Genomic DNA, 57,671 nt, shown 5'->3' with positions numbered 1-57,671 from the left:
ACCGAGGGTGATCACCAAATCGGCGGCGGCGATGGCTTCGAGGCTGACCGCGGCCGGTTCGGCCTCCCGCAGGTCGACTCCCTGCTCGAGCATCGCCGCGATCACCACCGGGTAGAGGGCGTCGGCCGGTTCGGTGCCCGCCGAGGTAGCCACGATCTCACCGCCGCCCAACTGGTTGAGGAACCCGGCGGCCATCTGTGAGCGGCCGGCGTTCTGGGTGCAGACGAAGAGCACCGTGCGTACGGTCATCCGAACCTCCTTCGGCAGGATCTGCCCGGAGCATCGCAGCCAACGGTTACGACCACATGAACGCAGGCCGTCGACCGGCTGTCACTTTTCGCTCGAGTAGCTGTCCATCGTGCCGTTGACCAGCGCCTGCGAGAGCCGGTTCATGCCCGCCTCGTCGACCCGGACGAAGCTCGCGCCCGCCGACGACGTCCCGAAGCCGGCGACCGGCACCTGCAACTGGACGACGTCCGGCCGGTTGGTGAGGTTCAACTCCCCGACCATGCCGACGATGTGCTGGGTGGTGGCGGTGTCGTCGACCACGACATTTGCCGACAGCCGGTTGATGACCGAGAGCAGCTTAACCGGGTTGGCCAGGGTCTCGGGGCTGCTCAGCTTGTCGATGATCGCCTTCATCACCAGCCGCTGGCGTTCGGCGCGGTCGAAGTCTCCGCGGGGCAGGTCGTAGCGCTCGCGCACGTAGACCAAGGCCGCTGCGCCGTCCAGGGTCAGTTCTCCCTTGGGGAAGGTGTAGCCGCGGCTGGCCGAGGCGAGCTCGTTGGTGACGGTCACCCCGCCCAGGTCGTCGATGATGGAGAAGAAGCCGTCGAAATCGGTGACGGCGACGTTCTCGATCCGCACCCCCAGAAGATCCTCCACCGTCTCGACGGCCAAGGACGCGCCGCCGAAGGCGTAGGCGGCGTTGATCTTGTTCGTGCCGTGCCCGGGAATGTCGACCCACAGGTCACGCGGCATCGAGATCAGGTACAGCTTCTGCCGGGACGGATCGGAGTGCACCAGCATCATCACGTCGGAGCGGCCGCGATCCTCGCCGCGCGAGTCCGAGCCGAGCAGCAGGAAGTTGATCGGCTTGGCGTTGAGGTCGCTGGGCGCGAGCGTGGCGTGACCGGACGGCAGCATGCTCGGCTCGCGCTTGACCGAGTTGAGCACGTTCACCGCGGACACGGCGAGCCCCCCGGCTCCCACGAACAGCGCCAGCACGAGGCTGGCCAGCACGACCAGCCAGCGGCGCAGGACACGCCGGGACCTCGGCTTGCGTTGCGGTTCTGCGCTCATCAGCTCGTCGAGCGCGACAGGTTCGCTTGCTGCGGACGCGCCAGTCCGCACGGCATCGTCAGCCGACATGTGTATTACCCCCCTGGTACCACGTCCGACCCCCCGGCGGACTCTGGTCCACGGACCATGATATCCTTCGCGGCCGTTTGGCGAACCCTCCGGGTGCCCCCCACGCGGGTGACACGACCGGGCCGCGCGCGCCGGCTCAGCCGATCACCAGCAGCAGGTCGCCCCCCTCGACAGCCTGGGCGTGGCCGATCGCCAGGCGCTCGACGGTGCCGGCCACGGGCGCGGTGATCGCGGCCTCCATCTTCATCGCCTCGATGGTCGCGACCGGCGCCCCGGCGGCGACCTCGTCGCCCACCTCGACGGTCAGCGTCACCACCCCGGCGAACGGAGCCGGGACCTGACCCGGCCGGCCGAGGTCGGCCCGCTCGCGCGTCGCGACGTGCGACTCGACCGAATGGTCGCGCACCGACACCACCCGCAGCTGTCCGTTGATGGTGCACACCACCTGCCGGTAGCCGCGGGCGTCCGGCTCGCCGATCGCCTCGAGCCCGAGCAGCAGTTTCTTGCCGCGTTCGATCTCGACCTCGTGCTCGGAATGCACGCCCAAACCGTGCAGGAACTCGCGGGTGGCCAGCACCGACAGCTCGGAGAACTCCTCGACGGCATCCTCGTAGTCCCTGGTCGGGCCGGGGAACAGCAGCCGGTTGAGGGTGCGCCGGGGCTGCTCGGCGAGCGCGTGCTCGTCGTCGGCCGAAAGCTCGGTCTCGACCGGCCGGACTGTCCGTCCGGCCAGGGCACGGGTCCGGAACGGCTCCGGCCAGCCGCCTGGCGGGTCACCGAGCTCGCCGCCGAGAAAGCCGATCACCGAGTCGGGGATGTCGTAGCGGCCCGGGTTCGCCTCGAAGTCGGCGGGGTCGGCGTTGGCGCCGACCAGTGCCAACGCCAGGTCGCCGACCACCTTGGACGACGGGGTCACCTTGACGATGTTGCCGAGGATGCGGTTGGCCGCGGCGTACATGTTCTCGACGTCCTCGAAGCGGTGGCCCAGACCCAGTGCGATCGCCTGTTGCCGCAGGTTGGAGAGCTGCCCGCCCGGGATCTCGTGGGTGTAGACCCGGCCGGTCGGCCCGGGCAGCCCCGACTCGAACGGCGCGTACAGCAGCCGCACCGCCTCGAAGTACGGTTCCAGGTCGGTGGCGGACTGCAGCGACAGCCCGGTCGCCCGCTCGGTATCGTCGGTGGCCGCGATCAGTGCCGACATCGACACCTGGGACGTCGTACCGGCCCAGGCAGCCGAGGCGACGTCGACGGCGTCCACCCCGGCCCCGATCGCCGCCAGCAACGTGCCCAGCTGGCCGCCGGCGGTGTCGTGGGTGTGCAGGTGCACCGGCAGGTCGAAGCGCTCGCGCAGCGCAGTGACCAGCTTCGCCGCCGCCGGCGCCCGCAGCAGTCCGGCCATGTCCTTGATCGCCAGGATGTGCGCTCCGGCCTCGACCAGTTGCTCGGCGAGGCGCAGGTAGTAGTCGAGGGTGTAGAGGGCCTCGGCCGGACTGGTCAGGTTGCCGGTGTAGCACAGGGCTGCCTCGGCCACCCCGTGGTCGGTCTCACGAACCGCCTCGATCGCCGGGCGGATCTGGTCGACGTTGTTCAGCGCGTCGAAGATCCGGAAGATGTCGCAACCGGTGCGCGCCGCCTCGTGCACGAAGGCTCGGGTGACCTTGAGCGGGTAGGGGGTGTAGCCGACGGTGTTGCGGCCGCGCAGCAGCATCTGCTGTGGAATGTTCGGCATGGCTTGGGCGAACTTCGCCAGCCGGTCCCAGGGATCCTCCTTGAGGAAGCGCAGCGTGACGTCGTAGGTGGCTCCGCCCCACGACTCCATCGAGAACAGGCCCGGCAGCATCCGCGCGATGTGCGGTGCCACGTGCAGCAGGTCGCGGGTGCGCACCCGTGTGGCCAGCAGCGACTGGTGGGCGTCGCGGAAGGTGGTGTCGGTGACCGCCACGGCGGTCTGGTTGCGCAGCGCCTGGGCGAACCGTTCCGGGCCCAGCTCGAGCAGCAGCTGCTTCGAGCCGGGCGGCGGCGGCGCGGCCAGCACGTCCCGGCTGAGGGCCGGCAGCTTCGTGCGGGCCACCAGCGTGGTCCGCGGCTCGCCGTGCGGCTTGTTGACCGCGATCCCGGCCAGGTACTTGAGCAGCTTGGTGCCGCGGTCGGCGGGCAGGTGGTGGTTGAGCAGGTGCGGGCGCTCGTCGATGAAGGACGTCGTGGCGCGCCCGGCCAGGAAGTCCGGGTCGGTGATCACCGCCTCCAGGAACGGGATGTTGGTGGAGACGCCCCGGATGCGGAACTCGGTAAGCGCCCGGTAGGCGCGCCGGGCGGCGGACTGCAGGTCGCGTCCCCGGCAGGTCAGCTTGACCAGCATCGAGTCGAAGTGGGCGCTGACCTCGGCGCCTGCGAACACCACGCCGCCGTCCAGCCGGACGCCGGCGCCGCCGGGCGTCCGGTAGACCGACAGCCGGCCGGTGTCCGGGCGGAAACCGTTGCTCGGGTCCTCGGTCGTGACCCGGCACTGCAGGGCCTGGCCGCGCACCTCGATCGATTGCTGGCTGAGGCCCAGGTCGGCCAGCGACTCGCCGGCAGCGATGCGCAGCTGGGAGGAGACCAGATCGACGTCGGTGACCTCCTCGGTCACCGTGTGCTCGACCTGGATGCGCGGGTTCATCTCGATGAACACGTAGCGGCCGTCGGAGCCGAGCAGGAACTCCACGGTGCCCGCGTTGACGTAGCCGATGTGCCGGGCGAACCGCACCGCGTCGGCGCAGATGGCGTCCCGCAGCGCCGGGTCGAGGTTCGGCGCCGGAGCCAACTCGATCACCTTCTGGTGCCGGCGCTGCACCGAGCAGTCCCGCTCGTACAGGTGGATCACGTCGCCGTGGCTGTCGGCCAGGATCTGCACCTCGATGTGCCGGGGGCCCAGCACCGCCTGCTCGAGGTACATCCGGGCGTCCCCGAAGGCCGCCGTCGCCTCGCGCATCGCCTCGGCGAGCGCCGCGGGCAGTGCCTCGGCGGTCTCGACCCGGCGCATGCCGCGTCCACCGCCGCCCGAGACCGCTTTGACGAACACCGGGAAACCGACCTGCTGGGCAGCGGCGATCAGCACCGCAGGGTCGTCGGAGGGGTCGCTGCCGCCCAGCGTCGGCAGGCCCGCCGCGCGGGCCGCTGCGATGGCGGCGGCCTTGTCACCGGTCAGTTCGAGGATGCTGTGGTCGGGTCCGACGAAGGTGATGCCGTTGTCCTCGCAGGCCTGGGCCAGGTCGGGGTTCTCGGACAGGAACCCGTAGCCCGGGTAGATCGCGTCCACGCCTGCCTCGAGGGCGGCGGCGATGATGCCCTCGACGTCGAGATAGGCCCGGACCGGGTGTCCCACCTCGCCGATCTGGTAGCTCTCGTCCGCCTTCAACCGGTACTCCGCGAACCGGTCCTCGTGGGGGAAGACCGCGACCGTTGCGACCCCCAGTTCGGTGGCTGCGCGGAACGCCCGGACAGCGATCTCACCCCGGTTGGCGACCAGGATCTTGCGGAACATCGGACTCCTCCCCGGTCCCGACGCAGCACCGTCGTCGCGACCACACCGTCAGCGACAGCCTGACACACTGCCGCCGCCCGCGGTACTGATCGGGGCACCCGGAACACCTGACACACTTGGCCAATGCACCCCCAGCAGCCCGAGCCGCCCCAGCCTCCGCAGCCCCTGCGGCCCTCAGAGTCCGAGCGGACGATCGGTTCGCGCGACCTCACCGATTGGCGCAGCACCGCCGGCCGCTGGCTGCGCGACAGCTTCGGCGCGCTGGTCGACCGGGTCCGCAACACCGAGGTCGCCGTGCTGCTGCTGCTCGGGTTGTCGGTGGCGCTGGCGGTCGGCGGCACCGTGCTGGCCGGCGAAATCTACGAGGCCGTCTCCACCGGGCACGGCATCGCCCGCGTCGATGAGCCGCTACTGGCCTGGATCCTCACCGTCCGGACGCCCGAACTCACCGCGGCGATCGCGGCGTTCAGCAACTCCGGCGGTCAGCTCTACATGACGATCATCACCGCCGTCGCGGTGACGGCGCTGTGCCTGCTGTGGAGGCGCTGGACGCCGCTGGTGCTGATGCTGATCGCCGTCGGCGGCTCGCTGGCGATGACCGTGGCCGGCAAGCGGATGACCGAGCGGGCCCGCCCTGCGTTGGCCGACGCCGTGCCGCCCTACGAGACGTCGGCGTCCTTCCCGTCGGGGCACTCGCTCAACTCGATCGTGATCGCCGGCATGTTCTGCTACCTGCTGGTGTCGCACCTGACCAGCACGGCCGCCCGGGCCGTGACCGTCACCCTCACCGTGCTGTACGTACTGGCGATGGGACTGTCGCGGGTGTACCTGGGGCACCACTGGCTCACCGACGTGCTGGCCGCCTGGTCCCTGGGGGTGGCGTGGCTGACGGTGGTGATCACCAGCCACCGATTGTGGCTCACCCAGCATCAGGACCACCGCCTGGGGGGACACCGCCAGGTCGAGGGCGGGGGCGGCGACAACCGCTAGTCGAGTGCCGGGCAGGGCGGCCGCGGTAACCTCGTCGACCACGATCGCGGCGAGTTCCGCGGCCCGGTCGGTGCTCAACCGATTTGACGGCATCGTCACCGACACGGCCGCGACGACGACCCCCATCACGGCCAGGGGGACGCCGACGCACGAGACGCCGCGCTCGTTCTCGTCGGTCTCGATGGCGTAGCCCGCGTCGCGGACCCGGGCGAGTTCACGTCCGACCCGGTCGCGAAGTCCCGGATCAGCCCCGGGTGCGGCGCTCAGCCACTCCGGCAGCGCGGCCGCGTCGACGCCGCGGGCGCCCATGATGGCGCGACCCAGCGCGGTGGTCACGGCGGGACTGGTGAAGCCGATCTCGGACCACACCCGCACCGGCCGCTCGGGCTCGACCTTGTCGAGATAGACGATGGACCGCTCGGTGAGCCGGCCCAGGTTGGTCAGCTGGTGGGCCCGTGCGGTGATGCCGCTCAGCACCGGGTGCAGTTGCCCCACAATGCGGTTCGCGTCGAGCCACCACCGCGACAGCAGCCCGGTGGCCGGGCCTTCCGATGTAGGCCTGGATGCCGCCGTCGCCGGCCGCTCGATCTCGAGTCATCGGCGTCCGCTTGATCTTGCCGGCGTTGTTGACCAGCACGTCGACACCGCCCACCTCGTCGGCGATCCTGGCCACCGCGGCGGTGACCTGGGCCTCGTCGGTGACGTCGAAGGCGTAGCCGTGCACGGCGCTGGTGACCAACGCCACGCGGCCGGTCAGGTCGAAGATCCCGAGAGCTGCTGTCATGTCGTCCTCTTTCTGGTTTTCTGGGGGTTCGTCGGGGTTTGGTTCAGGCGGCCGGGTCCACCTTGATCAGCACCTTCATCGCCTCGCCCCGGCTGAGTTCGGCGAAGGCGGCGCCGACCTGACCGAGGTCGGTGACCTTCGAGATCAGCCTGGCGACCGGGACGCGGCCCTGGCCGACCAGTTCGGCGGCCGTGCGCATGTCCTCGAGGTGGTACAGCCGCGCGCCGTACATCTCCAGCTCGCGCCAGAACACCCGGTGCAGGTTGATCGGCCGCGGGGCGGCGTGGATGGCGACGTCGACCAGCCGGCCGCGTTTCATCTTTGCAAACGGGCATTTGTTTGAAGCAAACCGGGGCAGGGTCCGGTATGACCCCGGCAGCGGGACCGGTTGCGCCGACCGGGGCGCCGCGGGTGCAGCTCAGGCCCAGGACAGGGCAGCGAGCTCGTCGCGGGCCTGCCCGCCCTGCCGCCGGCCCTGTTCGCGGGCGGCGTCCAGCCGGGCGGCCGACAGCACGTCGAGCGCCGGCCGCTCGTTCTGCACCAGCACCACCGACGCCCCGTGCGCACGCAGCCGCGCCGCCTGGTGGGCGGGACGCCGCAACTCACGCAGTGAGCGGGACTGCGGCGCCAGGATCAGCACCGGGTCGCACTCGCTGGCCAGGTCGGCGTTGGCGGGCGATCGCAGCCCGCCGTCGAGATAGGCGCGACCCTCGAGGTGCACCGCCGGGAACACCCCGGGCATGGCGCAACTGGCCGCGATCGCCGTGGTCAGCTCGACGCCCGAGCGGGTGGTGAAGTAGGCGGGCCGGCCGCTGACCGCGTCCACCGCCACCACGATCAGGGATGCCGGCCAGTGCGTATCGCCGATGGCGCGGCCGATCAGGTCGACGAACGCCTCCTCGCTGAGCCGGCCGCGGCGTCCGGCCCGGTGGGCGTCGCGGGCCGCGCGGCGTCCGAGCCACTGCAACGCATGCCGGCGGCTGGGCCAGACTTGGGCGGCCAGCAGTGCCGCGGCAGCCGCCACCCCCACCCGGACGCCGGCCAGTTCGGCCAGCAGCGGCGCCGGGTCGTCGGCGTCCGCCCCGGTCAGCATCAGGGTCGCGGCGAGGGCGCCGGCCGACGTCCCGACCACCCGGTCGGCGGTGCCGGCCACGTCGGGCAGCTCGGCCAGCACGCCCTGCAGCCAGGCCAGCCCGGTCAGACCGCCGCCGCCCAGCACCACCGCCCGCGGCGCGGCGTCCGGCCCGGACGGACGCTCAGGCGACCCGCTGCCAGACAACCGGATCCTTGGTGTCGACCACCGACAGCGCGTAGCGGACCTTGACCGAGTTGGTCTGGTCGACGGCGTACGTCTCGCCGCCCTCGGAGAGCGTGCAGCGGAAGCGCAGCTTGAGCGTGGTCGCGCCACGGGCCTGCGTCGGGTCGGCGGCGTCCAGGGTGTAGGTGGCGCCCTTCCACGGGTCGCCGACCAGGTTCCAGCGAATCGACTTGGTGGCGATCTTCTGGTTCTTGTCGACCGCGACGCTGTTGGGACAACCCTCGGGGCTGGGGTTCTTCTTCGCCAGGCACTTCTTCAACGCAGCGGCCGCGATCTTGCCGGCCGCCTTCTCACCGCGCGCGGTCAGCACCGCGTGCAGGCCGGCCGGAATGTCCTCGCCGACCGCGCTCACCGTCACGCGGTTGCCCTCCAGCTCGAGCTGGGGCAGTTCCTGGTCGAAGACGTACACGCCAGGAAACACCTCGACGTGCGTCGAATCGGCGAGCCGCACGCCGTTCAGGCTGGCCTTCAGCGAGGACGGCAGCGCCCCCGGATCGATCGTCGAGGTGACCTGGCCGAGCCGCCAGCCCACCTCGGTCTCGTTGACCGTGAACGAGATGGTGGCCGGCTCGCCGTCGAGGGTCACCTCGGCCGGTACCGTCACCATCGTGCCGCCCTCGACCTCGGGCACGTTCACGACCGCCAGCTTGGCCTCCTTCTGGGACCGCTTGAGCACGTCGGCGGTGAGCAGGCTGGTGTCGGTGGGACGGTTCAGTGCGTACTCCAGGGCCCGGTCGGCGTCGGCCGCGACCAGGGCGTCCAGATAGCCGGCCACGGCCTCCTGCGGGGTCGCCGACGGCACGCCGGACGCCGGCGGCTGGGGCCGCAGCAGCCAGGCGATGCCGGCGACCAGCACAGCGACCACCACGAAGGCGACGGCGGCGATCCACCGGCTGCGCGAGCGGGGCGGCGTGACGGCGGCGTCGGGTTCGGCGTCCGGGCGGCTGTCGGTGACGGGTTCCACGTCGGGCGCCGGCTCGTTGCCCTGGTGGTCAGGGTGCTCGTCGGGTACCTGAGAAGTCACCGGTACAGGCTAGCGGGGTGCCTCGCCGGGCGTTTCAGTGAGGTTTCGGTCCGGCCCCGCGGGTGACCCGGCACCGCAGCGGCCACTAGATTCGCGAGGGTGACGATCCGGGTAGCTCTCGAACACCGCACCACGTACACCTTCGCCGAACCGGTGCAGGTGTACCCGCACACGGTGCGGCTGCGGCCCGCACCGCATTCCAGGACGCCGATCGCCGCCTACTCGCTCACCGTCGAGCCGCGCAACCACTTCATCAACTGGCAGCAGGATCCGTTCGGGAACTACCTGGCGAGACTGGTCTTCCCGGAACCGGTGAAGGAACTCGACATCACCGTCGACGTGGTGGCCGACATGACCGTGATCAACCCGTTCGACTTCTTCCTCGAGGAGTACGCCGAACGGTTCGGTTTCGAGTACCCGGCCGCGCTGCGGGCGGACCTCGAACCGTACCTGCGCCCGGTCGACGAGTCCGGCGACGGGCCCGGCCCGCTGCTGAGGCAGTGGGTGCAGCAGCACATCACCGACCGCTACGCCGGGCTCACCGGCGACGAGCGTCCCCGGATGGTCGACTTCCTGGTCGCGGTGAACACCGCGCTGCAGCACGACATCGCCTACACGGTGCGGATGGAGCACGGCGTCCAGACCCCCGACACGACCTTGGCCAACGCGCTCGGCTCGTGCCGCGACTCGGCCTGGGTGCTGGTGTCGGTGCTGCGCGAGGCCGGGCTGGCCGCGCGTTTCGTCTCCGGCTACCTCGTCCAGCTCACCTCCGACGTCGAGGCGCTGGACGGCCCGTCGGGTCCCAAGGAGGACTTCACCGACCTGCACGCCTGGGCCGAGGTGTACGTGCCCGGGGCCGGCTGGATCGGCCTCGACCCCACCTCGGGCCTGTTCGCCGGCGAGGGGCACATTCCGCTGTCGGCCACCCCGCACCCGGCGTCCGCCGCGCCGATCTCGGGTGCCACGGCGCCGGTCGCGGTGACCATGGCGTTCGCGAACACCGTCCGTCGGGTGCACGAGGACCCGCGGGTGACCAAGCCCTACACCGACCAGCAGTGGGACGCCGTGGACGCCCTCGGCGGCACCGTCGACGAACTGCTGGCGGCGGGCGACGTCCGGCTGACGATGGGCGGTGAACCCACCTTCGTCTCCGCCGACGACACCGCCACCCCGCAATGGGAGGGCGCCGCCGACGGTCCCGAGAAGCGGGCGCTGGCCCGGCAGCTCGCGGCCCGGCTCGAACAGCGCTGGGCGCCCGGCGGCGTCGTCCACCACGGCCAGGGCAAGTGGTACCCGGGCGAGGACCTGCCGCGCTGGAACATCGCGATCACCTGGCGGTCCGACGGGGTGCCGATCTGGGAGGACCGCTCGCTGCTGGCCAACCCGTGGGACGAGCCGAGCGTCGAACCCGGCTCGGCCGAGGCGCAGACCGCGGTGCGCGACCTGGCCGCCTACATCGCCGGGGGACTCGGCGTCCCCGGCAGCCACGTCGTGCCGGCCTTCGAGGATCCGTTGCTGGCGCTGATGAACGAGGCGCTGAAGCCGGCCGGGGCCCGACCCGATGACCCCGAGCCGGGCGCGGCCGACGACGAGGCGTCGGCCGACGACGAACTGGCCGCGATCGACGCCGGCCGCGGTGCCCCACGCGGGTGGGTGGTGCCGGTGTTCCGGCTCGCCGACGAGGGCGTCTGGGGCACGACGCAGTGGCGGCCCCGGCGCCGGCACCTGATGCTGACCGGTGGCACCTCGCCGATGGGGTTCCGGCTGCCGTTGAACGCGATCGCCTGGTCGCCGGTGCCCGAGGAGATCGAACGCTCGCCGTTCGAGATGACCGGGCTGCTGCCCCTCATCGTCGAGGGCGAGGCGCCGGCGGCGAAGGTGCTCGACATCGAGGAGGCGCCGCGCACCGCGCTGTGCGTCGAAGAGCGCGACGGCCGGCTGTACGTCTTCCTGCCGCCGCTGGCCAGGCTCGAGGACGCCCTCGAACTGCTCAGCGTCGTCGAGACGGCGGCGTCCGCGGTCGAGTTGCCGGTGGTGCTCGAGGGCTACCCGCTGCCGTTCGACCTGCGCACCAAGACCCTCTCGGTGACCCCCGACCCGGGCGTGATCGAGGTCAACACCCAGCCCACCTCCGGCTGGGCCGAGCAGCGCGACCTGACCCTGTCCCTCTACGACGACGCTCGCCGCACCCGGTTGGCGACCGAGAAGTTCGACCTCGACGGCACCCACACCGGCACCGGCGGCGGCAACCACTTCACCCTGGGCGGCGCCACCCCGACCGACTCCCCGCTGCTGCGGCGACCCGACCTGCTGCGCTCGCTGCTCACCTACTGGCAGCACCATCCGTCCTTGTCGTACGTGTTCTCCGGGCGGTTCATCGGCCCCACCTCGCAGGCCCCCCGGTTCGACGAGGGCCGGCCCGAGACCCTGTACGAGATGGAGATCGCCTTCGCCGAGCTCGACCGGGTCACTGCGGACGCCGCCGCGTTCGCCCCCGACGACGACCTGCCGTCGCTGCCCTGGAACACCGACCGGCTGCTGCGGCACCTGCTCACCGACCTGACGGGCAACACCCACCGCTCGGAGTTCTGCATCGACAAGCTGTACTCCCCCGATTCGCAGCGCGGACGCCTCGGCCTGCTCGAGCTGCGCGGCTTCGAGATGCCGCCGCACGCGCGGATGGCGCTGGTCCAGGCCCTGCTGGTGCGCTGCCTGGTAGCGATGTTCTGGTCGCAGCCCTACCGCAGCCGGCTGATCCGCTGGGGCACCCGGCTGCATGACCGCTTCCTGCTGCCCGCCTTCGCCGCCGCCGACCTGCGCGAGGTGGTCGCCGACGTGAACGCCTGGCTGGCACAGGCGTCCCCCGGCGCGCACTTCGACCCGGCCTGGCTGGACCCGTTCCTGGAGTTCCGGTTCCCACGGCTGGGCGAGACCCGCATCTCGGGGGTGCACCTCGAGCTGCGTCAGGCGATCGAGCCGTGGCACGTGCTGGGTGAGGAGGCGACGGCGTCCGGCACCTCGCGCTACGTCGACTCCTCCGTCGAGCGGGTGCAGTTGGCGGTGTCCGACCTCGTCGAAGGGCGGCACGTGGTGACCTGCAACGGCGTCCCGGTACCGATGGTGCCGGTCGAGAACGGTGGCTGGGGCACGGCGCTGGGCTCCGACGACGCACCGGCGACCACCGGCATGTTCGTGGGCGGTGTGCGCTACCGCGCCTGGGCGCCCTGGTCGGCGCTGCATCCGACGATGGGCATCCACTCGCCGCTGGTGTTCGACCTAGTCGACACCTGGAACGACCGGTCGCTGGGCGGGTTCACCTACCACGTCGTTCACCCGGGCGGGCGCAGCTACGACAACTACCCGGTCAACGCCGTCGAGGCGGAGTCGCGGCGGGCGTCCAGGTTCAGCGAACTCGGCCACACCCCCGGCCCGGTCGACACCTCGGGCTGGCCGTCGGCCGAGGCCGTTTTCGGGCCGATGGGCACCGAGTACCCGTGCACCGTCGACCTGCGCCGCTACTCGCCCGGCCACGTGGGCTGAGTGAGGAAGCGGTGTCCGCACCCGCTAGGTTGGCCAGCATGTCCGCAGCCGTCCCGCTCGAATCGGGCGTCCTCGACGAGTACCGGGCACGCCTGCGCCCGGACGCCGTCGACGAGTTGGTGACCGTCGACGGGCTGCGCACCGATCAGGCCGCGCTGGGCGCCGCCCTGGACGCGATGGGGATGGCCGGCTTGCAGGAGGCGCGCGAGGAGGCCGGTTCGCTGGCGTCCGACGAGGGCGTGACCTACGGCACCGGCCAGGCCGGCGCCCGCAACTGGGCGATCGACCCGATCCCGGTGCTGATCGGCGGCAGCGAATGGACCGCGCTGACCGACGGGCTGCGGCAGCGCGCGGTGCTGCTCGACCTGGTGCTCTCGGACCTCTACGGCGACCGGACGCTGCTGCGCCGCCGGGTGATCCCGCCCGAGGCGGTGCTGGCCCACGACGGCTACATCCGGCAAACCGTCGGAGTCGACGCGCCGGGCCACCGGCAACTGGTGGTGGCCGCGACCGACCTGTCCCGCAACGCCGACGGAGCGTGGACGGTGATCTCCGACCGCACTCAGGCACCGTCCGGACCGGGCTACGCGATGGCCACCCGGCGGATCATCTCCAGGGTGATGGCGGGGCTGCACCGCGCCACCCCGCTGGCCCGGCTACGCGGCTTCTTCCAGACCTTCACCGCGGCGCTGCAGGACGCCTCGCCGTCGGCGACCGAGCCACCCCGGGTGGTGCTGCTCACCCCCGGGCCGGGCAGCGAGACGGCCTTCGAGCAGGCCTACCTGGCCACCCTGCTGGGCTTTCCGCTGGTCGAGGCGGACGACCTGGTGATGGAGCAGGGCAAGGTGTGGTTGCGGGCGGGCGACCGGCTCGAGCAGGTCGACGTCATCCTGCGCCGGGTGGACGCCGCCTACGCCGATCCCCTCGAACTGCGCGGCGACTCCCAGCTCGGCGTCCCGGGCCTGATCGAGGCGGCCCGGAACCGCACCGTCGCCGTGGTCAACCCGGTCGGTGCCGGCGTCCTGGAGAACCCCGCCCTGCTGGCGCATCTCGGCAGTGCCGCCCGGGCGCTGATCGGGGAGGATCTTCGGCTGCCCAGCCCGACGACCTGGTGGTGCGGCCGCCCGAACGAGCTCTCGCATGTTCTGGCCAACCTGGATTCGTTGGTGATCAAGCCGATCTCGCGGGCGATGGGCCCGGTGCGCTACGGCTGGCAGCTGAACGGAGCCGAACGGGGCGAACTGGCCGACCGGCTGAGGGCCGAGCCGTGGGTGTGGTGCGGCCAGGAGCCGATGCAGCTGTCCACCGCGCCGGTGGTGACCCGGGCCGGGCTGGAGCCCCGCCGGTTCGTGCTGCGCACCTTCGGCGTCGCCCACGACGACGACTACCACTTCCTGCCCGGCGGTCTGGGCCGGGTCGCGGCCCGGGTCGGCGAGTACACCGTCTCGAACTACACCGGCGCGCTGGCCAAGGACGTCTGGGTGCTGTCCTCGGACGCCGAGCAGCCGGCGCTGAGCGTCCGCGACCGCCGGCTCGGCCCGCCGCTGGTGGTCCGGGCCACCGGCCTGTCGCCGCGCGTGGCCGACAACCTGTACTGGATGGGCCGCTACGCCGAACGCGCCGAGGGCACCGCCCGGTTGCTGAAGGTCGTCGACGACTTCGCCGAGGACAACGTCAGCCGCACCGGAACGCCGGGAGCCGTGGCCACCGACGTCCTGCTGCAGGCGGTGGCCTGGGTCACCGTGACCGGCTCGATCGGTGCGGGCGAGTCTTCTGTGTCGTACCTGCGCCGCGCCGTGCTGGACGCCGGCCGCTCCGGCACCGTGCGGCACTGCGCCAGCCAGGTGATCAACGCCGCCCAGCACGTGCGCGACCTGCTCAGCGTGGACACCTGGGCGGTGTTGGGCCGGCTCAACCAGACCCTGGAGGAGATCCCCGACGACGACGACCAGCTGCAGACCCTGCTCGACGACGTGCTGGAGTCGCTGCTGGCCCTGGCCGGGATCATGGCGCAGAGCATGGTGCGCGACGAATCGTGGGCGTTCCTCGACGCCGGCTGCCGGATGGAACGGGCACAGATGACGCTGGCGCTGCTCGGCAGCGCCCTGACCCAGCAACGTCCCCGACCGGTCGAGGACCTGGTCGTCGAGGCGGTGCTGCGGGCCGGCGAGTCGATCATCACCCACCGGCGTCGCGCCGCCGCCGGAACCGGCCCGACGGTCGCCCTCGAGTCCGCCATCGACCTGCTGCTGCTCGACCGGCTGAACCCGCGCTCGGTGATCTACCAGGCGGAGTCGATGGCCTCCGACCTGACCCTGCTGGGCGACGAGGCGTCGGCGTCCCGGGCGTTGGCGCTGGCGCAGGCACTGGAGGCGACCGACCCCGAGCAGTTGCTCGACGTTCCGGTGCTGGCGGTGCAGCTGGCCGCCATCGACCAGGAGTTCCGCAGGCTGTCCGATGCGTTGGCGCCGCGGCACTTCCTGCGCCAGGCGCCGCGTCGTCCGCAATCCGCCGGCTGGGCCAGCCCGTGGCAGGTGGCCGATGACTGAGCTCGCCCAGGCCGCGATCAGCCGGCCCGACCACTACACGCCGCGCCGCTACCGCGTCCGGCACTCGACGATCTACAGCTACGAGTCCGAGGTCGAGGCGTGTTACGAGCGCGGCTTCCTGCGCCCGCTGGAGACCTGGTCACAGCAGGTGGTCTCGAACGAGGTGCTGGTCAGCCCCGAGCCCGACGTCATCACCCAGCACGTCGACCACTTCGGCAACCACAGCTTCTACGTCGAGGTGCGCACCCCGCACACCGAACTCGTGGTCGGCAAGGTGGCCTACGTCGATGTGGCGTGGCCGCGGCCCAACCTGGAGTCGCTGAACTCGTTCACGGTCGCCGAGGCGGCGGCCCGGGTCGAGCAGGAGGCGGACGCCCTGGAGCGTGCCGAGTTCCTGCTGCCCTCGGCGCTGGTCGACCTGGCCCCCGAGGTGACGCAGTACGCCGAGGGCATCCTGTGGTCCGACCGCCCGCTGGGCGACGCCCTGGTGGGGCTGTACTCGACGATCTACCGCGACTTCAAGTACGAACTGGGCGCCACCTCGGTGCGTACCCGGCTGCCGGAGCTACTCAAGCTGCGCAAGGGCGTCTGCCAGGATTTTGCGCACCTATCGGTCGGCTGCCTGCGCTCGGTGGGGTTGCCGGCCCGGTACGTGTCGGGCTATGTGGAGACATCGCCCCCACCCGGCCAGCCGAAACTGGAGGGCTCCGACGCGTCGCACGCCTGGACGTCGGTGCTGGTCCCCGGCGGGGAGTGGATCGACATCGACCCCACCAACGACCACTTCGCCGATTCACGCTACATCGTCACCGCCTGGGGACGGGATTTTCGCGACGTGTCTCCGCTGAAGGGGGTCATCTACACCGAGGCGAAGAAGTCCGAGCTGACGGTGAAGGTCGACGTGTTCCGCGTCAACCCCGACGGCACGCTGAGCTGACGCCCTGACCCTCGCTCCCCCATCGGGTGAATTCACCTGCCGCCGATATACCGATTTTCGACGTCGATGCTGATCGAAACGTTTACATCGCCCGAATCCGGCATCGAGGTCGAAAATCGGTATATCACCACTGGCTGAAATCCCAGTCGGGCATCGGGGTCACGGCGGCGCGGATCTCCTCCACCACCCCGTCAGGGTCTTCGCTCAGCCGCCGCCACGTGTATCGCAGCACCCGGTAGCCGGCCAGCACCAGCCGGTTCTGCCGGATCCGGTCCGCCTCGAACGCCTGCCTGGAGCTGTGTACCTCGAAGCCGTCGAACTCGACCACCAACCGTCTGGCCTCGAACAGCAGATCGGGATGGCAGACGAATCCGCCCAGCTTCAGCCGGGGATTGGCCACCCAGCCCTCGAGGCCAGCATCCCGCAGCAAGGCCTGCAACGTCCGCTCACCACCGGACCACGGGTTGTCGGAGCAGCTCACCACCACCCGCCGGCGTTCCGCCAGGCCACGCTGCCCGCTGAACTCCGCCAGGGCGTCGACCAGTTCGTCGGGTCGCACCAGTCCTTCGCGCAGGAACAGTTCCGCCACCCGGCCCTCATCGCCACAGGCCAGGTCGACCGCGACGATGGCGGGCGACGGGCAGCGCAGGCCGTGCGCCTCACGGATCAGGGCCGGGCTGACCCGCCGCCGCACCATGGTCAGTCCCGCCCCGGCGCCGCCGCCCGGCTGAGCCAGCAGCACCCGCTCCTGTTGCTCGAACGGACGCGACTCCGCCCGGATGGCCTCCACCGCCGACCGCCCCCACAACACCGACGCCGGGCGCGCCACGAGTGCTGCAGCGAAGCGGGTGTGCCGGTCCCAGAGTCGGTCGGCCGCCACGAAAACGCCCGGATGCACCGTGACGATCGCCTGACGCGCGAGCAGAGCGTTGATCGCACTCCTGGAATGCTCACTCCTGGTCAGGACGCCGTTGTGAGCCGCCAGTAACAGGTCGCCCGCGGGAGAACGCTCCATCGCGCTATCCAGCCACAGGAATCGTCCCGATCGACCGAGTGATCCTCCAGGCTGTGGATAACTCCGGCGTGCACTACCGTCGGGCCATGGCGAGTCCTGCGGTCGAGATCGAGGTGGGTGACCGGGTCGTCCGACTCACCAACCCCGACCGGGTCTACTTCCCCGAGACGGGCTGGACGAAGCGTGACCTGGTCGACTACTACCTCGCGGTGGGCGACGGGGTGGTCCGGGCGCTGCGCGAGCGGCCGTGCATGCTGCACCGCTTCCCCGACGGTCTGGCGGGGCCGAAGGTGCACCAGAAGCGGCTGCCGGCCGGAGCGCCCGACTGGGTGCAGACCGTCGAGTTGTACTTCCCGCGCTACGGCCGCACCGCCGACGAGCTGTGCGTCACCGAACTGGCCCAGGTGATCTGGGCGGTGCAGATGTCGACGGTCGAGTTCCACCCCTGGAACAGCCGGCGCGGCCACGTCGAGCAGCCCGACGAGTGGCGCATCGATCTCGACCCGATGCCCGAGGCCGACTTCGCCGCGGTGGCCCGGGTGGCGTCCGTCGCCCGCGAGGTGCTGGCCGAGCTCGACATCACCGGCTACCCGAAGACCTCCGGTGGCAACGGCTTTCACATCTACGTCCGGATCGAGCCGGCCTGGGGCTTCGCCGAGGTGCGCCGCGCCGCGTTGGCCTTCGCCCGCAAGGTCGAGCGGCGGTGTCCCGACGCGACCACGGTGTGGTGGCGCAAGGACCGCGACCCCACCAAGGTGTTCGTCGACTTCAACCAGAACGCCCGCGATCACACCATCGCCTGCGCCTACTCGGTGCGCGGGACGCCGACCGGCACCGTCTCGACCCCGGTCGAGTGGGAGGAGCTGGCCGACCTCGATCCGCGGGACTTCACGCTGGCGTCGGTGCCGGCCCGGTTCGCCGAGCTGGGCGACCTGCACGAGCGCATCGACGATGTCGCCCATCGGCTGGACACGCTGCTCGAGTGGGCCGACCGCGACGGCCTGCCCGGGTAGCCGCTACGGGCCGGCCGGACGCCCGCGCAGGTCGTAGGCCTTGAACAGCATCGCGTGGTCGGCACCGAGCGCCTTGCCGCCGCCCGACAGCATCTCCGGGATGAAGTCGGCCGGCTTCGGGTGGCCCGGGATCGCCGCCAGATACTCCTCGTGCATCTCCAGCGACCGCACCGCCCGCTGGACCGAGGCGTCCGAGACCACCACGCCGTGGGTGGGTTGCTGGTGGCCGGCGACAAGCAGCCAGCGGACGCCCCACTTGGGCAGGTTCTCGTCCTTGGCGAGTTCGGGGTGTACCCAGGTGTTGTCGGCGTCGCGGATGGCGTCGATCACCGTCAGTCCCGCCACCCGGTGGTCGGCCATGTTCAGCCCCCATGGCGCCTCGATGTCCCAGGTCATGCCGACCACGGCGTCCGGCTTGAACTCGCGGATCACCCGGGCGACGTCGCGACGCAGGTCGAGGCTGTAGACCAGCATGCCGTCGGGGTGGGTAAGCATGGCGAGTTCGCTGACCCCGACCTGCTCGCAGGCCCGCTCCTGCTCGCCGCGGCGGATGCGGGCGCACTCCTCGGGCGGGATCTGCATACCGGCCTCGCCTCGGGTCAGCAGCAGGTAGGCCACCTCGACGCCGCGGTCGGTCCATTCGGCCACCGCCGCCGAGGTTCCGTACTCCAGGTCGTCGGGGTGCGCCACCACGCACAGCACGCGGGTGAACTCGTCGTCGGGAAGCCGCTCGATGCTCGGGCTCTCAGTCATGCCGCCAACCTACGGCCAACCGCCAACGCCGTCGAGACAACGGTGGCTACAACGCTCCCAGCGCCCGCGCCACGCTCACCCCGGATGCCGCCGCCCACGCCTGCGGGCGGCAGGACGCCGGGTACGGCACCGGCGGGAACACCTCGTCGGCGCCCTGCCCGCCGAACAGTTCTGGCAGCCGGTACTCGAACCCCTCCGCGGCCCGCAGCAGCCCTTGCGCCAATCGCGCGGCCGGGCCGTCGAAGCCTGAACGCAGCATGCCGTCGAGGATCATCGCGGTGTCGTGGGTCCACACCGAACCGACGTGGTAGCGCGTCGGCCAATACGCCGCGTTGCTCGTCGAAACAGTGCGAATGCCGTAGCCGGAGAACAGTTCCGGGGACATCAGCCGGTCCACCACGATCGCCTCCTCGGCGGCGTCCAGCAGCCCGGTGCCGAGCAGGTGCCCCATATTCGAGGCGGGGGTGTCGACCGGCGCCTTGTCGGCGTCCAGGGCCAGCGCCGGGTAGCGGCCGTGCTCGTCGGTCACCCAGAACGATGCCCGGAATCGGTCGGCGAGGCGCCCCGCCCACTCGCGCCACCAGGCCGCCTGCGCCGCATCTCCGGTGTGCCGCTCGAGCAGGCCGGCACCGGCCAATGCCGCGGCGTGGCAGTAGCCCTGCACCTCGGCGAGCGCGATCGGGCCCTGCGCGATCCGGCCGTCGCTGAACCGGATCGAGTCGCCGGAGTCCTTCCAGCCCTGATTGGCCAGCCCGTGACCGGACGCGTCGAAGTACTCCGCGAAACCGTCGCCGTCGGCGTCGGAGAAGTCGCGCAACCAGCCCAGTGCCGCCTGCAGCGCTCCGATCAGGTCACCGACGTCGTGCCCGGCCGCGTCGACCTCGGCGAGCAGCAGGATCCACAGCGGCGTCGCGTCGATCGTGCCGTAGTACTCCGGCGGCAGCACGATGCCCCCTCGCTGCAGGTCGATGGTGTCGGCGCGCACCTCGTGCAGGATCTTGCCCGGCTGCTCGGCCCGGTCGACATCGACGACCCGGCCCTGCCGCGCCGCCAGGGTGTGAAGCGTGCCCAGTGCCATCGAGGCGTCCAGCGGCAGAGCCAGCCGGGCGGCGATCAGCGAGTCGCGCCCGAACAGCGTGAAGAACCAGGGCGCCCCGGCCGCGTAGAAGCGGCGATCGGCGTCGCCCGGCTCCTGCATCCGCAGCGCGTTCAGGTCGGCCACCGAACGCCGCACCAGCCGTTCCAGGGACGCCGACGCCCCCCGCAACGCCGGCGCCGCGACCGGCTCGGCGGTGCAGCCCTCGAACGGCGACCCGGCATCGGCGGCCAGCAGTTCCCACCCGCACGACACCGAGCCGTAGCGCGGCAGGGTGAGCCGCCAGCGCAGCTCGATCAGCGCGCCCTCGCCGGCCTGCGTGGTGCGCACCTGCGCGCCGGGCGCGTCGATGCGGACGCGGGAGCACTCGTCCCAGCCCCAGCCGTCCGGCCCGGCTTCGACCCGCCCGGTCGTGTCCACGCCGGCCCTGATCAGGTTCAACGGCGCCACATCGGGCGTCACCTCGACCACGAGTTCGACCTCGATCGCCTCCGGCAGTGAACCCGCGACCGTGATCGTTTCGCGCACCCCGCCGGTGTGGGGCGCCCGTCGCCGGGTCACAGAGCCGCACGGATCGACTCCCTCGCCCAGCCGGGCGATGGCGTGGAAGGTGACCGCGCCGTCCAGCCCGGACGACGACGAGCCGGCCACCAGGTCGACCGGACCGTCCGGTCCGTCCAGGCGCAGCGACACGCCCTGCAGCACCCGGTGATCGCCGTAGTAGAAGCCCTGGACGCCGCTGCCGTCGACGTCGCCGCCGGCGGCTGACCAGACCTGGACGGGAGCGGCCAGCGCGACCGTGAGGTCGTGCAGGAAGGGTTGATGGAGGGCCATCGGAGCTCCGTTCTGGACGTTCACCGGCATTGTCGAGCGCCAACACCCTACGGGTGCGCCGGACGCCTCCGCGACGTGGCCGCCGACCCCACGCGGCGAAGGTCACGAAAAGATCTCGTTTGCTGAAACCCTTGACGCTTGAAAGCGCTTTCATGCAGCATTTGACTCAGGATGAGAGCGCTTTCATCCACGGGAGGAATCTCCCGCCTCGCGGCGCCGGCCCTGGCCCGCTGAAGCGACGAAGGAGTCACATGCGCACCACGTTCATTCGCACAGCGGTCCTACCAGCCGCTCTGCTCGCCCTGCTCGCCACCGGCTGCTCGCAGCCTGCGGCAGCCCCCTCCAGCCCGGCGGCGTCCGAGTCCGCCGCCTCGACCGAGCCCGTCACCCTCACCGTGGCGACGTTCAACGAGTTCGGCTACGAGGACCTGTTCAAGGAGTACACCAAGCTCCATCCGAACGTCACCATCACACCGAAGAAGGCCGCCACCTCCAACGAGGCGCGCGAGAACTACTTCAACAAGCTGGCCGCCGGCTCGGGCTTGTCCGACATCGAGGCCATCGAGGTCGACTGGCTGCCCGACGTGATGCAGACCGCCGACAAGCTCACCGACCTGTCCGGCGACGACGTCGCCAACCGCTGGCTCGACTGGAAGGCCGCCGCCGCCACCACCCCCGACGGCAAGCTGGTCGGCTTCGGCACCGACATCGGCCCCGAGGCGGTGTGCTACCGCTCCGACCTGTTCAAGAAGGCCGGCCTGCCCACCGACCGCGACGAGGTCGCCGCCCTGCTGCAGGGTGACTGGAACAAGTACTTCGAGGTCGGCAAGCAGTTCGTCGCCAAGTCCAACGGCGTGGCCTGGTTCGACTCGGCCGACGCGATCATGCAGGGCCAGATCAACCAGTTGCCGAACGCCTTCTCCTCCACCGAGCCCGAGGAGACGCTGATCCCGCTCGACCAGAACCAGCCGGTCAAGGACATGTACACCTCGATCCTGAACGTCTCCACCAACGACAAGCTGTCCGCCGGTCTTTCGCAGTGGAGCACCGACTGGGTCAACGCCTTCCAGAAGAGCAAGTTCGCCACGATGCTGTGCCCGGGCTGGATGCTCGGCATCATCGAGGGCAACGCCAAGGGCATCGAGGGCTGGGACATCGCCAACGTCTTCCCCGGCGGCGGCGGCAACTGGGGCGGTTCGTACCTGACCGTGCCCGCCCAGGGCAAGAACACCGCGGCGGCCCGTGAACTGGCAGCCTGGCTGACCGCTCCCGAGCAGCAGATCAAGGCGTTCAAGGCCAAGGGCACCTTCCCGAGCCAGAAGGAAGCGCTGACCAGCCAGGACCTGCTGAGCGTCACGAACAAGTTCTTCAACGACGCGCCGACCGGTCAGATCCTCGCCGACCGCGCCAACGCCGTCACCGTGAACCCGTTCAAGGGCCCGAACTACTTCGCCGTCCGGCAGGTCATCTCCGACGCCATCAACCGGGTGGACGTGACCAAGAAGCAGTCGGCCGACGAGTCCTGGACGCAGGCGGTCAAGGAGTTCGAGGCTCTGGGCTGAGGTCCCGACACCCGACTCTGGTACCACCGTCAGCGGTGGTGACCCGAACCCCGTGGGCGGGGTGGCACCGACCACCCCGCCCACGCGTCCGACCGCATCCCGAACCGAACGGAGGCCCATGACCTGGCGGCAGCGGCTCAGCCGATGGGACGTGCGAAGCGCCCCCTACCTCTACATCTCGCCCTTCTTCCTGCTGTTCGCGCTGGTGGGGCTGTTCCCGTTGCTCTACACGGGCTGGGTGGCCCTGCACAAGTGGAGCCTGATCGTCGGCAACCAGGGCTTCATCGGCTTCGGCAACTTCGCCTACGTGCTCGACCAGCCCCGGTTCTGGGACGGCGTGGTCAACACGTTCAGCATCTTCCTGCTCTCCTCGGTGCCGCAGGTCATCGCCGCCATCGCGATCGCCGCGGTGCTGGACGCCAACCTGCGCGCCAAGACCTTTTGGCGGATGGGCGTCCTGGTGCCCTACGTGGTCGCCCCCGTGGCGGTCTCGCTGGTCTTCGGCCAACTGTTCGCCGACCAGTCCGGCGTGATCAACTCGCTGCTGGGCACGAGCGGCGTCGACCCGATCGGGTGGCACGCCGACCGCTTCGCCTCGCACGTGGCGATCGCCACCATGGTCAACTTCCGCTGGACCGGCTACAACGCGCTGATCTTCCTGGCAGCCATGCAGGCCATCCCGCGCGACATCATCGAGGCGGCGGTGGTCGACGGCGCGAACCGCTGGCGCACCTTCATCGGCGTCACCGTTCCGCTGCTGCGCCCCACGATCATCTTCGTGGTGATCACCTCCACCATCGGTGGCCTGCAGATCTTCGACGAGCCCCGGATGTTCGACACCTTCGGGCTGGGCGGGCCCGACCGGGAGTGGATGACCGTCACCATGTACCTCTACGAGCTCGGCTGGGCGGGCCAGCGGAACCTCGGCCGTTCGGCCGCGGTGGCCTGGCTGTTGTTCCTGATCATCGTCATCTTCGCCCTGCTCAACTTCTGGATCACCCGGCGGATCGCCAGCACCGACACCCGCAGCAAGCGAAAGAGGGTCGCCCGATGAGTTCCGTCGCGATGGCCGGCCAGCTGGCCGGCAAGGGGGCCGCCGACGCCGCCAGGCGCCGCCGCGTCCGGATGGAGGGCGGCGTGCGCCGCCCCGGCTGGGTCACCTACCTGCTGCTCGGCGCCTTCGTCCTGATCTCGGCGCTGCCGCTGTACTACGCCTTCCTGCTGTCGACCTCCACCGCCGCCGACATCGCCCAGCAGCCGATCCCGTCACCGATCCCGCAGGGCCACTTCCTCGAGAACGTGCAGCGGGTGCTGGACGCCGGCATCGGCTTCTGGCAGGCGTTGCTGAACAGCGTCATCGTCGCGGTCATCACCTCGGTGTCGGTGATCTTCTTCTCCACCCTGGCCGGCTACGCGTTCGCGAAACTGCGCTTCCGGGGACGTTCCGGACTGCTCGCCTTCGTGATCGGAACGATGGCGGTGCCCACCCAGCTCGGCGTGATCCCGCTGTTCATCGTGATGTCGAACCTGGGCTGGGCCGGCAAGCTGCAGGCCGTCGTCGTGCCCGGCCTGGTCACCGCCTTCGGGGTGTTCTGGATGACCCAGTACCTGTCCGAGGCCCTGCCCTATGAACTCATCGAGGCCGCCCGGGTCGACGGCTGCTCGATGATCCGGACCTTCTGGCACGTGGCGCTGCCGGCCGCCCGGCCCGCCGCAGCGATGCTCGGCCTGTTCACCTTCGTCGGTTCCTGGACCAACTTCTTCTGGCCGTTCATCGTGCTTGGTTCGACCAACCCGACCCTGCCGGTCGCGCTGCAGTTGCTGCAGGCGTCCTACTTCAAGGACCTGGCACTGATCATGGCCGGTGTCGTGCTGGCCACCGTGCCCCTGCTGGTCCTGTTCATCTTCGCCGGCCGGCAGCTGGTCTCCGGCATCATGCAAGGAGCAGTCAAGGGATGACCACTCTCCAGTTCCCGGCGGACTTCCACTGGGGTGCCGCGACGTCGTCGTTCCAGATCGAGGGGGCGGCCGAGTTGCGCGGCGACTCGATCTGGGACGTGTTCTGCCGCCAGCCGGGGGCGATCGCCGACGGCTCCGACGGCACGGTGGCCGTGGACCACTTCCACCGCTTCCGCGACGACGTCGCCCTGCTGGCCGGGCTCGGCCTCGACACCTACCGCTTCTCGGTCTCCTGGCCCCGGGTGATGAACCCCGACGGTTCGGTCAACGAGGCGGGTCTCGACTTCTACGACGAACTGGTGGACGCCCTGTGCGAGGCCGGCATCCGGCCGTGGCTGACGCTGTACCACTGGGATCTGCCCGCCTGGCTGGCGGGGGGCTGGACGAACCGAGCCACCGCCGAGGCCTTCGTCGACTATGCGCTGGTGGTCCACGCCCGGCTGTCCGACCGGGTGCGCATCTGGACGACGCTGAACGAGCCCTGGTGCGCGTCCTTCCTGTCCTACGCGGGCGGCCAGCACGCCCCGGGTCACCGGGTCGCGGCCGAGGCGTACGCAGCCGGTCACCACCTGCTGCTCGCGCACGGTTGGGTCACCTGGGCCCTACGCGCCGCCGATCCGGACGCCACGCTCGGGCTCAGCCTGAACTTCACGCCCGGCTACCCGGCCGACCCGGACAACCCGGCCGACGTCGACGTCGTGCGGCGCACCGACGGCACCCAGCACAGGTTCTTCACCGAACCGGTCTTCCACGGCGAGTATCCGGCCGACCTGATCGCGGACGCCGGAGCCGACTGGCCCGGCGGACTGGTCCGCGACGGCGACCTGGCGGCCATCGCGACGCCGATCGACGTGCTCGGCGTCAACTACTACACTTCGCAGCTGATCCGGGCCGGCGCCGCGGCCCCCGGCGTCGGCGTGCACACCACCGCACCGGACGCCGTCGTGGTCGACCGCCCGGACCTCGCCCGCACCGACATGGGCTGGGAGATCACCCCCGACGCCTTCCGCGACCTGCTGGTGCGGCTGCACCACGAGTACACCGGGCCGGCCGGCATCTCCATGGCGATCACCGAGAACGGCTGCGCGGTCGATGACCCCGACCCGGCCGCCGGTCCGATCGACGACGTGGAGCGGATCGCCTACCTGGCCGGCCACCTCCGGGCGGTGCACGAGGCGATCGAGGCCGGCGCCGCCATCGACACCTACCTGGTCTGGTCGATCATCGACAACTTCGAATGGGCTTTCGGCTACACCAAACGCTTCGGCCTGGTGGCCGTCGACAGTGAGCTGAACCGGTTGCCGAAGGCGAGTGCAGGCTGGTACTCCGACCTCAGCCGGCTCGGTACTCTGTGCCTGCCCGAGCAGGCTTGAACCGCAGCCCGCACGACAGGAGGTGACCCGCATGAGCGAGCGCAGTGCGCCCACCCTGGACGACGTGGCCCGTGCCGCCGGCGTGTCCCGTGCGACGGCGTCCCGGGTGATCAACGGCGTCGTACCGGTCTCCAAGCCGGCCTCCGAGGCGGTCCGCCGGGCGGTCGCCATGCTCGGCTACCGGCCCAATGTCGCTGCCCGGGCCCTCGTCACCCGGCGGGTCGGTGCCGTGGTCGTGCTGGTGCCCGAGACCGAGGAGCGGGTGTTCTCCGACCCCTTCTTCCCCAGCGCCTACCACGGTGCACTGGAGGCGTTCCGGCACAGCGGCATCCACGTGCTGCTGTCGATGGCCCACCCGCACGACGGCGTCGATCCGATGCTGCAGTTCTTCCAGTCCGACCATTCCGACGGCGCCATCGTCATCTCCCACCACGGGCAGGACTTCGCCCGGGCGGTGGCGGCGTCCTCGCGTCCCGTGGTGTTCGTCGGCAATCCCGGCGTGCCGGGGCTGGCCTACGTCGACGTGGACCATGTCAAGGCGGCCGCGACCGCGACCAGGCACCTGCTCGACCGGGGCGCCCGCACCATCGGGACGATCACCGGCCCGATGGACATGTCGGCCGGTGTCGAGCGGCTGCGCGGTTTCCAGCAGGCACTCGCAGCGGCAGGTCGCAGCGGTCACCTGATCGCCGAGGGCGACTTCACGTTCGCGGGTGGTGACGAGGCCGCCTACGGCCTGCTCAGCCATCACTCCGACATCGACGCCCTGTTCGTCGCCTCCGACCTGATGGCCTCGGGAGCCATCCGGGCGGCCGAACGGCTCGGACGCCGGGTGCCGGACGACCTGCTGGTGGTCGGCTTCGACGACTCGGTGATCGCCCGGCAGAGTATTCCGACACTGACCACGATGGAGAACCGGCCGGACGTGCTGGCCCGCACCGCGGGTCAGATGCTGCTGGCGAAGCTGGGCGGCCACGAACCGGAGTCGCCGGTGATCCTGGACAGCCGGCTGGTACGCCGCGAGTCCGCCTGAGCCTGCGCAGATCGAGCCGCGGGCTTGCGCCCGCGGTGGCGCCCCCGCCTCGGGGACGGGGTTTCAATCCTCGAACGGGTTGCGGGCCTCGAACGAGGTGTCGGCCGGCGGCCACTGGTCGACCTCGTCCTCGTCCGCCCACACGGTCAGCCTGCGCAGCCAGGGCGAACCCCAGGTCGTGACCATCGCCAGGTCGGTCGCGTCGCGGCCGCGGCCGATCGGCACGTGCCCCTTGCGCCGCGCATTGTGCCGCGGATCGAAGGTCCACCACCGGTCACCGAGGTACACCTCGACCCACGCGTGGAAGTCCATCGGGGTGGGCAGCACCGGCACGTCCATGTCGGGCAGGTAGCCGCTGCAGTAGCGCGCCGGCACGTTCATCGCCCGGCACAGCGTCACCATCAGGTGCGCGAAGTCGCGGCACACCCCGTACCCGGACTCGAAGGAATCCTTCGCCGTCCAGAACGATCCCGTGCTGCCGGTGCGGTACTCGAGGTGGTTCCACACCCAGTCCTGGATGGCTGCCACCATCGTGTAGTTGCGGTCGTGGTCACCGAACAGGTTCCAGGCCGAGCCGCTGAGCATGTCCGACTGGCAGTAGCGGCTGGGCAGGGTGAACACCAACGTGTCGTCGGGCAGGTCCTCGGGGCTGTTGACCGGCGCCGAGGCGTCGGCGGCGTCGAGTTCGTCGGGGACCTCGACCACCGCGTAGTACGACACCAGGGACTGCCCGGGCGGAAGCATCACCCGGCGGATCTCGTTGCCGTACAGATCGGTGTAGCGGGCCGTTTCGATGACCGGGTCGGTCGTCCAGAGCTCGCGCAGCACCGCGGTGTCGACGGCCGGCCTGACGAGGAAGCTGGCGGGAACGGCGGACTGCGCGACGTGGTTGAACTCGCATCCGATCCGCAACGTGCGGAGCGGCGCCTGAGCCTGTGACACGGGTCCCCCCTTCGTGGTGTGGGCGTCAAATTACCCCACCCGTGCGCCGCGGCTCCGCGCCGTTCGAGTAGCCCCACCCCTTGGGAGGTATGCGTCCGTATCGCGATCTCTACCACGATCAGTAGACGGAGCAATCGAGGCACAGAGCCTGACCCGGCGCCGCGGGTCATGCCACCTCGACCAGGCTGCGAGCGTGCGGCGCCAGCCGGCGGATCGACCGTGCGTTGCGCCAGCGGACCAGGTCGGCGCTGATTCGCAGGTGGTGGGCGGCCTCGTGGCTGCGCAGGCCCAGCCCGTAGACGGCGAACAGGCAGGCTCCGGCCTCGCGGTCGAGCAGGCCCAGCCGGGTGGCGGCCCGCAGCAGCCCGGCCACCCCCGGGCCGGAAGGCTCGCCGTGGCTCTCCAGCCGAGCCGGATCGACCGGTGGTGGTGCTGCAACGTCGGACCACACCGCTCGCCGGGTGTCGAGCACCAGGTTGGCGGCGATGCGTCGCGGACGCCGGCGCAACGGATAGCTCGCCAGCCGCAGCCAGCATTCCGCCAGGTAGTCCCCCAGCGAATGCACCGGGTCGCGCGCGGCCAGCAGCACCAGCTTGCCGAGCAGGGCCTGCAGCACCACCCGCCCGGCGAGTCGGTCACCGGCGGCGTTGCGGAGAAGGAGTCCGCCCAGCACGGCGTCCGGATCGTCGGCGATGCCGGCCAGCACCTCGCCCAGGCTGCGCGGGTGTTGCGGCCAATCGGCCGGGACGGCCCGGTGCTGCATCTGCGCCCATTCGGCGTTCAGCGCCCGGGCGCTGGCGTCGCTGCTCGCGGTCATGCCCAGAGGCTGCCGGGCAGGTGTTGTCACGAGTGTTGTCGGCGTCGCCCCCGGTGTTGGCGGTCGAATGGCCACAATCCGATAACCATTGCGCCGGGCAACCGGCGAGGCGGCCCCACGAGCAACTGCCCGGCCTTACAGTTGACACGTCACCATCGGGGTTTTGGTTGCCGGACATCAGCCATCACGTTCGCCCAGGGGGTTGCTTGGACGCTCCAGCAGCCCCCTGGAGCCTTGTCTGGCCCGGCTCAGCGGTCGTAGTCGTCCAGGGCGCGGGCCAGGAAGTCCTTCAGGTCACCGGTCTCGCCGTCGCGCCCACCCCGTCCGATCACCAGCGGCGGCTGGCTGGGCGACAGCTTGACTCCGGTGAAGCGGCTCAGTCGGCCGCCGGTGGTCAACAGTTGGACGAACCGGCCCTCGGGGGTGATCGCCATCGTCCGCGCCTTGTTGAGATACCAGCCCACCTGGTCGCTCTTGACCCGGCTGCCGTCCATCAGCACCGCTTTGAGGGGTTCGGGCTGTAGTCCCCGCTCGGCGGTGGCCGCAATGAACTCGTTGATCAGGGTCTGCGCGGCAGCGGCCTCGCTGCGCTGGGCCGCCTCGGCCAATTCCTGGCGGCGGCGGGCGTCCTCACCTCGGGTGCTGCGGGCCATGTCGCCACCCTATGCGACTGCACCGTCTGGGCTGCCGGTGGTGGCCCCGGGATGACGTAGACTGCGCGACCATGCGCCGAATCCACGCCCTCGCCCTGATTCCGTTCTTTGCCCTGGCGGCCTGCTCGACCGCCACGACGACCACCCCCACGACGGAGGCGCCCGCCACCGCAAGCGCTCCCGCGACGTCGGCGTCGGCCAGCCCCACGACCGCCCAGAGCACCGGCGAGACGCTGAGCGGCAGCGGCTACACCCTCACCCTGCCGAAGGGCTGGGAGGACGCCACGGAGGCGTTCCAGAAGCTGCAACCCCAGGTGGACAGCGGCGCCAAGCAGACCAAGGACACCTCCGACGGCTTCAACGACAACGTCAACGTGATCACCCAGGCCTCGGCCGAGGTGCCCTTCGACCAGTTGCAGAGCGCCATCAAGAGCCAGCTCGAGGGCGCCGGCTCGACCGACATCGAGTTCAAGGAGAACGCCCAACTCGACGGCAAGGAGGCGCTGCAGGTGTGGTCGCACACCAAGGGTGCCGAGAAGGCGCACACCATTCAGTTCATGGCCTTCAACAACGGCAACATGTTCGTGGTGACCGTGTCGACGAACCTTGCCGACGAGAAGGCCGCCGCGCTGGCGCAGCAGATCCTGGGCGGCTGGAAGTGGGCCTCCGCCTGAGGCTCGGCCCATCGACGTCCGACGGGGCGGTCCGCAGCGTGCGGCCGCCCCGTCGCCGTCGCCGGCCTTCCCAGCGACCCCCTGATCGGCGAGGGTTGGCCCATGAGTGAACCGATCAGTCTCAGCTTCCTCGGCGGCGCGGGTACGGTCACCGGCTCCAAGCATCTGCTCACCGTCGGCAACCGCCGGGTGCTGGTCGACGCCGGGATGTTCCAGGGCGAGAAGCGCTGGCGCGAGCTCAACTGGGCCGAGTTCCCCGTGCCACCGTCGTCCATCGAACAGATCGTGCTCACCCACGCCCACCTCGACCATTGCGGCTACCTGCCCGCGCTCGTCGCGCGAGGCTTCGACGGCCCGATCTGGTGCACCGCCGAGACGCTGAAGCTGACCGAGATCGTGCTGATGGACGCCGGACACCTGCAGGAGCGGGAGGCGCGCTACGCGGCCGAGGGCGGCTACTCCAAGCACGACGACCCGTTGCCGCTGTACACCGTCGCCGACGTCGAGCGCACCGTCCCGCTGCTGCGCTCCGTGCCGTACGACACCGACCTCGACCTCGGCGACGGGCTGCTGCTGAGGCTCACCAGGGCCGGACACATCCTGGGCTCGGCCAGCGTGACCCTGCGTCGCGGCGACACCTCGGTGCTGGTCTCGGGGGACCTGGGCCGGCACGACCACCCACTGCTGGAGTCGCGGGATGTTCCGCCGGGCGCCGGCTACGTGCTGGTCGAGTCCACCTACGGCGACCGCGAGCACCCCGACCCCGCCGGGCGTCCGCACGAAGCGATGGCCGATGCGATCCGCCGTGCCATCGGCCGCGGCGGCAGCGTGCTTATCCCCGCCTTCGCAGTCGACCGGACGCCGGTGGTGCTGAAGGCGCTGGCCGGGCTGCGTCGCGAAGGCCGCATTCCCGACGTCCCGATCTTCGTCAACTCACCGATGGCGGTGGCGGCGCTGGCCGTCTACCGCGAGGCCGGCCGTAAGGGGCAGTTGCGGCCCGACCTCGACCTGACGGACTTCACCGGGCTGCCCAACCTGCGCGAGGTGACCGACCCCGAGGAGTCCAAGCGGCTGAACCGGCCCGAGCAGCCCTGCATCATCGTGTCGTCGTCGGGCATGGCCACCGGCGGCCGGGTGCTGCACCACCTGGAACACCTGCTGCCCCACGAGCGCAACGCGGTGATCTTCACCGGCTACCAGGGCGTAGGGACGCGGGGCCGCAGCCTGCTCGAAGGCGCCACCGAGCTGAAGTTCCGCGGCCGGTTCATTCCGGTGCGGGCCGAGATCGTGCAGGACTCGGAGTTCTCGGTGCATGCCGACGGCTCCGACCTGATCGACTGGCTGGCCGCCCTGGTCCCGCCGCCGAGGACGGTGTTCTGCGTGCACGGCGACCCGGACGCCGCGGCCGCGCTCGCCGACCGCATCCACCGCGAACTCGGCCTGGTCGCGGTGGTGCCCCGCTACCGCGAGGTCGTCTCACTCGATCCTGTCGACGGGCTCGCCCCGGCCGTCCCCGTCTCGCCGCCCGCCGTGGCCGTGCGGCTCTCCCCGCCGAAGCCGTCACCGCAGCCGGGACCGTCCCCGGTACCGCCCAGCCCGCCACCGCCCAGCCCGGGGCCCGGCGACCGGCTGCCTTCGTCGTCGACGCGCGACGACGACGGCGACCAGGCCCGGGCGATCCTGGCCACCGCGCTCGGGCAGGTGCCGTTCCTGCCGGCCGAGCAGCGACCGGCGGTCACGGTGGCCCTGCAGCGGGCCATTGCCCTGGCCGGCGGCGCACCCGGCCCGTTGCTGGAGGCGACCAACCAGGCGCTCTACGCCGCGGCGGAAGCGGTCGAAACACCCGGCGGGCAATCGATCGTGGCGTTGCTGGCGCACGTGCCGAAGGTGCTCGGCCGGGTCGGCTGAGCAGCGGCGGCCGACCCGGCCGGACTCAGCGCGGGACGCCGTTGGCCTCGGTCGCCTCGGGCCGGTCGGTCTGGTCGAGCCATTCGGCGAAGAAGGTGGTCAGGTCGTCGGGGGTGGCATCGTCCGCGACCCGGCGGAAGTCCTCGAGGCTGTGCGGGCCCTGTTGCTGCGCCCACGTCCGGAACAGGTCGAAGAACGTGTCGTCGCCCAACCGCGTCCGCAGTGCGTGCACCACCAGCGGCCCACGGTCATAGACCCTGACGAACAGCCCCGCGAATCCCGGGTCGGACAGCGCCGGGGCCCAGAACGCGGCCCGGTCGGCCTGGCCGTGGTAGATCCGGTCGAACTTGGCCCCGGCGTCCCCGGAGCCGGTGGTGAGCCACTCGGCGTAGGTGGTCAGGCTCTCGTTGTTGAAGATGTCGTTCCACTCGTAGAGGGTCACCGTGTCGCCGAACCACATGTGCGCCAGCTCGTGGTTGAGCAGGGCCTCGTCGCCGATCATCCCTGGGTGGTAGACCGGGTTCATCACCGTCTCCAGGCCGCCCCACTCCACCTGCACCGAGGGCACGAAGCCACCGATCCCGCTGAACGGGTAGGGGCCGAGGTACTTCTCGAGCTTCTTCACCGCCTTCGGGGTGCGGTCCAGCCAGCGCAGCGCGGCCGCTCGGTCGGCGACGTCCAGCCGTCGGCTCACCGAGTAGGTGTAGGGCCGGCCCCCGGCGGTGCCCTGCTCGACGTCGAACTGGCCGACCCCCAGGAACGTGGCGTAGGTGACGGTCGGAGCGTCGACCTGCCAGACCCAGCGGTCGGCGTCGGCGTTCTCGGGCGAATCGCCGTGCTCGAGCAGGCGTCCGGCACAGATCGCCTCGACACCGTCGGGCACGGTCACGGTGAACCGCATGGTGGCCGGGTCACGGGGATGGTCGTTGACGGGGTACCACAGCGATGCGGCGGCCGGTTCCCCGGCGATGACGAACTCGTCTCCGTTGGCGTAGTAGGCGCGGAAGCCGGGGGTCCGGACGTCGTGCGGCGAACCGGCGTAGTCGACGGTGACGGTGAAGGTGGCGCCGGCGGCGATCGCGGGCCGGTCCCGGTCGGGGCGGACGGCGGTCACCGCGAGGTTGTCGGCGTGCTGGCCGAAGGTGGCCGGGGTCCCGTCGACGGTGACCGCCGTGGCCACCGGGAACAGGTCGAGGTGGAAGGAGTCCAGGTCCTGCCGGGCGGTGGCGGTGATCGTGGTGCGGCCATTCAACGGGTCACCCGCCCCGGTCGCGCTCACCACGACGTCGTAGTTCTGGACGTCGTACCCGGAGCCGCCCGCCTCGGGCAGGTAGGGGTCCCCCAGCCCGGCCGCCCCGGCAGTGGCCGCGGACGGGCCGGCGGTGGTGCCGGCCGGGGACGGCAGCGGGCCGGGCGCACCGCTGAAGACGCGGTCGCCGAGCGCCGCGAGGATTGCCACGGTGGCCACCACCAGCGCGGTCAACACCAGCCAGAACCGTTGATGCAGCGACACGCAGCAACCATCCCAGACCGGTCAAGTCGGCGGCTCGCGGCCGACCGGGCACGGACCCGGCGTCAGCCCTTCAGCAGGTCGGCGAAGTCTATGCCCGCACCGAACTCGTCGGACGCCTCGGTGCCGGGCCGCTGCACCACCAGTTCGGCGAACGCCCGGGCGGCGGCATCGATCCGGGCACCGAGGTGACCGGACGGGTCGCCCCAGTCACCGGTGGCGCCGAACACACCCAGCGGGGCGATCGTGGCCTTCAGGTAGTGGAACAGCGGCAGCATGGCGGTGTCGATCACCAGCGAATGCCTGGCGGTGCCGCCGGTCGCGGCCAGCAGCACCGGCCGGGCGGCCATCGTGCCCTCCTCGAGTAGGTCGAAGAACAGCTTGAACAGGCCCGAGTACGACGCGTTGAACACCGGCGTCACCACGATCACCCCGACCGCCGAGCCGACCGCCGCGTAGGCGTCCGCCAGCGCCTGCGACGGCACGTGGCTGACCAGCTGGTGCGCCAGGTCGGAGGCCAGCGTGCGCAGCTCGATGTGCCGGACCTCGACGGGGCTGCCGGCGGTGGCCAGCACGCGCTGGCCGGCCCGCGCGAGCCGTTCGCCCAGCAGTTGGCTGGACGACGGCGTCGCCACGCCGGCGCTGATCACCACCACGGTGGGGGCGGTCATCGAACCTCGCTCTCGACGGTCTCGTAGGGGCTGCGGCCGGTGACGTCGTCGACGGCCACGGCCGGCTCGGTGCCGACCCTACGCTCGGCGTCGGCGGCGGCCACCAGCGACTCGTGGGTCGGGGCGTCCGGCACGCCGGCGGGGCGGCCGGCCTCGAAGCCGGCGCGCAGCTCGGGCAGGATCTCGCCGAGCAGGTCGAGTTGCTCCAGCACGGTCTTCAGCGGCAGACCGGCGTGGTCGAGCAGGAACAGCTGCCGCTGGTAGTCGCCGACCACCTCGCGGAACGACAGCGTGCGCTCGATCACCTGCTGCGGCGAGCCCACCGTCAGCGGGGTCTGGGCGGTGAACTCCTCCAGGCTGGGCCCGTGCCCGTAGACCGGCGCCTCGTCGAAGTAGGGACGGAACTCGCGCACCGCGTCCTGGCTGTTGCGGCGCATGAAGAACTGCCCGCCCAGCCCGACGATCGCGGTGTCGGCGGGGCCGTGGCCGTAGTGCTCCCAGCGCCGGCGGTACAGGTTCACCATCTGCCGGGTGTGGGTCTGCGGCCAGAAGATGTTGTTGTGGAAGAACCCGTCGCCGTAGAAGGCGGCCTGTTCGGCGATCTCGGGGCTGCGGATCGAGCCGTGCCAGACGAACGGCGGCACGCCGTCCAGCGGCTGCGGCGCGAGCGTGAAGCCCTGCAGCGGGGTGCGGAACTTGCCCTCCCAGTCGACGACCGGTTCACGCCAGAGCCGGCGCAGCAGGGCGTAGTTCTCGATCGCCAGGCTGATGCCGTCGCGGATGTCGCGGCCGAACCACGGGTACACCGGACCGGTGTTGCCGCGGCCGAGCATCAGGTCGACGCGGCCGTCGGCCAGGTGCTGCAGCACCGAGTAGTCCTCGGCGATCTTCACCGGGTCGTTGGTGGTGATCAGCGTGGTCGCCGTCGACAGCATGATCCGGTCGGTCTGCGCGGCGATGTAGCCCAGCAGCGTGGTGGGGCTGGACGGGTGGAACGGCGGGTTGTGGTGCTCGCCGGTGGCGAACACGTCCAGGCCGATCTCCTCGGCCTTCTTCGCCAGGGTGACGGCAGCCTTGATCCGGTCGTGCTCGGACGGGGTGATGCCGGTGGTCGGGTCGACGGTGATGTCGCCGACGCTGAAGATGCCGAACTGCAATGCTGCTCCCAAGTAGTTGTAGTTTCAACTATACATCCAAACGTCTCCCCCCGCAGCACTATTCCCCGGACTGTTCCAACGGCGACCCGCCTTGCCACACTGGGGGCATGGACCACCTCACCGAGTCCCGGGGCCTGTTGCGCCGCGCCGAACGGGTGGCCGTCCTCACTGGGGCCGGCATCTCCACGGCGTCCGGGATCGGGGACTTCCGCGGGCCACAGGGCCGTTGGACCCTCGACCCGGACGCCGAGAAGGTCTCCACGCTCTCGTGGTACCTCAACGATCCCGCAGTGCGCGCCAAGGCCTGGCGGTTCCGCGCCGAGTCGCCGGTCTACGACGCGCGTCCGAACCCCGCGCACGTCGCCCTGGTCGGACTGGAACGCGGCGCCCGGCTGACCGGCCTGGTCACCCAGAACACCGACGGCCTGCACCAGCTGGCCGGCTCGAACCCCGAACTGGTGATCGAGCTGCACGGCAACAGCCGCACCTGGCGCTGCGAATCCTGCCGCGCCACCGGGCCGATGATCGAGATGGTCAACCGGGTGCGGGGCGGGGATCCCGACCCGCGGTGCCCCTTCGACGGCGGCATCGTGCGGGCCACCACCGTCCTGTTCGAGGAGGGGCTCGACCCGACCACCATCGACGCCGCGGTGGCCAGCGTCGACGACGCCGAGGTGCTGCTGGTGATCGGCACCTCGCTCACCGTGCATCCCGCCGCGGGGCTCGTGCCCTACGCGTACCGCCGGGGCGCCGCGGTCATCATCGTGAACGGCGAACCGACCGACTACGACCGGTTGGCCCGCTGCGTGCACAGGCAGCCGATCGTGGACGTCGTCCCGGCGCTGCTCGCCTGAGCCCTTTGTACCCCTGCGATGTTACGAAGAGGCGTCGGCGACGCCCGGTGAGAAGGACCCCGGATTGCTGGCGCCGGACACGTCGAAACGCTTAGATGCAGCCAACACGACCGGGGGTTCGGACAGCCAACATTGCAGCATGGTCACAATCGATCAACGATCGCCCTGCACGCTTCTGTTGGCCGCACACGCCCGCAATAGTGTCCGCATCATCGCGACGGCGGGTCGCGAGTGACAAGGAGGAATTGTGCGTAACAAGAAGCTGCTCGGGGGCGCGGTAGCCCTGCTGAGCGCGTCGCTGCTGTTCGCCGGCTGTGGCAGTCGCGCGGAGTCCAGCGCCAGCGCCACGGGAGGAACCGCGACGAAGACCGCCAAGATCGGCGTCATCGCTCCGCTCACCGGTGACCTGGCCGTGATGGGTCTCGGCATCAAGAACTCGGTCGACCTGGCCATCAAGCAGGCCAACGAATCCGGCGCCATCCCCGGCTGGACTCTGGAACTGGCAGCCGAGGACGACCAGGCCACCCCGGACGTCGGCGCGAACGCCGCCACCAAGCTGGCCGCCGACGACGATGTCGTCGCCGTGGTCGGGACGCTGAACTCGGGTGTCGCCCAGCCGGTTCAGCCGATCCTCAACAGCGCGACCATCGCGATGGTCTCCCCGGCCAACACCAGCCCGAATCTGACCCAGGGCGCGGACCTGTCCAACCCGACCCGGACCTACCCCAACTACTTCCGGACCTGCACCACCGACGCCATCCAGGGCCCGTTCGCGGCGCAGTACCTGTTCGAGTCGGGCATCAAGAAGCTGGCCGTCGTCAACGACAAGAAGCCGTACGGCCAGGGCCTGGCCGAGGCGGTCGCGGCCAAGTTCAAGGAGTTGGGCGGCGAGGTGGTCGCCGACGAGACCGTGAACAAGGACGACAAGGACTTCTCCTCGGTCATCGACATCATCAAGAGCAAGAGCCCGGAGGCCGTCTACTTCGGCACCGAGTTCCAGCTGGCCGGCCCGATGAGCAAGCAGATGGGCGACAAGGGCCTCAACGTTCCGCTGATGGGCGGCGACGGCATCTACGACGCCAAGTTCATCGAACTGGGCGGCCGTGAGAAGGACCTGGCCACCTCGGTCGGCGCTCCCATCGAGACCCTCGAGTCGGGCAAGTCGTTCGTCGAGTCCTACAAGGCCGCCGGCTTCTCCGACGGCTACTCCGCCTACGGCGCCTACGCCTACGACGCCGCCAACGCGATCATCGCGTCGCTGAAGCAGTCCCTGGCCAGCGCCTCGGACGCCAAGTCGGCCCGGCAGGCCACCATCGACGGGCTGTCCTCGGTCAGCTTCGACGGCGCCACCGGCAAGGTCGCCTTCGACGAGTTCGGCGATGCGGTCACCAAGACGCTCACCGTCTACGAGGTCACCGACGGCGCCTGGGTCGCCAAGCAGACCGGCGAACTGAAGTAGTCCGTCGTTTCGAACCTCTGTGGGGAGTCGCTTCCGGCGGCTCCCCACAGAACCGAAGGGAGCACCTGCGTGACGTACTACCTCGACCAGTTGCTGAACGGCCTGTCACTGGGCTCCCTCTACGCGTTGATCGCGGTCGGGTACACAGTGGTGTACGGCATCGTCCAGCTGATCAACTTCGCCCACGGTGAGATCTTCATGATCGGCGCCTTCGGGGCACTGTCGACCTGGATCGTCCTGAGCTGGGTGACCGGCGGTTCCACCGCCTGGTGGAACCTGCCGCTGATGCTGGTGGGCGGCATGATCGTCGCGGTGCTGACCGCGGTACTGATGGAGAGATTCGCCTACCGTCCACTGCGCAACGCGCCACGACTGGCGCCACTCATCACCGCGATCGGCATCTCGATCTTCCTGCAGGAGTTCGTCCGCCTCTTCTACGGCCAGATCCCTGGCTTCCCGGACGCCAAGGCGGCCATCCCCTTCCCGCAGCTGGAGTTCTTCACCGGACCCGCGATCGATGTCGGCGGCCTGCAGGTGCACCGCGGCAACTTCTTCGTGATGGCCGCGCTGCTGATCTGCTGGATCTTCCTGTGGTGGTTCGTCAACCGCACCGCGACCGGACGCGCCATGCAGGCCGTCTCGCAGGACCCCGACACCTCACGGCTGATGGGCATCGACGTCGACCGGATCATCGTCGTCGCCTTCGCCGTGGGTGCCTCGCTGGCCGCCGTCGCCGGCCTGGCCAGCGGCCTGCGGTACGGCAACATCGACTTCAAGATGGGCTTCCTCGCCGGCCTGAAGGCGTTCACCGCCGCAGTGCTCGGCGGCATCGGCAACATCAACGGCGCGGTGGTGGGCGGCCTCACCCTCGGCGTGGTCGAGGCGATGGCCACCACGCTGATCCCCGGTCAGTTCGGCGGCCCGGCCTGGAAGGACGTCTGGGCGTTCGTGCTGCTCATCCTGATCCTGGTCTTCAGGCCACAGGGCCTGCTCGGAGCGAAGGTGGTGGACCGGGCATGAACGTTCCGACGATCGTCACCCCCGAGCTGCAGAAGCGGTTCCACGTGCCGGGCCGGATCGCGGCCCTGGCCGGCGGGCTGCTGCTCGCGGCGTCCGCCTACCTGCCGTGGGCCTACGACGGGGACGCCCTGGACAACATGGCCTTCCTGGGCGGTCCCTCCACCCTGCAGTTCCTCGGCGCACTGCTCGGCCTGTTGCTGGCCGTCTCGGCCGGGATGGCCTGGGTCGAGCCGTGGGCCGACCGCAAGGGCATCCTTCCGCGGCTGCTGATGGTGAGCCGCCGGGCCGGCTGGACCCGCGGCACCAAGGCGCTGGGGGTGGGCCTGCTCGGTTTCATCGCGGTGGTGCTGATCGCCATCGCTCTCGAACTGGGCGGCCTGGTCACCATCGAGTACGGCGGCTGGGTGGCGCTGGCCGGTGCCCTGCTGGGCTTCGTCGGCAGCCGGCTGCTGACCCCCGGCCGCGCCCCGAGCCTGGAGAAGGTGAAGACCCCGGCCTGGCTCGAGATCGTCTCGATCGCGGTGCTGCTGCTGGTCGCCCTGCTGCTGGCCGCCTACGCGCTGAACCAGAACGACGGCGGCACCTTCCTTTCCATCCTGGCCTTCATCGGTGCGCTGGTGGCGTTCATCCTGCGGGTGGGCGCCGGGGGCTGGCTGTCGGCGGCCGGGCAACGGCACCGCAACGTCTTGGTCTTCTCGTCGTTCGCGGTCGCGTTCCTGTTCCCGTTCACCCAGAACGGCTCGGACGCCAACATGTCCATCGCGACGCAGGTGCTGATCTTCGCCGCCACCGCGGTCGGGCTCAACATCGTGGTCGGCCTGGCCGGCCTGCTCGATCTGGGCTACATCGCCTTCCTCGGCGCCGGCGCGTTCACCGCAGCGACGATGAGCCAGTCGGCCTTCGCCACCATCGGCTGGAAGCCGCCGTTCATCGTGGTCATGCTGATCGCCGGCCTGGTCTCGGCCACCCTCGGCCTGATCATCGGCTCGCCCACCCTGCGGGTCTCCGGCGACTACCTGGCGATCGTCACGCTCGCCTTCGGTGAGATCTTCCGGATCTCGATGAGCAACCTGGACGGCTCGGACGGCCCCGACCTGGTGCACGGCTCGTCCGGCATCCCGGCGATCCCGAACCTGAACCTGTTCGGCTTCGACTTCGGCAAGGTGCACACCGTGCTCGGCATTCCTCTGGGCCGGTTCAGCAACTACTTCTTCCTGATGCTGCTGATCATGGCGTTGATCGTGCTGGTGTTCACCCGGCTCAACCACTCCCGGATCGGACGCGGCTGGGTCGCCATCCGCGAGGACGAGAAGGCCGCCGAGGCCATGGGCGTCAACGTCTTCGGCCTCAAGCTGCTGGCCTTCGCCGGCGGCGCGTTCCTGGCCGGCCTGGCCGGGGCGGTGAAGGCGCACGTCGACCAGTCGGTCACCCCCGACCAGTACATCTTCCTCGAGTCGGCCTTCCTGCTGGCCGCGGTGGTGCTGGGCGGCATGGGCACCGTGATGGGCGTCCTGCTGGGCGCCGCGCTGCTCAAGCTCGTGCCCGAGAAGCTGCGCTTCGTCAACGAGTACCGGATGCTGATCTTCGGCCTGCTGATGGTGCTGATGATGCGGTTCCGTCCCGAGGGCATGATCCCGAATCAGCGCCGCGTCCTGGAGTTCCACTCCGACGACGAGGAGTTGGTCGAGGAGATCGAGGAAGACCTGCCCTACGAGTTCGCGGAGGAGCACTGATGAGCAGCCAGACCCCGACGGTGGCGAGCACCGAGTCCCGTCACGTCGGCAAGGAGGAGATCCTCGCCGCCCGCTCGGTGACCATGCGGTTCGGCGGCCTGGTGGCGGTCGACAATGTCGACTTCACCGTCCATTCCGGCGAGATCGTCGGGCTGATCGGTCCCAACGGCGCCGGCAAGACCACCTTCTTCAACTGCCTGACAGGGCTGTACAAACCGACCTCGGGCGAGGTGCGGTTCTCCGGCCAGGTGCTGCCGCCGAAACCACGCAGCGTCGTGGTGGCCGGCATGGCGCGGACGTTCCAGAACATCCGGCTGTTCCCGAACATGACCGCCCTCGAGAACGTGATGGTCGGACGCTACTGCCGCACCTCGGCGATGGCGCTCACCTCGATCCTGCGCGGGCCCAAGTACCGCCGCGAGGAGGAGGCGACCCGCGCCAGGGCGGTGGAGTTGCTGGACTACGTGGGCATGAAGGGCCAGGGCGGCCACCTGGCCCGCAACCTGCCCTACGGCGACCAGCGGCGGCTCGAGATCGCCCGGGCGCTGGCCACCGACCCGAAGCTGCTGCTGCTGGACGAGCCGACCGCCGGCATGAACCCGCAGGAGACCCGGCAGGCCGAGGAGCTGATCTTCAAGATCCGTGACTCGGGGCTGGCGATCGTCGTGATCGAGCACGACATGCGCTTCATCTTCAACCTGTGCGACCGGGTGCTGTGCCTGGTCCGCGGCAAGACCCTGATCGAGGGAACGGCCGCTGAGGTGCAGTCCGACCCGCGGGTGATCGAGGCCTACATCGGGTCTCCGGACAGTGACGACGAGGCGTCCGGCTCGGACGTGGCAACCGAAGGTGAGGCCGGCAATGCTTGAGGTCAAGGACCTGGTGGTCGCCTACGGCAAGGTGAAGGCGGTCAAGGGCATCAGCTTCAGCGTCGAGCAGGGCCAGGTGGTGTCGCTGCTCGGCACCAACGGCGCCGGCAAGACCACGACGCTGAGGACGATCTCGGGCCTGCTGCGCTCCGAGTCTGGCGAGATCTGGTTCGAGGGTGAGCGGATCGACCGGACGCCCGCCCACAAGGTGGTCATGAAGGGTCTGGCGCACTCCCCCGAGGGCCGCAAGATCTTTCCCCGGCTCACCGTCGAGGACAACCTGCGGCTCGGCGCCTTCGCCCGCAAGGACACCGACGGCATCGCCAGGGACCTCAAGCGGGTGTACGACCTGTTCGAGATCCTCTACGAGCGGCGCGCCCAGCCGGCCGGCACGTTCTCCGGTGGCGAGCAGCAGATGCTCGCCATCGGCCGGGCGATGATGAGCCGCCCGCGGCTGCTGATGCTCGACGAGCCGTCGATGGGGCTCTCGCCGATCATGATGCAGCGGATCATGTCGACGATCAGGGCGCTGCAGTCCGAGGGCGTGACGATCCTGCTGGTCGAACAGAACGCCGCCGCGGCCCTGAAGCTGTCCGACCGCGCCTACGTGCTCGAGGTCGGTCAGATCACCCTGGACGGCACCGGCGAGCAGCTGCTCGGCGACGACCGGGTGAAGCGCGCCTACCTCGGCGAGGACTGACCGGCCTGAAATGGGGACGGTTCCTTTTCAGGCCAAGAGTTGGCCGAACAAGGAACGTCCCCGTTTCAGGCCAATCTCAGGCGTAGTTGGCTGTTGGTCGCCCGGCCCGCGACAATGACCGGGTGGTGCCCTACGCGATCGAATGGAGCTGGCCGGAGACACCGCTGGCCATCGCGATCACGATCGCGGTCGCCGTCGTGGCCCGTTGGTTGCTGCTGCGGGGCATCCGACGCGCCTCCCGACTCGCGGTCGAGCGGGCCAACGCCAGGCGTCAGCAGCAGGGCAGCGATTCCGAGGCCCTGCTCGCCGCCCGGCACGCCGCCCGGGCCGCCACGATGGGTTCGCTGCTGCGCAGCGTCGTGAACGCGACCATCGCCGTGCTGGCGGTGCTGACCGTGCTGGCCATCCTGAACATTCCGCTCACCCCGCTGCTGGCCTCGGCCGGCGTCGGTGGCGTCGCTCTGGGCTTCGGTGCGCAGAGCCTGGTGAAGGACTACCTGTCCGGCATCTTCATGATCGTCGAGGACCAGTACGGCGTCGGTGACCTGGTCGACCTCGGCGACGTCACCGGCACCGTCGAGGACGTCGGTCTGCGGGTCACCCGGGTGCGGGACGGCAGCGGTCAGGTCTGGTACGTCCGCAACGGTGAGATCGTCCGGGTGGGCAACCAGTCGCAGGGCTGGTCGACGGCCGTCGTCGACATCCCGGTCGACACCACCGAGAACTCGACCAGGGTGATCGAGGTGCTGGACGCCGTGGTCGACGCCGTGCACGCAGACCCCGATTGGTCGTCGGTGCTGCTCGAGACGCCGAAGGTGGTCGGCGTCCAATCGGTCGAGGCGGGCCGGATGACGATCCGGGTCATCGCCAAGACCCAGCCCAACCAGGCCGCGGGCGTCCAGCGGGTGATCCTCGACCGGGGCCTGCAGGCACTCAAGGACGCCGGGGTGAAGGGTCCCCGGGTGCTGCCCACGCCACCGACGCTGTGAGCCGCCGGCCGTTCAGGCCAACGAGAAGCCGCCGTCGCTGGTCAGCACCTGACCGACCACCCAGCCGCCGCCGGTGGCCAGCCAGGCAATGAGGGCGGCCGGGTCCTCCGGTCTGCCCACCCGGCCGAACGGCGTGCCGGCGAGATGGTCCTGGAGTTCCCCCAGCGGCCGGTCGGTGGTTTCGGGGTCGAGGTAGCCGGTGTTCACCGGTCCGGGATTGATGGTGTTGAGCACGATGCCCAGCTCGAGCAGTTCAGCGGCCACCGTCGCCGTCACCCCGGCCAGGGCGGCCTTGCTGGTGGCGTAGGCGACCTCGCCGCGCATCGGTCCCAGTTGCTGACCGGAGGTCATCCAGAACACCCGGGCCGTCGGTTCCGGGTAGGGGCCGCGACCGCCGAGACGCTCCCCCGGACGCCGGGGTGCGGCGTCCGGGTCACCGCCGACCGTGCGGGCGAACGCGGCGGTGAGCAGCAGGGTCGAGCGGGTGTTGACCTGCCAGAAGGCGTCCAGCCGCTCGGGCGTCATGTCGAGGATGCTGCCGTCGTCACCGCTCTTCGCGTGGTTGCAGACCAGCAGTTCGAGCCGCCCGCCGAGCCCGCGAGCGGCCTCGATCAGCATCGGCACGGACGCCGGGTCGGCCAGGTCCGCCGCCACGTCGGTGAAGTCCGCACCCGGCGCAAGCACCGCCCGGAGCTCGGCACAGACGGCGTCCAGGTCGTCGCCGCCCCAGGGCTGGTCCACGTCGTGCGGCCGGTGGTGCTGGATGCACAGCCCGGCTCCCAGTTCCGCGAGTCGGCGGGCCACCGCGAAACCGATTCCACGGCGGCGTGACACCCCCGTCACCAGGGCGGTGCGACCGGCCAGGGGCAACTGTTCGAGCGGCATGGGCCACCCTCCTCCTCGAGCGTGTTGTCAGGGTCTCGGGATCGTCGGCGCTTGTCGAGACCACCGGACGGGGTTCAGTCGCGCAGTTCGGGATCTTCGCGGCTGCGCGACCGGGTGGCGCCGACGCTGGCGAAGATGACGCACGCCATCGCGGCACATTCGATCACGGTCAGTCCCTCACCCAGCACCAACAGCGCGAACAGCGCCGCCGCGGCCGGCTCCAGACTCATCAGGATGCCGAACAGACCCGGCTTCAGCCGCCGCAGCGCCACCATTTCGAGCCCGTAGGGAATGACGGAGGAGAGCAAACCGACCGCGAGCGCCACCAGCAGCACGTGGGTGTTGAACACCGGGGTGCCGAGCGCGAAGGCGAACGGCGCGAGCAGCACCGCACCGACCACGCTGGCCAGGGTGACCCCGGAGACGCCCTCGAAGTGGCGCCCGGTCGGCCCGGCGAGAAGGATGTAGCCCGCCCACAGGGCGCCGGCCAGCACGGCCAGGCCGAGCCCGATCCAGTCCGGGTCGACGGGTTGAAGGCCGAGCAGCGCCACCCCCAACGCCGCGAGGGCCACCCACAGCAGGTCGCGGAGGCGGCGCGAGGTCGCCACCGCGACGCCGAGCGGGCCGAGGAACTCGATCGTCACCGCCACCCCGATCGGAATCCTGGCGAAGCTGGCGTAGATCGCCCAGTTCATTCCCGCCAGGGCCAGCCCGTAGCCCAGCGCGATCAACCACTCGCGGGCGCTGCGGCCACGCAGCCGGGGTCTGGCGAAGGTGAGGAAGATCAGGCTGGCGAAGCACAGCCGCAGCCAGGCGGTCGCCGTCGGTGTGGTGGTCGCGAACAGGTCCTTGGCGAAGGCGGCGCCCAGTTGCACCGAGGCGATCGCGATCAGCACCAGCCAGACGGGATCGATCCGGGTCAGGGCGGTACGCACCCCGGGACTATGCCATACGCGTTCGGCACCGACTGCGCGATTTCCCCGCGCAGATCCCACCCGCGGCTTATAGTCAGGTAGACTAATGAAGTCAGTCGCCCGATCCGGAAAGCGCCCCATGTCCAACGTCGCATCCCTGGTTTCGGTGGACGTCATCACGCTGCGCTACAACCCGAACCGGCGCCGCGTGGAGGTCGCCACCAAGCCGCGCACGACCGAACCGTACCTCGACCGCCCCGCCCTACCCGGCGTCCTGCTGCGCGAGGGGGAACGACTCGCCGCCGCCGCCCACCGGGCGGTCACCAGCAAGGTCGGCTTCGATGTGGACGCCCTCGGTCAGCTGACCGTGTTCGACCAGCCCAACCGGGACCCCCGCGGGTACTCGCTGTCGGTCGCCATGTGGGCGGTCGGTGACGGCGACGCCGACTGGTACGGCTACGACGAGGTGCCGAAACTCGCCTTCGACCACAACGTGATGCTGTTCGAGTGCCGCGCGTTGCTGGTCGACATGCTGTGGCGCGACCTGGAGTTCACCCGCGCCCTCACCGGGCCGGTCTTCCCGGTTTCGGCCGCCGTCGGCATCACCCAGACGCTCAGCGGCGTGGCCCCCGACCGCGGCAACCTAAACCGCCGGCTCGCCTCGCTGCGCGGCCTCACGGTCAGCAGCAAGCGCGTCGTGCTCGGCCGCGGCCGGCCCGGCACCGTGTGGGAATGGGACGCCAGCGCCGCCTGAGCGGCGCGAACCGCGAGCGGCGCGGTCAGTTCTCCCCGTCGGGCTCGATCCGCGGCGCCCGGCGCAGCGGTAGGCGTCCGGTGTGGTGCTCCGCCTCGATCTCGGACAGGCTCAGTCGCACCGTGTGCGGAATGTCGTGCCAGGTCGAGTCGCGGTAGAACAGCGCCACCAGCATCAGCACCCACCAGATGCCCAGATGCAGCGGGAACAGCAGCAGCGTCTTCCAGCGGCCCGGCCAGCGGGCATCCTCGAGCACCACGGTAATCCAGCCGAAGATGCCGGTGAACACGTACGCGAACAGGCCGAACGCCGCCGACACCAGCACCAGCGTCCCCCAGGCGCCGGTGCGGAAGGCGGTCAACAGGCTGAACGCCATGCCGGACCAACCGGCGATCGCCGACACCAGCAGCCCGACGCTGTAGACCAGCCCGTCGATGGCCCGCCGGTCGCCCGACCGGACCCGCCGCCACAGCCTGGGCGTGCAGATCGGCACGATCTGGACGCCGCCCAGGGCCCAGCGGTACCGCTGCTTGATCGAGGTCCACAGCCCCTGGGGCTGCTCGTCGAAGAACACCGCCCGGGGTTCCAGGACGGCCCGGTGACCCTCGGCGATGGCGTTCAGGGTGAACTCGATGTCCTCGCACTGGGTGTGGGTGTCCCAGCCCTTGCCGTCCAGGACCGACAGCAGGAAGCCGAAACCGGTGCCGCTGACCGAGAACAACGACCACCCGAACCGGTTGCGCGGAAGGTGGAAGAAGCGGGTCTGCAGCAGCCAGTAGAGGGTGCTGCAGCCGGCGACCCACGACGAGGACGGGTTCTTGCCGGTGCGGTAGCCGACCACGATGGTCTCGCCGTCGTTGAACCGGGTGTTCAGCGCCTCCAGGAAGCCGACCTCGACCACGTTGTCGGCGTCGAACACCACGCAGGCGTCGTAGCGTCCGGCGTGGTCGACTGCGAAGCGCTCGAAGAACCACTTCATCGCGAAGCCCTTGCCCTTGCGCTTGGTGTCGGTGCGCTCGTACACGTACGCGCCGGCCCGGCGGCAGATCTCGGCGGTGTCGTCGGTGCAGTTGTCGGCGACCACGAACACGTCGTAGCACTCGCGGGGGTAGTCCAGTTGCGCCACGGTGATCAACAGCTGGTCGATCACCGTCGACTCGTTCTTGGCACACACCAGGATGGCGAACCTGTGGTGCTTCTCCCCCGGCTTCGGTTCGGGGAGCTTCAGTTCGCCGAAGGCGTTCAGCCCGACCACCACGTGATAGAGCCCGTAGACGGCACCGATCACCATGATCGTCTGGAGGATCCAGCCGATCACATCGAGCACAGGCACCGGGTTGGCTCCTTGTCCTGGGGGCACCGGTTGGCCCCGGCATTGGCTCCACAGTCTAGGGGGACGCCATGCCGACGTGCTGGGACGCCCCGCGCACGCGCCGCCCGACGGTGCAGCCGGCAGCCACGGCGTCCGAACCGCCGTCCAGCCTCCGCGCCGTTGTCACCCGCAGTGCCAGGATTGGCCTTGCCGGGCGGCGGGCGACGCCGACCAGCCAGCTCCCAGAGGAGTTACCTGATGAACGAACTGATGAAGCGCTCGTCGACCTATCTGATCGTTTCCGGCGCACTGGCCGTCCTGTTCGGGATCGTCGCGGCCTTCTTCCCCATCGCGACCGCGCTGACCCTGGTCATCGTCTGGGGCGTCTACGCCCTGATCGACGGGGTGGCCGCCGCCGCGATGGCCTTCCGGCCCGGCCCCGGCCAGTCCCGTGGCTTGCTGATCTTCACCGCCGTTGTCGGCATCGCCGCGGGCCTGATGGCGGTCTCGTCTCCGGTCACCGCCGGTGGCGCGCTGGTGTGGGTGCTGGGCGTGTGGCTGATGGTTCGCGGTGTGCTCGAGATCATCGCCGCGTTCACCCAGCGCGGTGCCGGCGACCGCTGGCTGCTGGTGCTCGGCGGCGTCTTCTGGCTGCTCGCCGGCTGGCTGATCATGGCGAACCCTGGCGTCGCGGCGCTCACGGTCGCGCTGTGGCTGGGCGTGCTGGCCATGATCTGGGGCATCGTCCTGCTGATCGTCGGGTTCCACGTCCGCGGGATCGCGAACGAGGGCGAGCCGATCAAGGGCGAGGCCTCGGACGCCTCGCCCTCGGTTCCGCCGCCGTCGGTCCCGCCGGCCGGCCCGACCGCCTGAGGCCAGCGTGATCCGGTTCGGCCTGATCGGCACCAACTTCATCAGCGAATGGTTCACCGCGGCCTGCGGCGCCACCGGCGGGCGGGCCTCGGCGGCCGCGGTGTACTCCAGGGAGTTGACCCGCGGCCGGGCGTTCGCCGACGCACACGGCATCACGGACGCCTTCGACGACCCGGCGGCGATGATCGAGGCGGTCGACGCCGTCTACGTGGCCAGCCCGAACAAGCTGCACGCCCACCAGGCCCTGCAGGCGATCGCCGCCGGCAGGCATGTGCTGGTCGAGAAGACGATCGGCACCACGACGGCCGAGGTGGAACGCATCTTCGAGGCGGCCGAGGCCCGTGGCGTGATCGCGATGGAGGCGATGCGCAACGTGCACACCCAGGCGCACCGGCTGCTGCGTGAGACCCTGCCCCGCCTGGGCACCCTGCGGTACGCGCGGATCGAGAAGTTGCAGTACTCCTCCCGCTACGACAAGGTGCGCGCCGGCGAGTACGCCAACGCCTTCGACCCGGCACTGGGCAACTCCTCGCTGGCCGACATCGGCGTCTACTGCCTGCAGCCGGCCCTCGACCTGTTCGGCGTCCCGGCCACCACGTCCGGTGCCGGGGTGCGCCTCGACAACGGGTTCGAGGGCGCCGGCACGCTGCAACTGCATTACGGATCGCTGGTCGTCGACGTGGTCTACGGCAAGGTGGTCGCCGGGCTCGGCCCGAGCGTCATCCACGGCGAGGACGCCGCCCTGGAGTTCAACGACCCCGGCGAGCTGTCGAAGATCGTGCTGCACGAGCGGGACGGTGCACCCTCGGTGCTGCTGGCCGACCCGCCGGTGCAGCCCGTCGACACCATGCACCATGAGCTCAACGACTTCGTCGACCAGGTGGACGCCGGAACGCTCGACCCGCGCTGGCGCGACCTGAGCCTGGCGACCCGGCGGATCATGGACGAGCAATTGGCCCGCCTCGGCGACTGAGCGGGCTTCGCGCGCCGTTACGTCGCAGGGCGAGTGTCCATGCCGTCATCGACGCGCGACAGGTAGTCCGCCGGCACGTGATCGACGAGCCACACTCCGTTCGCCGAGCGAGCGAACCGGTAGCCGGCCCGATGCAGGTCGCCCGCGGCCACGGCCAGCACGACGTGACGCCCGCGGGCGTAGACGTCGTTCGCGATGATCCGCGTCCGGACGAACGTCGACCCCGGACCCTTCTGCACGTAGGCCCGCTGCCACCCCGTCCGCACCTCGTCGCGCAGGCGCCGGTTGCTCAACTCGATCAGGCGGTTCGTCACAGCATTGCTCAACTCATCGAGCGTGGCCTGCCGCTGGTCCTCATTGGGCTCGCCATTCGACTACCGCTCCGCATCGGGGTTGTAGTGGAGTCCGAGCAGTCCACGCCACTTCGAATGGAATGTCTTCGCTGCCTCCATCACTGCCACCGACAGGTTCATCCTGTTGAACACGGGACGGCTCTCGCCCGTCCCGACGGCAGTCTCTGGGTGTGCGAGCAGGTCCAGCAGAGCATCGAGTTGCTGAATGGCACGTCGGCCGGAGTTCTTCTTAGCGTTGAGAGGCTCGTGGATGCCACCCACGAAGAAGCGCGCCACGGCGATGCGGCGCTGGGGCACACGTTCAGCCGCCGGCCCCAGCTCGTCGTCAATCGCCTTCAGATGTATTGTGCGGTGCGACCGACCGTAGGACCGGCCGAACGAGGCGGGCGATGACGAGGAACAACGCGTAGAGGGCTGCTCGCGTCGCCCAGGACGACAAGGTGGTGCCGACCTCGCCGGTAACCGCGAGGACGCAGATCGCGCTGGTCGAGGCGTCGGCCACCCATTCGGCGAGGCCGGCGAACAATATGACTGCTTCGAAGAAGCCGGCCAGTGCGTAGAGGGCGAACATGGGCGCTACGACGACCAGGACGGCGACGAGTGGCAGGGTGATCCAGAAGCCGACCTGCCGGGCCGCAAAGAGACGGGTCGGGCGGCGAGGACGACACGGTAGGTGGCGAGGGCGCCGCCGAGCCCGAGGATCAACAGGACCTCGCGCGGGCTTAGGTCTCCTTCATGGATCCCGACAGTCAGGCCTACTCCTACAGCCAGTAGTACCAGCGGGAATACCCGGACGGCGGTCGCCAGGGCGGCGGAGCGGCCGGGCTCAGTGCCCGCCGGCAGGGGATCTGGCCGGTTCATCGCGCCGTCCCAGTGGCAGCCGACCGTTCGCTTCGCTGCCGCACCGGGTAGGTCCGCCCGTTGAGCCAGCGGCCGATCCGGGTGCTCCTGACGAGGACCTGGTAGGTCAGGAGGGTGGCGGCGAGGGATCCGCCAAGGATCACCAAGAACTTCAGCGGCCACGGCCAGGCGAGGTCCGCCATGACCAGTTGGAGGGTGCAGACCCAGCCGAGATGGGTGAGGTATACCCAGTACGACGCGTCGGCGAGGTAACGGAGGACGGGACTCTCGCGGTGTAGGTAGGTGACCGCGACGCCCACCAGCCCGTAGACCCACAGCCAGGCCGCGACGGGGTAGGCCACCAGCGTCGCCATCAGCATGGCTGGCGAGGCGCCCCACGACGAAGCGCTGGGGGCGCCCACGACCAAACAGCCGATGGTCAGCACGGCCGCCACGGCGAGACGGGCGAGCCAGTGCCGGCGGATCCGGTTCAGTGCGTCCGCGGCACCACCCCAGCACCAGCCGACCCAGAATGCTCCGCCGAAAGCGATGCTGGCGGGCAGTTCGGGCCGCAGCGTGGCCGGTCCGACGATGCCCGTCGGTTGCAGCCAGAGCGCCACCGCGAACGGGACGGCCGCCCACAGCGGCGCGAGCGGGCCTGTGAACGCTCGCCCTAGACCAGCCGAGCAGCGCTCGCGGACGGCGAGCGGGACGATCCGCGGAATCAACCACTGGACGGCCAGCAGCACCAGGTAGAACTGAGTCAGCGACCACAGGAACCACAGGTGGCCGGGCGTAGCGATGGCCAGCGGGTCGTCACTCGCCGGTGCCGCAGGCAACTGGGGATGGGTGAGCGCGAAAGCGATCGCGACCACGATCACCGGCAGGACCGCCACCGGCCAGAACACAACCAGGGGCAAAAGGATTCGCTTCCCTCGGTCGGCGGCGAAGCCGCGCGGTCCTTTGCGAGCCAGCGCCGAGCGCGCGAAGTAGCCGGCCAGGGCGAAGAACAGCGGCACCCGGAACATGTGGATCCACCCGACGATCGCGTCGGCCGCCGGCGTGCGCGAGACGTCGGTCACCACCCACGGAATGGTGCCCAGGCTCATCAGCGAATGAAGCACGACGCCCAACAGCAGCGCCAAACCGCGCAGGGCGTCCATGCTGAACAGCCGCTGGACCAGCGGGTCGGCAACGGTGGGAGCGGAGATCGCAGGCATGAGTTCCTTCGTTGTCAGGGTTGAGGGTTGGGTGGGAGTACCGCTCAGCGAGTCGGGACGCCGGCCAGAAAGGCGTCCAGGGCGGGGACCGGGTCGAGCCCGGTGCCGATGTTCGCCGCGACGACGACGCCGATGGACGCAACCGCGAGGCCGAGCACGACGCACTCGATCGTTCGGTGGCACAGCCACGCACGCACCGCCAAGCCGGCCACCGCCAACGCAGCGAGCATGCCGATCACGGCCAGCGCCAGGTGGTACCGGGCGAAGTCGGTCACGATGGCCTCGGACGCCGGGACGGGCGTGCCGGCAAGGGCGCCGCGGATGGCGACGGCGCCCGTGGACGCCGACGGACCGGCGTCGGGCAGGAAACCCAGAACCGACGTCAACGGGGCGATGACGCCCTGCAGGTTGGCGACGGTGAGCAGCAGGGCGACTCCAGCGCAGGCGAGTGCGGCCAGGCTGCCGACCCAGCGCGCGAGCCGTCCCGCTGCAGACCCGCTGGCTGCGGACAGCGTCCACGAACGCATGAGGGCCCGGATGCCGGCCGCCAGTAGGCCGATGGACAGCAGGGCCTTCACAAGGTGGAAGACCTGCCAGAACCGGGTCGGCCCGTCGAGAGCGGAACCGGCGCCGCCCGGCACGACGCCGGAGCGCCAGTCCAGCGCCAGCGCGTCTGCGACAGCGTGGGCAAGCGAACCTGGGCCGGGCCAGTCGGCCTTTGCCAGCCACGAGGCGAGCGGCCACGGAACGACCACGATCGCCGCCAGCAGCGACGCAATGACCACTACCTGAGCCAAGCCCCGGTCGACGCCGATAAGGCGGCCGGTCACGATGCCTGCCGTGCGTCGCCCGGACGGCCGGACACCGCCGAGAGGGGGGCCGGCACGACGATGGCGACGAGGGCCGCGCGCGCGACTGAACCGTTCGCGAGCCTCATCGGACGGCCTCCGAAACGCCGGCCCGCGGTTCGACCCCACGCCCACCGGCTCGGCACCAGGCCGACCAGCCGATACCGATCAGGGCGACCCCGGCCGGAACGGCGAACAGCCGATCGAAGGAAGCCGGCAGAACCGCCAACGCCACCGTGCTGGTCGTGGCCACGGCCAGCAGCGCGCTCGCCCAACGGGCCACCACCCTGGCGCGGAACAGCGCTATGCCGAACAGTAGGCCGCCGGCCAGGTAGCCGGCCCCCGACAGGCTGAGCAGCACCTGTACGCCGCCGATGTCGGACGCCGGCCGGACACCGAGGGCAGCCACGAGGACGTCCCGGACGTAGTCGGGCGAGGTCGTGACGATGGCAGGCAACACGAAGGCCGCGATCGCCTGCACGACGAGCATCACCAGGTAGCCGACGGCGAAGACGGCGGCACCCACCACACCCACCGCACCGATGAGGCGACCGTGCCACATCGTCAGGGTGACCACGCCGACACCACCCAAGCCGGCCATCAGCATCTTGGCGCTTTCGCGCAGCAGGAACTCGCGCGACCCGACGAACTCGAGGGTGAGCTCCGGGTGATTGATCTGGACGGCGAGGAAGAGGGCGCCGGCACCGGCGAGGGCGCTGCCGGCGATCCGTCCAAGGCGCTTCGTTGTGGGTTGCACGGGCAAGGACTCCTAGTCAGTCAGAGGCCCGGGGCGGCTTCCCGGGGCACGCTGACGACGCTAGGCCGGTGGGTGCCACGCCCGAATCACACGATGATGTGACCGCCGGGATGATCCGAGCGCTCTCGCAGCAAGCCGCGCTCGCGGGCCCGACTCACCGCGGCCCGGCGCGTGCGCACGTCCAGCTTCGAGAAGATGTGCTTCGTGTGCGTACGCAAGGTGTTGATCGACACGAACAGCCGGGCGGCGATCTCTGGTCCGCTCAGATCGGTGGCCAGCAGCCGAAGCACTTCGGCCTCTCGTTCGCTGAGCGTGCCGCCCTTCTCCAGCGGTAACGCCAGCCCCGCGGCGCGAGGCTCGGCGTGCAGCAGGCGCCGGGCAGCGTCGGCGGCCGGGCCGCCCGAGGCGGCCAGGCGTGCCAGCAGTTCGAGCAGCGGGGCTCCCTCATCGAGGAACAGGCGGGCGTAGCCGGCCGCGACGCCCGCGGTCACCGCCGCCGCAAGGGGTTCGACGGCCGGGGCACCGGCCGCCGCCAACACCAGCGAGCGCACCGTCAGACCTTCGATCCAACTGCCCGCCCGGTCGGCCCGCTCGGCCGCCGAGACGATTTGCTCGGTCAGGGTCAGGACACGCTCGACCTCGGGGCCGCTCGAGCGTCCGGCCCGGCGCTCGGCGGCGACCAACCGCGCATAGGTGAGGACTTCGTCCTCGCGCGCGAAGTCGGCCGGGTCGGCGCCGGCCACGGCATGCTCACCGACCCACGCCCTGGCCTCTGACAGTCGTCCGGACCTGATCAGCACCCGCGCTCGTGCCGCGTGCAACGGACGAGTGTCGGGCAGGAAACCAGGGCGGTGGCGCTGCTCGGATTCGGCGATGTCGGCCAGTGCCGCGTCGAACTGTCCGACGGCGACCTGTAAGCCGGCACGCACCGCGAACCATCGGAACCTGTTCTCGGGCAGGCTCGCGCTCTCACCGAGCACGGCCGCCTGGTTCAACTGCTCCGCGGCTTCCTCCAGGCGATCGCCCTCGCGGAGCACGTCCGCAAGCCCCACGTGCAGATCGCCGAGCACCGCCTCCCCGCCCGACGCTCCACCGGCGGCCCGCGCCAACGCGACCCGGTACAGCCGCTCGGCGGCTGCCGGCTTCCCGTTTGCGAGCGTCATCTCACCGATGACGACGCTCGCCCCGCTGGCGTCGGTGTGGTTGCCGGCAGCCGCCAGGTGGTCCACCACCCCGCCGAACGTTTCGATGCCGGGCCCCAACTCCCCCCTGGCCCAATGGGCCAGGCCCACGAAGCCGGCCGCCGCTCCGCGGACGAAATGGTCGGCCGGCCCGGCCACCCCCAACGCCGCTTCCGCGTGGCGCACAGTGGCCGCGACGTCGCCGGATGCCTGAGCGAGGGACGCGCGGAACAGCTCGATGTTGGCCGGTACGGTCCGCTGGGCATCATTCCTGGCCGCCAGGACGGTGACGGGCAGGTCCGCGACGTCAGGAGCACTGTCGATGCCGCCCCACGCCGCCTCGGCAGCGTCCAGCCACTGCGCCGCCGCGGCCAGGTGTCCCTGGGATATGCCGGCCGCCGCCCGGGTGGTGGCGAGCAGCGGGCGCTGTCGCACCATGACGTCCGGCAGTCCATCGAGCCATTCGATCAGCAGGCGATCGCGGCGCTCCTGGCGAAAGACCGGGGCGGCGCACTCCAGAAGATCGGCGAACCAGCCCGGGTCGTCCGCTTGGGCCGCATGCCGCAACGCGTCCTCCAGCATCCCCTGCATTGCGTACCAACCGCTCGCGCGCCGATGCAGGCTCGCGACGGCGTCGGGCCGCACCACCGCCAGCCGGCCCCGCACCGCCTCGGCGAATAACGCGTGGTAGCGGTACCAGCCGCCGTCGTCGAGGGCGGTCAGAAAGACATTGGAACGCTCCAACCGGTCGAGTTGCCGGCGCCCGTCCGACCCTCCGGTGAGGGCATCGCACAGCGACCCCGACAGCCGGTCGAGCACCGACGTGCTCAAAAGGAAGGCGCGGGTCTCGACGGGCTGTGCGTCGAGCACCTCCTCCACGAGGTAGTCGAACACGAATCGGTGCGTGCCGCTGAACGCCCGGATGAAAGCATCAATGGCGCCCGGCCCTTCAGCGACGTGGGCACGGGCCGACATCGCGGCGAGTTGGAGCCCAGCTGCCCACCCCTCGGTTCTCGACGCCAGCGCCTGGATCTGGTCGGGCTGGAGATCCAGCCCGAGTGCCTCGCGCAAGAACGCGGCTGCCTCGCCGTCGTTGAATCGGAGGTCGGCATCGCGGACTTCGACCAGTTCACCGCGCGCCCGGAGGCGGGCTAGCGGCAGCGCGGGATCGGTGCGGCTGGTGGCCGCGACCACCACACGAGGCGGCAGGTTGTCCACCAGAAACGCGACCGCGCCCGCCGCAGCCGGTCCGGAGGCCATCAGGTGTAAGTCGTCCAGCGCGATGACCGTCCGACCAGGCGCATTGTCCAAATCCTCGACGAGGCCCACCAGGACGTCCTCGGTTTGCGCCCGGCCATCGGCCAGCATTGCCAGGGAGCGCGCCGCCAAGTCTCCGTCGACCGCCCCGAGGGCCGCGACCAGGTCGCACAAAAACTGCCCTGAGTCGGCATCCGATTCATTGAGGCTGACCCAGGCCACCCGGGCGCCCGGACATCCGGCCCGTCCCGCGCCGCCGAGCACCTGGCCCAGCCACTGCTGCAGCAGCGTGGTCTTGCCTGATCCGGCGGCGGCGGAAAGCAGCACCAGCCGCGGGAACGGTTCGGCGACGAGGGGATTGGCCAGGCGCGGCCGCTCAAGCAGGCTTCGGCGCGCGACCGGCACCCGCAACCTGGCGCTGACCGTCATGGGCACCACCGTAGTGGCGCGTGCCGCGCGGTTCGGCGAGCCCTCCCGGTCACTGCGGTTGCCTGACTGCCGGCAGGGGTATATCAAGGCGACCTCGACTTGCCGCTCGCACTAGGTTCTGGCCGAGCTCCTCGCTTGGTGGGGAGTGCCACCCAAAGTGGGCCGGTGAATGTGCCCCGAGCGGAGTGCGGCAATGCGAGACCAGCACCTTGTCTAAACGGTTATCCGAGGTACTCGCGCCATCCAGTGCACCTGCGGAACATGACGTTGGTCGTGAGGCGACGCAGGGAGACAGCGACCCCCGTCCTAGCGCCTGACGTGACCAAGCGCACCAGGTGACCACTTGGACGAGCGCCCAGTCAGCTTGCGGACTCCGCAAACCCCTCTCCGCGTCCTTCGCTGCTCACGGGCACTCAACAATGGACACGAAGGCCCCGGTCCCCGACTGCGGCTTGGATCCTTAAGGTCGCAATAGGGTCGCAAATCTCGAAGCGACTTCTTGAAATCTGGTGAAACACCTAGTCAACAGGGTTTCGCGTGGTGGGCCTAACTGGACTTGAAGGAGCTACAAGCGCTTCGCGCCATACAGCGATTCGGTCCTAGCGGGAGCCATTTTGTGGCCTCCCACTAGGGCACTATGTCCCAGGGCGCCTCGCAGCTTCTATGTGCGTTGATCCGCAGCTTTCCGCAGCTTAAGGTCGCAATAAGGTCGCAGATCCTGAGCCGCTGCCGGCTCCGCCACTCACCTGGATTCACCGAGTCTCGAAGCAAGCACTGCTGCGATCTTGTCCGCCGGGAGGAGTGGAATGAGCTCGCCGAGCTCCTCGCTCGTCATGTGCGCCAGCGCAGCTGCCAGCGCTCCCGGATCCAATGTGGCCAGTAGCTTGGCCATGACGGTGGGTGGCGCAGTCGTGGAGGACGACACGGCGAGAGTTGGGCGCTGCCAGCCGGCCAGTTCCGAGACGCGGATAGCGTATGGAACGGCCTTGGTGGTGTCCGGGTGAGTGTAGAGACCGGTCATGCCTCGCTGGACGTGGCCCATGATGGCCCGCCGAAGCCCCTCAGGGGTGCCGGCCTCGTCCCACACCGTGCTGGCCCAGTGGCGGAGCCAGTGCAGATGAAGGGTGGGCATGCCGATCACCTGACGCGCGTGATACCAGCCGTAGCCCTTCTTTCTGACCGTGCCGTCTTCGCGGTAGACCGCGGAATGGCCGTTGATTTGCTGCGTGGTGCGGAACTGCATCGCTGGGTTTGTCGAGGGGAACAGGAGGCCCTGCCGCCCAGGGGCCGCCCAGGTCTCCAAGTGGTGGATGAGGTCAGCGACGATGTGCGGCGGGATGGGCACGAGACGCTCACCGAGTTCGCCCGTCTTGGTGTCGCCCTCATGGCGCTGGCCGTCGTAACTGCTCACCCCACGCTCTACGGTCAGCCATCCGAAGGGAATGCCGTCCTGCCCGATACCGAGTTCAAGGTCCGCACGACGCAGGGCACAAGCCTCACCTGACCGTATGCAGCAGTAGGCGAGTAGCAGAATGAAGGCCTTGTCCCTGGGCTGGACGAGATCGACAAGCTCACGGATCGTGTCGTGCGTGACGGATCTCACAACGCGGTCAGGCTTGCTTTGCTGCTTGGGCCGACGGCCGGCGTTGTCGATGCGGCACGGGTTCCGTTCGATCAACTCGTCGACTTAAACTGCAGTCCGGAACACAGACTTCATGAAGCTGTACGCCTTATGCCGCAGCGAAGGCGTGTTCGAGCGGCTCGCATGCCAGAGGGCAATGGCGCTGGCAGAGATCGCGTTGAGCAGCTCGCTCGCGAGCGGCTCCAGGACCGAGTCAAGATACGAGATGTACTCCCGCCGCGTGCGCGGATGGAGGGGTGCGCCCTTCGTGGTAATTCGGGTCTCAATCCAGGCGCGCGCGTAGGTGTCCAACGTCGGGACCGCTGCTGGCTGCAGGTCGACCTCGCTGCCTACGTCGGCCTCCCCGGCTGCTCGTGCAGCAGGGTCGGTCCACTCGTTCCATTCGATCAGTCGGCGTTCGTCCCGAAAGCCAGCCTTCGGCATCAGCCTTGGCGTCATAGTTCTCGGCTGAGTAGTAGCGGACTCGGTCGGGACCGACGTAGCTCGCCTGGTAGCGGCCGCTCCGCTGGCGTCGGATCGACCCAAAGGACCGCCGCCGCTTCCGCTCGAAGCCCCCGCGCGAACTCTGTCCGGTCGATCCCGTATTGCGCGCCACACTCCCCTAGGTGTATCCGGCCATCACGTTGGTGGCAGGCGGCTGATCGGGGGGTGTCCTCCGAGTGCGCTGTGGCGTCGTAGTGTTGTAGTGCTCGATCCAGGGCGCAAGGGCCGCTTGCCGTTCGGTGTTACTGGTGAAGGCTCGTCGGTAGGCCCACTCGGTGGCCAGGGTGCGGTTGAGTCGTTCGACCTTGCCGTTCTGCCAG

49 protein-coding genes and 4 pseudogenes (1 of these 53 running past the window's edge) are annotated in these 57,671 nt (G+C 70.2%); 22 read left to right on the top strand and 31 right to left on the bottom strand.

The annotated features are described in order from the left end of the window. The 3 genes from OIE40_RS14930 to OIE40_RS14920 all read right to left on the bottom strand — a co-directional run. Positions 1-249: the 5' portion of an arsenate reductase/protein-tyrosine-phosphatase family protein gene (locus tag OIE40_RS14930; protein ID WP_264703536.1), read on the bottom strand. The gene continues 159 nt to the left of window position 1, outside the view; the window shows 249 of its 408 coding nt (coding positions 1-249); its start codon is at positions 247-249; its stop codon lies off the left edge, out of view. A gap of 81 nt (positions 250-330) precedes the next feature. Continuing rightward, on the bottom strand, positions 331-1,371 hold the full coding sequence (locus OIE40_RS14925) for an LCP family protein (RefSeq protein WP_264703534.1): 1,041 nt from the start codon (positions 1,369-1,371) through the stop codon (positions 331-333). Between the two features lie 136 nt (positions 1,372-1,507). Next, the gene (locus OIE40_RS14920; RefSeq protein ID WP_264703532.1) at positions 1,508-4,894 is read right to left on the bottom strand and encodes a pyruvate carboxylase; all 3,387 of its coding nucleotides are present in this window, start codon (positions 4,892-4,894) and stop codon (positions 1,508-1,510) included. A 123-nt stretch (positions 4,895-5,017) separates the two neighbouring features. Between OIE40_RS14920 and OIE40_RS14915 the strand changes: the two genes are divergently transcribed. Beyond that, entirely contained in the window at positions 5,018-5,884 is an 867-nt protein-coding gene (locus OIE40_RS14915; protein ID WP_264703530.1) for a phosphatase PAP2 family protein, read from the top strand. A 93-nt stretch (positions 5,885-5,977) separates the two neighbouring features. On the opposite strand, the pseudogene OIE40_RS17080 reads toward OIE40_RS14915, so the two are convergent. The 5 genes and pseudogenes from OIE40_RS17080 to OIE40_RS14895 form a co-directional block, all read right to left on the bottom strand. Next, a pseudogene (locus tag OIE40_RS17080) lies at positions 5,978-6,361 on the bottom strand (IclR family transcriptional regulator domain-containing protein); the annotation flags it as partial. A gap of 175 nt (positions 6,362-6,536) precedes the next feature. Then, a pseudogene (locus OIE40_RS17120) lies at positions 6,537-6,668 on the bottom strand (hypothetical protein); the annotation flags it as partial. Between the two features lie 43 nt (positions 6,669-6,711). After that, positions 6,712-6,987: an MDR/zinc-dependent alcohol dehydrogenase-like family protein gene (locus OIE40_RS14905; protein WP_264703526.1), complete on the bottom strand. Its 276-nt coding sequence runs from the start codon at positions 6,985-6,987 to the stop codon at positions 6,712-6,714. Positions 6,988-7,086: 99 nt separating this feature from the next. Continuing rightward, on the bottom strand, positions 7,087-7,947 hold the full coding sequence (locus OIE40_RS14900) for a patatin-like phospholipase family protein (protein ID WP_264703525.1): 861 nt from the start codon (positions 7,945-7,947) through the stop codon (positions 7,087-7,089). Then, on the bottom strand, positions 7,925-9,010 hold the full coding sequence (locus OIE40_RS14895) for a hypothetical protein (RefSeq protein ID WP_264703523.1): 1,086 nt from the start codon (positions 9,008-9,010) through the stop codon (positions 7,925-7,927). The genes OIE40_RS14900 and OIE40_RS14895 overlap by 23 nt, the downstream gene beginning before the upstream one ends. Positions 9,011-9,109: 99 nt before the next feature. Between OIE40_RS14895 and OIE40_RS14890 the strand changes: the two genes are divergently transcribed. From OIE40_RS14890 to OIE40_RS14880, 3 genes are read left to right on the top strand one after another with little or no spacing between them, the layout of a single operon-like run. Next, the gene (locus OIE40_RS14890; RefSeq protein ID WP_264703522.1) at positions 9,110-12,550 is read left to right on the top strand and encodes a transglutaminase family protein; all 3,441 of its coding nucleotides are present in this window, start codon (positions 9,110-9,112) and stop codon (positions 12,548-12,550) included. Between the two features lie 38 nt (positions 12,551-12,588). After that, positions 12,589-15,099: a circularly permuted type 2 ATP-grasp protein gene (locus tag OIE40_RS14885; RefSeq protein WP_264703520.1), complete on the top strand. Its 2,511-nt coding sequence runs from the start codon at positions 12,589-12,591 to the stop codon at positions 15,097-15,099. Continuing rightward, a complete protein-coding gene (locus tag OIE40_RS14880) occupies positions 15,092-16,036 on the top strand; it encodes a transglutaminase family protein (protein ID WP_264703517.1) in 945 nt (314 codons plus the stop codon). Before OIE40_RS14885 ends, OIE40_RS14880 begins: the two co-directional genes overlap by 8 nt. A gap of 124 nt (positions 16,037-16,160) precedes the next feature. On the opposite strand, the gene OIE40_RS14875 is transcribed toward OIE40_RS14880, so the two are convergent. Further along, positions 16,161-17,051 (bottom strand): endonuclease domain-containing protein, encoded by an 891-nt coding sequence (locus OIE40_RS14875; protein WP_264703515.1) that lies wholly within the window; start codon positions 17,049-17,051, stop codon positions 16,161-16,163. A gap of 86 nt (positions 17,052-17,137) precedes the next feature. Here OIE40_RS14875 and ligD point away from each other — a divergent pair, with 86 nt between their 5' ends. Further along, positions 17,138-18,064 (top strand): non-homologous end-joining DNA ligase, encoded by a 927-nt coding sequence (ligD, locus tag OIE40_RS14870; RefSeq protein WP_264703512.1) that lies wholly within the window; start codon positions 17,138-17,140, stop codon positions 18,062-18,064. Positions 18,065-18,067: 3 nt separating this feature from the next. Here ligD and OIE40_RS14865 read toward each other — a convergent pair whose 3' ends face one another. Then, positions 18,068-18,817, bottom strand: coding sequence for a PIG-L deacetylase family protein (locus OIE40_RS14865; RefSeq protein WP_264703510.1), 750 nt, complete (start codon positions 18,815-18,817; stop codon positions 18,068-18,070). A 46-nt stretch (positions 18,818-18,863) separates the two neighbouring features. Next, on the bottom strand, positions 18,864-20,747 hold the full coding sequence (locus OIE40_RS14860) for a glycogen debranching N-terminal domain-containing protein (protein WP_264703509.1): 1,884 nt from the start codon (positions 20,745-20,747) through the stop codon (positions 18,864-18,866). Between the two features lie 251 nt (positions 20,748-20,998). Between OIE40_RS14860 and OIE40_RS14855 the strand changes: the two genes are divergently transcribed. The 5 genes from OIE40_RS14855 (at position 20,999) to OIE40_RS14835 (ending at position 26,674) form a co-directional block, all read left to right on the top strand. Beyond that, positions 20,999-22,309, top strand: a complete 1,311-nt coding sequence (locus OIE40_RS14855; protein ID WP_264703507.1) for an ABC transporter substrate-binding protein — start codon at positions 20,999-21,001, stop codon at positions 22,307-22,309. A gap of 118 nt (positions 22,310-22,427) precedes the next feature. Next, a complete protein-coding gene (locus OIE40_RS14850) occupies positions 22,428-23,363 on the top strand; it encodes a carbohydrate ABC transporter permease (protein ID WP_264703505.1) in 936 nt (311 codons plus the stop codon). Continuing rightward, positions 23,360-24,268 (top strand): carbohydrate ABC transporter permease, encoded by a 909-nt coding sequence (locus tag OIE40_RS14845; protein ID WP_264703503.1) that lies wholly within the window; start codon positions 23,360-23,362, stop codon positions 24,266-24,268. Before OIE40_RS14850 ends, OIE40_RS14845 begins: the two co-directional genes overlap by 4 nt. Continuing rightward, positions 24,265-25,641 (top strand): GH1 family beta-glucosidase, encoded by a 1,377-nt coding sequence (locus OIE40_RS14840; protein WP_264703501.1) that lies wholly within the window; start codon positions 24,265-24,267, stop codon positions 25,639-25,641. The genes OIE40_RS14845 and OIE40_RS14840 overlap by 4 nt, the downstream gene beginning before the upstream one ends. Positions 25,642-25,672: 31 nt before the next feature. Further along, positions 25,673-26,674 carry a LacI family DNA-binding transcriptional regulator gene (locus OIE40_RS14835; protein WP_264703500.1) on the top strand — a complete coding sequence of 334 codons (1,002 nt, stop codon included), beginning with the start codon at positions 25,673-25,675 and terminating at the stop codon, positions 26,672-26,674. A 63-nt stretch (positions 26,675-26,737) separates the two neighbouring features. On the opposite strand, the gene OIE40_RS14830 is transcribed toward OIE40_RS14835, so the two are convergent. From OIE40_RS14830 to OIE40_RS14820, 3 genes are all read right to left on the bottom strand, one after another. Then, positions 26,738-27,616 carry a transglutaminase-like domain-containing protein gene (locus OIE40_RS14830; RefSeq protein ID WP_264703499.1) on the bottom strand — a complete coding sequence of 293 codons (879 nt, stop codon included), beginning with the start codon at positions 27,614-27,616 and terminating at the stop codon, positions 26,738-26,740. A gap of 166 nt (positions 27,617-27,782) precedes the next feature. Continuing rightward, the gene (locus tag OIE40_RS14825) at positions 27,783-28,433 is read right to left on the bottom strand and encodes a hypothetical protein (protein WP_264703497.1); all 651 of its coding nucleotides are present in this window, start codon (positions 28,431-28,433) and stop codon (positions 27,783-27,785) included. 248 nt (positions 28,434-28,681) lie between these two features. After that, the gene (locus tag OIE40_RS14820; protein ID WP_264703495.1) at positions 28,682-29,086 is read right to left on the bottom strand and encodes a hypothetical protein; all 405 of its coding nucleotides are present in this window, start codon (positions 29,084-29,086) and stop codon (positions 28,682-28,684) included. A gap of 71 nt (positions 29,087-29,157) precedes the next feature. On the opposite strand from OIE40_RS14820, the gene OIE40_RS14815 reads away from it, so the two are divergent. Both OIE40_RS14815 and OIE40_RS14810 read left to right on the top strand, forming a co-directional pair. Continuing rightward, complete coding sequence (locus OIE40_RS14815) at positions 29,158-29,760, top strand: hypothetical protein (RefSeq protein ID WP_264703493.1); 603 nt, start codon at positions 29,158-29,160, stop codon at positions 29,758-29,760. 102 nt (positions 29,761-29,862) lie between these two features. Then, positions 29,863-31,668 carry an MBL fold metallo-hydrolase RNA specificity domain-containing protein gene (locus OIE40_RS14810; protein ID WP_264703491.1) on the top strand — a complete coding sequence of 602 codons (1,806 nt, stop codon included), beginning with the start codon at positions 29,863-29,865 and terminating at the stop codon, positions 31,666-31,668. Positions 31,669-31,693: 25 nt separating this feature from the next. On the opposite strand, the gene OIE40_RS14805 is transcribed toward OIE40_RS14810, so the two are convergent. From OIE40_RS14805 to OIE40_RS14795, 3 genes are all read right to left on the bottom strand, one after another. Continuing rightward, positions 31,694-33,181 carry a M1 family metallopeptidase gene (locus tag OIE40_RS14805; RefSeq protein ID WP_264703489.1) on the bottom strand — a complete coding sequence of 496 codons (1,488 nt, stop codon included), beginning with the start codon at positions 33,179-33,181 and terminating at the stop codon, positions 31,694-31,696. 62 nt (positions 33,182-33,243) lie between these two features. Beyond that, the gene (locus OIE40_RS14800) at positions 33,244-33,849 is read right to left on the bottom strand and encodes a CE1759 family FMN reductase (RefSeq protein ID WP_264703487.1); all 606 of its coding nucleotides are present in this window, start codon (positions 33,847-33,849) and stop codon (positions 33,244-33,246) included. Further along, entirely contained in the window at positions 33,846-35,006 is a 1,161-nt protein-coding gene (locus OIE40_RS14795) for an LLM class flavin-dependent oxidoreductase (RefSeq protein WP_264703685.1), read from the bottom strand. Before OIE40_RS14795 ends, OIE40_RS14800 begins: the two co-directional genes overlap by 4 nt. Before the next feature lie 107 nt (positions 35,007-35,113). On the opposite strand from OIE40_RS14795, the gene OIE40_RS14790 reads away from it, so the two are divergent. The 7 genes from OIE40_RS14790 to OIE40_RS14760 all read left to right on the top strand — a co-directional run bounded on the left by OIE40_RS14790 (position 35,114) and on the right by OIE40_RS14760 (position 42,630). Next, positions 35,114-35,860: an SIR2 family NAD-dependent protein deacylase gene (locus OIE40_RS14790; protein WP_264703485.1), complete on the top strand. Its 747-nt coding sequence runs from the start codon at positions 35,114-35,116 to the stop codon at positions 35,858-35,860. 247 nt (positions 35,861-36,107) lie between these two features. Then, positions 36,108-37,319 (top strand): branched-chain amino acid ABC transporter substrate-binding protein, encoded by a 1,212-nt coding sequence (locus tag OIE40_RS14785; RefSeq protein ID WP_264703483.1) that lies wholly within the window; start codon positions 36,108-36,110, stop codon positions 37,317-37,319. 69 nt (positions 37,320-37,388) lie between these two features. Continuing rightward, positions 37,389-38,339 carry a branched-chain amino acid ABC transporter permease gene (locus OIE40_RS14780; protein WP_264703481.1) on the top strand — a complete coding sequence of 317 codons (951 nt, stop codon included), beginning with the start codon at positions 37,389-37,391 and terminating at the stop codon, positions 38,337-38,339. Further along, positions 38,336-40,072, top strand: coding sequence for a branched-chain amino acid ABC transporter permease (locus OIE40_RS14775; RefSeq protein ID WP_264703479.1), 1,737 nt, complete (start codon positions 38,336-38,338; stop codon positions 40,070-40,072). The genes OIE40_RS14780 and OIE40_RS14775 overlap by 4 nt, the downstream gene beginning before the upstream one ends. After that, entirely contained in the window at positions 40,072-40,941 is an 870-nt protein-coding gene (locus tag OIE40_RS14770) for an ABC transporter ATP-binding protein (RefSeq protein ID WP_264703477.1), read from the top strand. The genes OIE40_RS14775 and OIE40_RS14770 overlap by 1 nt, the downstream gene beginning before the upstream one ends. Continuing rightward, the gene (locus OIE40_RS14765) at positions 40,934-41,641 is read left to right on the top strand and encodes an ABC transporter ATP-binding protein (protein ID WP_264703475.1); all 708 of its coding nucleotides are present in this window, start codon (positions 40,934-40,936) and stop codon (positions 41,639-41,641) included. The genes OIE40_RS14770 and OIE40_RS14765 overlap by 8 nt, the downstream gene beginning before the upstream one ends. A 122-nt stretch (positions 41,642-41,763) precedes the next feature. After that, on the top strand, positions 41,764-42,630 hold the full coding sequence (locus OIE40_RS14760) for a mechanosensitive ion channel family protein (protein ID WP_264703473.1): 867 nt from the start codon (positions 41,764-41,766) through the stop codon (positions 42,628-42,630). Positions 42,631-42,642: 12 nt separating this feature from the next. On the opposite strand, the gene OIE40_RS14755 is transcribed toward OIE40_RS14760, so the two are convergent. Both OIE40_RS14755 and OIE40_RS14750 read right to left on the bottom strand, forming a co-directional pair. Continuing rightward, the gene (locus tag OIE40_RS14755) at positions 42,643-43,515 is read right to left on the bottom strand and encodes an SDR family oxidoreductase (RefSeq protein WP_264703471.1); all 873 of its coding nucleotides are present in this window, start codon (positions 43,513-43,515) and stop codon (positions 42,643-42,645) included. 74 nt (positions 43,516-43,589) lie between these two features. Then, positions 43,590-44,450, bottom strand: a complete 861-nt coding sequence (locus OIE40_RS14750) for an EamA family transporter (RefSeq protein WP_264703469.1) — start codon at positions 44,448-44,450, stop codon at positions 43,590-43,592. A 118-nt stretch (positions 44,451-44,568) separates the two neighbouring features. Here OIE40_RS14750 and OIE40_RS14745 point away from each other — a divergent pair, with 118 nt between their 5' ends. Further along, positions 44,569-45,183 (top strand): NUDIX hydrolase, encoded by a 615-nt coding sequence (locus OIE40_RS14745; RefSeq protein ID WP_264703467.1) that lies wholly within the window; start codon positions 44,569-44,571, stop codon positions 45,181-45,183. A 25-nt stretch (positions 45,184-45,208) separates the two neighbouring features. On the opposite strand, the gene OIE40_RS14740 is transcribed toward OIE40_RS14745, so the two are convergent. After that, on the bottom strand, positions 45,209-46,516 hold the full coding sequence (locus OIE40_RS14740; RefSeq protein ID WP_264703465.1) for a glycosyltransferase family 2 protein: 1,308 nt from the start codon (positions 46,514-46,516) through the stop codon (positions 45,209-45,211). 237 nt (positions 46,517-46,753) lie between these two features. On the opposite strand from OIE40_RS14740, the gene OIE40_RS14735 reads away from it, so the two are divergent. Next, on the top strand, positions 46,754-47,368 hold the full coding sequence (locus OIE40_RS14735; RefSeq protein WP_264703463.1) for an HdeD family acid-resistance protein: 615 nt from the start codon (positions 46,754-46,756) through the stop codon (positions 47,366-47,368). A 7-nt stretch (positions 47,369-47,375) separates the two neighbouring features. After that, the gene (locus OIE40_RS14730; protein ID WP_264703461.1) at positions 47,376-48,341 is read left to right on the top strand and encodes a Gfo/Idh/MocA family protein; all 966 of its coding nucleotides are present in this window, start codon (positions 47,376-47,378) and stop codon (positions 48,339-48,341) included. Positions 48,342-48,358: 17 nt separating this feature from the next. Here OIE40_RS14730 and OIE40_RS14725 read toward each other — a convergent pair whose 3' ends face one another. From OIE40_RS14725 to OIE40_RS14680, 11 genes and pseudogenes are all read right to left on the bottom strand, one after another. Further along, positions 48,359-48,667: an RNA 2'-phosphotransferase family protein gene (locus OIE40_RS14725; RefSeq protein WP_264703459.1), complete on the bottom strand. Its 309-nt coding sequence runs from the start codon at positions 48,665-48,667 to the stop codon at positions 48,359-48,361. A 48-nt stretch (positions 48,668-48,715) separates the two neighbouring features. Then, positions 48,716-48,991, bottom strand: a complete 276-nt coding sequence (locus OIE40_RS14720) for a hypothetical protein (protein WP_264703457.1) — start codon at positions 48,989-48,991, stop codon at positions 48,716-48,718. 28 nt (positions 48,992-49,019) lie between these two features. Continuing rightward, positions 49,020-49,265 (bottom strand): hypothetical protein, encoded by a 246-nt coding sequence (locus OIE40_RS14715; protein ID WP_264703455.1) that lies wholly within the window; start codon positions 49,263-49,265, stop codon positions 49,020-49,022. A gap of 286 nt (positions 49,266-49,551) precedes the next feature. Beyond that, complete coding sequence (locus OIE40_RS14710) at positions 49,552-50,754, bottom strand: acyltransferase family protein (protein ID WP_264703453.1); 1,203 nt, start codon at positions 50,752-50,754, stop codon at positions 49,552-49,554. Positions 50,755-50,798: 44 nt separating this feature from the next. Continuing rightward, positions 50,799-51,539, bottom strand: a complete 741-nt coding sequence (locus OIE40_RS14705) for a hypothetical protein (RefSeq protein WP_264703451.1) — start codon at positions 51,537-51,539, stop codon at positions 50,799-50,801. Positions 51,540-51,687: 148 nt separating this feature from the next. Further along, positions 51,688-52,359, bottom strand: a complete 672-nt coding sequence (locus tag OIE40_RS14700) for a hypothetical protein (protein WP_264703449.1) — start codon at positions 52,357-52,359, stop codon at positions 51,688-51,690. 86 nt (positions 52,360-52,445) lie between these two features. Continuing rightward, complete coding sequence (locus OIE40_RS14695; RefSeq protein WP_264703447.1) at positions 52,446-55,226, bottom strand: winged helix-turn-helix domain-containing protein; 2,781 nt, start codon at positions 55,224-55,226, stop codon at positions 52,446-52,448. A 742-nt stretch (positions 55,227-55,968) separates the two neighbouring features. Next, positions 55,969-56,904, bottom strand: a complete 936-nt coding sequence (locus tag OIE40_RS14690; protein ID WP_264703445.1) for a tyrosine-type recombinase/integrase — start codon at positions 56,902-56,904, stop codon at positions 55,969-55,971. A 9-nt stretch (positions 56,905-56,913) separates the two neighbouring features. After that, positions 56,914-57,306, bottom strand: coding sequence for a hypothetical protein (locus OIE40_RS14685; RefSeq protein ID WP_264703444.1), 393 nt, complete (start codon positions 57,304-57,306; stop codon positions 56,914-56,916). 19 nt (positions 57,307-57,325) lie between these two features. After that, positions 57,326-57,463, bottom strand: a pseudogene (locus tag OIE40_RS17140) (hypothetical protein); the annotation flags it as partial. A gap of 23 nt (positions 57,464-57,486) precedes the next feature. Then, positions 57,487-57,671: pseudogene (locus OIE40_RS14680) on the bottom strand (integrase core domain-containing protein); the annotation flags it as partial.

This window comes from Micropruina sonneratiae (genome assembly GCF_025972045.1).
Taxonomy (GTDB): Bacteria; Actinomycetota; Actinomycetes; order Propionibacteriales; family Propionibacteriaceae; genus Micropruina; species Micropruina sonneratiae.
The sequence above is the reverse complement of the archived record's forward strand: the minus strand, read 5'-3'. Positions and strand labels throughout refer to the sequence as shown.

Coding starts and splice junctions, on each gene's coding strand:
- OIE40_RS14925 (WP_264703534.1), bottom strand. CDS start 1,371: ATGTCGGCTGACGATGCCGTGCGGACTGGCGCGTCCGCAGCAAGCGAA.
- OIE40_RS14920 (WP_264703532.1), bottom strand. CDS start 4,894: ATGTTCCGCAAGATCCTGGTCGCCAACCGGGGTGAGATCGCTGTCCGG.
- OIE40_RS14915 (WP_264703530.1), top strand. CDS start 5,018: ATGCACCCCCAGCAGCCCGAGCCGCCCCAGCCTCCGCAGCCCCTGCGG.
- OIE40_RS14905 (WP_264703526.1), bottom strand. CDS start 6,987: ATGAAACGCGGCCGGCTGGTCGACGTCGCCATCCACGCCGCCCCGCGG.
- OIE40_RS14885 (WP_264703520.1), top strand. CDS start 12,589: ATGTCCGCAGCCGTCCCGCTCGAATCGGGCGTCCTCGACGAGTACCGG.
- OIE40_RS14880 (WP_264703517.1), top strand. CDS start 15,092: ATGACTGAGCTCGCCCAGGCCGCGATCAGCCGGCCCGACCACTACACG.
- OIE40_RS14875 (WP_264703515.1), bottom strand. CDS start 17,051: ATGGAGCGTTCTCCCGCGGGCGACCTGTTACTGGCGGCTCACAACGGC.
- ligD (WP_264703512.1), top strand. CDS start 17,138: ATGGCGAGTCCTGCGGTCGAGATCGAGGTGGGTGACCGGGTCGTCCGA.
- OIE40_RS14865 (WP_264703510.1), bottom strand. CDS start 18,817: ATGACTGAGAGCCCGAGCATCGAGCGGCTTCCCGACGACGAGTTCACC.
- OIE40_RS14860 (WP_264703509.1), bottom strand. CDS start 20,747: ATGGCCCTCCATCAACCCTTCCTGCACGACCTCACGGTCGCGCTGGCC.
- OIE40_RS14855 (WP_264703507.1), top strand. CDS start 20,999: ATGCGCACCACGTTCATTCGCACAGCGGTCCTACCAGCCGCTCTGCTC.
- OIE40_RS14850 (WP_264703505.1), top strand. CDS start 22,428: ATGACCTGGCGGCAGCGGCTCAGCCGATGGGACGTGCGAAGCGCCCCC.
- OIE40_RS14845 (WP_264703503.1), top strand. CDS start 23,360: ATGAGTTCCGTCGCGATGGCCGGCCAGCTGGCCGGCAAGGGGGCCGCC.
- OIE40_RS14840 (WP_264703501.1), top strand. CDS start 24,265: ATGACCACTCTCCAGTTCCCGGCGGACTTCCACTGGGGTGCCGCGACG.
- OIE40_RS14835 (WP_264703500.1), top strand. CDS start 25,673: ATGAGCGAGCGCAGTGCGCCCACCCTGGACGACGTGGCCCGTGCCGCC.
- OIE40_RS14825 (WP_264703497.1), bottom strand. CDS start 28,433: ATGACCGCGAGCAGCGACGCCAGCGCCCGGGCGCTGAACGCCGAATGG.
- OIE40_RS14820 (WP_264703495.1), bottom strand. CDS start 29,086: ATGGCCCGCAGCACCCGAGGTGAGGACGCCCGCCGCCGCCAGGAATTG.
- OIE40_RS14815 (WP_264703493.1), top strand. CDS start 29,158: ATGCGCCGAATCCACGCCCTCGCCCTGATTCCGTTCTTTGCCCTGGCG.
- OIE40_RS14810 (WP_264703491.1), top strand. CDS start 29,863: ATGAGTGAACCGATCAGTCTCAGCTTCCTCGGCGGCGCGGGTACGGTC.
- OIE40_RS14800 (WP_264703487.1), bottom strand. CDS start 33,849: ATGACCGCCCCCACCGTGGTGGTGATCAGCGCCGGCGTGGCGACGCCG.
- OIE40_RS14790 (WP_264703485.1), top strand. CDS start 35,114: ATGGACCACCTCACCGAGTCCCGGGGCCTGTTGCGCCGCGCCGAACGG.
- OIE40_RS14775 (WP_264703479.1), top strand. CDS start 38,336: ATGAACGTTCCGACGATCGTCACCCCCGAGCTGCAGAAGCGGTTCCAC.
- OIE40_RS14770 (WP_264703477.1), top strand. CDS start 40,072: ATGAGCAGCCAGACCCCGACGGTGGCGAGCACCGAGTCCCGTCACGTC.
- OIE40_RS14765 (WP_264703475.1), top strand. CDS start 40,934: ATGCTTGAGGTCAAGGACCTGGTGGTCGCCTACGGCAAGGTGAAGGCG.
- OIE40_RS14755 (WP_264703471.1), bottom strand. CDS start 43,515: ATGCCGCTCGAACAGTTGCCCCTGGCCGGTCGCACCGCCCTGGTGACG.
- OIE40_RS14745 (WP_264703467.1), top strand. CDS start 44,569: ATGTCCAACGTCGCATCCCTGGTTTCGGTGGACGTCATCACGCTGCGC.
- OIE40_RS14735 (WP_264703463.1), top strand. CDS start 46,754: ATGAACGAACTGATGAAGCGCTCGTCGACCTATCTGATCGTTTCCGGC.
- OIE40_RS14715 (WP_264703455.1), bottom strand. CDS start 49,265: ATGTTCGCCCTCTACGCACTGGCCGGCTTCTTCGAAGCAGTCATATTG.
- OIE40_RS14710 (WP_264703453.1), bottom strand. CDS start 50,754: ATGCCTGCGATCTCCGCTCCCACCGTTGCCGACCCGCTGGTCCAGCGG.
- OIE40_RS14695 (WP_264703447.1), bottom strand. CDS start 55,226: ATGACGGTCAGCGCCAGGTTGCGGGTGCCGGTCGCGCGCCGAAGCCTG.
- OIE40_RS14685 (WP_264703444.1), bottom strand. CDS start 57,306: ATGACGCCAAGGCTGATGCCGAAGGCTGGCTTTCGGGACGAACGCCGA.